The organism is Neorhizobium sp. NPDC001467, from assembly GCF_050275975.1.
In the GTDB taxonomy this organism is placed as follows: Bacteria; Pseudomonadota; Alphaproteobacteria; order Rhizobiales; family Rhizobiaceae; genus Neorhizobium.
The window spans coordinates 1-54256 of the sequence record NZ_JBNNPS010000015.1 but is presented as its reverse complement, the minus strand read 5'-3'; the positions used below and the strand labels follow the sequence as shown (position 1 = coordinate 54256).

Genomic DNA, 54256 nt, shown 5'->3' with positions numbered 1-54256 from the left:
ATCCGATAGGCGCAAAATCTAACCAATCCCGCCAGACCAAGCTCGATGACGAAATACCATGGGATGCGCTGGTGTTTTCACACAGCCTCGGCCGAAAGCTGTCTTGGCAGCTTTGCGTCACCAGAAGACAAACGGGCCGGCCACTGGTAGGCTGCGTACAGTCACAAGGCTGCAAACCCTTTCCCGTCGGTGCCTTCAGATGGATTTGTCGAATGCATCCGCCTCGCTCTGAGTGGCGAATGTGAAAGTGACAATTTCGCTTTCATCGTCCTGGCGGATACCGATCGCAGTCACGATCAGCCGGGCGATCTCGTCCTGGGCTTCACTTCCTGAGCGAGACGATTTCACTGCCTTTTCGATGGCTGGGGCGAATATCTCGCTGATCAGGCCAAGCCGCATGTTGTGTTTCATGATGATATCCCGGTCCTCCATGATCGCCCATTGTTCGGCTTTCGGGATCTCGGCATTGTCCATGGCAGTCAGGGTCGCATTTGTCGCAAGCCTGATCGGACCCTCCTCCAGCCACCGTTCGATCATCTGCTGGAACTGCCGCATGCGGGCGGCCGGTATCGTTTTTTGTACAGTGGTCGACATCTGCATTCCTTTCTTACTGGCCATTCAGCCCGAAACCGTTTCTCGCGCTGAGGAACGCTTTCCGCAATGATCTACAATTTGCGCCAGAGGGTGAACGGGAGGCCCATTTCGTGCGCGCTCCTAGAACCTGTCCGAGCTTCAGTGCGGACAAACACTATATCCCAAACAAAAAAGCCGGGCGTCACCACCCGGCTTTTCAAAACTTCGCTCTGACCGATCCGATCAGTTCAGGCGCGTCTTCACCTGGGCGACGGCATCCGAAAACAGTCTGTCGCGGATGGCGGGGTCGGCCTTGGCAGCAATGACCTGTTCGGCGGCGGCGACCGCGAGATCGACGGCGGCAGCGCGCACCGAGCCGATCGCGTCGGCTTCCGCCTGGCGGATCTTCTGTTCCGACAGCGCGTTGCGGCGGGCGACGAATTCCTCCGTCTTCTGCTTGGCTTCGGCGGTCAGCGCTGCCGCTTCGCGTTCTGCGGCAGCAACGATATTGGCGGCGTCGGCTTCGGCTTCCTTGCGCTTCTGCTGGTATTCGGCAAGCAGCGCCTGGGCTTCTTCACGCAGACGCTTGGCTTCGTCCAGCTCTTCGCGGATGTTTGAGGCGCGCTCGTCAAGCGAGCGGCCCATCATGCCGGGAACCTTCAGATAGGCCACCAGCGCGAGGAAGAGGATAAGGCCGACGAGCGCGTAGAATGTTGCATCAAAAGCCATGGATCACGCTCCCTGCTTGGCGGCAGCAACCGCGGTCTTGATCTCGGTCTCGCTGGCGTTGCCTCCGATCAGCTGCTCGACGACTGCCGATGCGGTCTCCGAGGCGATATCGCTCACATTGGCAAAGGCGCTGGCCTTGATGCCGGCAATGCCGGCTTCGGCGGTTGCGAGCTTTTCGGCCAGTTCAGCTTCGATGGTGGCGCGGTCGGCAGCTGCCTTGGTCTTGGCGGCCTCGCGGGCGGCATCGGCGATGGATGCACCCTTGGCGCGGGCGGCAGCCAGTTCCTTTTCGTAGGTTTCGACGGCTGCCTCGGCCTCGGCCTGCAGACGGTTCGCCTCGGAAAGGTCGGCGGCGATCCGGTCATGGCGATCCGACAGGATGGCTGCCAGACGCGGACCGATAACCTTCTGCATGAGAAGGAAGAACACGCCGAAAGTGATGACCAGCCACAGAAGCTGCGACGCAAAATGGGTGCTGTCGAACGGCGGGAAAACGCCGCCGCCATGCGCCGCATCATGTGCAACGCCCGTTTCGGTATGCACGTCGCCCGCGGGAGCGGTGCCCGGTGCAGCCGGCGTCTGTGTGGCGTCCGGCGCGGTCTGCGCATGTGCCGGTGTCACGAACATCATCACCTCCAGGTGGAATTCGAATATCGAAGATGGCGGCCGCCCTCAAAGAGGCCGCCGCCATCCGAATGCATCAATTCGCCGCGTATCAGACTGCAAAGAGCAGCAGAAGCGCGATGAGCAGCGAGAAGATGCCCAGAGCTTCCGTAACGGCGAAGCCGAATACCAGACGGCCGAACTGGCTGTCAGCGGCAGACGGGTTGCGCAGGGCGCCCGACAGGTAGCTGCCGAAGATGTTGCCGAGGCCGAGGGCCGTGCCGGCCATACCAAAGCAAGCGAGACCTGCGCCGATGAACTTTGCTGCTTCCGCTTCCATGATGAACTCCTTCGAATGGGTGTTGCGGCTGATGACTGACGCCTTCAGGACGCCAATGGGTAGTTATCCTTAGTGCCCGCCGGGGTGAACTGCATCATTGAGGTACATGCATGTCAGCACCGCAAAGACATAGGCCTGGAGGAAGGCGACGAGGAATTCGAGACCGGTCAGTGCGACGGTCATGATGAGGGGCAGGACGGCGCCGCCGATACCGAGGGGCCCGAGGGCGCCGAGCGAAACGACAAAGCCTGCGAAAACCTTGAGCGTGATGTGACCTGCAAGCATGTTCGCGAAAAGACGAACGGAGAGCGAGATCGGACGCGACAGGAAGGAAATGATTTCGATGGCGACCACCAGCGGCAGAAGCACGCCGGGAATGCCGGAGGGCACGAAGACCTTGAGGAAGTGCAGACCGTGCTTGTAGAAACCGTAGACGAGAACCGTACCGATGACGAGGACCGCCAGCGCGAAGGTGACGATGATCTGGCTGGTGATGGTGAAGAAGTACGGGAACATGCCGAGCAGGTTTGCGGTCAGCACGAACATGAACAGCGAAAACACCAGCGGGAAGAATTTCATGCCATGGGAGCCTGCGCCTTCGCGCAGCATATTGGCGATGAATTCATAGGACATTTCGGCAACCGACTGCGCGCGGCCCGGGATCAGGCTCTTCGAGGCGGAAGCGAAATAGAGAAAGCCGGTCGCGACCGCGGCGGTGGCGACCATGAACAGCGATGCATTGGTGAACGACAGGTCGATGCCGCCGATCTCGATCGGAACGATCTTGGAGATCTGGAACTGATGGATCGGATCGTTTGCCACCGCTTGCCCTCTTCCTTCGCCGCGCATCGCGCGCGTTTTATTCTCTTTTCGAACGAAACGGCCTGGAAGCCGCCACTTTCAGTCCCTGTCCGCCCCGTTCTGGCCGGAAAAGGGTGACGGCGCCACCATTCCGACTGCACGCAGCACATTCAACACGCCGGCGCAGAAACCCAGAAGGAGCAGAATGATTAGCCCCCATGGCTTCGATGCCGGCCAAACCAGACCCAGGACATAGCCCAGCACGGCGCCGACAGCGATCGCAGCTATGAATTCGGAGGATATTTTCAGCCCCAGCGCCATGCCTTTGCGGCTCGCCTCGGACTGCTCTTCCCTCGCCACCCCTGCCGCGTCGTCGCTGCGCTTTTCCGCGAGTGCCGCGGTCAGGCGCTTTCGGCGCTGCTCCAGACCTTCGTCCCGGTCGTCCGTCATTCGCGTCGTCCTCTTGCCACCCCGCTGCCGGCAAGCCGATCAGAGATGCTTGAGCCCAAGGAAATCGCGCCTTCCGGCCCGTTTGAAGTCGCCGCAACATAGTTTTGCACGCCCTTATAGTCAAGGCGTTGCAGGCGCTTCATCCAGTACAAATTAACCGACTGAAATCAGCAGCTTAGCGGATAATGCACTCGGCTGGCGGAGAAAGGGAGGGGAATCGGTGCCGGCTCAGCTCCAGCCGCCGCCACGGGTGCGGTAGAAGACATGCAACCCGATACGGCCGAGCTTCTGCATGCTGCGGGCCCAGTTGGGCCGCACGTAAACGGCGTGATAATGGGTGGCGGAGCCGACTTCGGTGAGCCAGATCTTGCCGGCAGTGACGGCCATGGCGACCTCGCGGGCCATCTTCCAGTGCTCCTCGGAGCGGATGCGATCCTTGATATCGTCGCAGGCGAAGGAAAACTGGCAGCGGTTGCGCCAATCCTCGTTCTGGTAGACGACGCCGCAGATCGTGTCGGGATAGGCCGGGTTGCGCACGCGGTTGAGGATGACCTGGGCGACCGCGGCCTGGCCCTTGACCGATTCGCCGCGCGCCTCGAAATAAATGCCGGATGCAAGGCACTGCTGTTCCTTGGGCGAAAACGCCTCCGGCGGCAGCGGGGTGGCCGCCCAGGCGTGGTCCTTCGGTCCGATTTCTGGCACGAAGCGCCCGGCATTCGGATCGGATTTCGACGGATCGGTCAGGATCGCGTCGAAGGGCGACTGGCGCGAATAATCCGGGCGCGCGGGCGCATAGGCGGTGGCAAGGATATCCGGGTTGTCGTTGGTCACCAGCTTGGCGATCATCGGATCCAGCTGGGGATCGATCCGCTTGTCTTCCTTCTTGCGGAAATAGAAGGCGGCCAGCTCAACCGGCTTTTCGCCCGGCTTCGACTTGACGAAGGCAACCCGGTCGGCACTCTTTTCCGGCCGGCTCAACAGGTAGCTGGTGCGTTGCAGCACGGAGCCGGCGGTGAAGGCCTTAGGGGGCGCCATGCGCTCCACCGCCATGACGCGGCCTTTCTTGGCAGCGCGGTTCACGCGTTCCTCATCGGTCGTGCCGTCGCCGGGATTGTCCTTTTCCGCGTTCGGACGGCCATTGCCGACAAAGGCCACCTTGCGGCCATCGGGAAGCTGCATGCCGGCATCGCCCAGTGGCGAAGCGGCAGCGGGGAAAGCCAGTTCGGCATTGTGGATGGAGCCGGCCGGCGAGTTGGTCATCACCATGCGCCATTGCGCGCCGTCACGATCGAAGCCCGACAGAAGATCGGTGAGGTCGCCATGCGAGGGAACGGCAGGAAACACCAGCCAGGCGGCAAGGCCGAAAACGGCAGGCGAGGTCCACCCTTCCATGCGGAACGAGGACTTGCGACGCAAAACGCTGATCGAACGCAAAACCGGGTACTCCAAGACGGCAGGCCGCTGACGCAAGACACACAGGCAGCGAAGGCAAATCGATGACTTGAAGATGAATCATTAACCTTGATGAGGGGTTAACGGCACGGCTCGGCAGGCCCCGCGCAAGCGGGCATTTCAGCACATTCACATAAATGTCAGCGGGGATGTGACATCCGCGCCACGCCACCCCCGGATCGAAAACGCGGGAGATGATCGGCCGGCAATCGGCTCAGAGCCAGCCCTTCCAGCGGAAGAACAGGAAGGGGATGACGGCTGAAAGCACCATGCCGAACAGCGCCAGCGGATAGCCGAAGGTCCAGTCGAGTTCGGGCATGTGGCGGAAATTCATGCCGTAGATCGAGGCGACCAGGGTCGGCGGCAGGAAAACCACTGAGGCGATCGAAAAGATTTTGATGATGGCGTTCTGTTCGACGCTGATGAGGCCGAGCGAGGCATCGAGCAGGAAAGCAATATTGCCGGAAACGAAATTGGCGTGTTCCGACAGGGTGGCGATGTCCTGCGCCACGGTGCGGCACAAATCCTCGATTTCGGGATGGTGATGAATCTGCGGTACGTTGAGCAGGAAGGTCAACATGCGCGACAGCGATCCGAGACTATCGCGCACCTTGCTGATCAGCCGGTGGTGAGCGGCGATATCGGCGAGCTTGTCTTCGAGAAACTGCGGCGGCCGGCGGCTGGCGCGCGAGCGGAAGATTTCCTTGGACAGCGCATCGAGGCGCAACACCGCCGTTTCGAGAATTTCGGCGGTACGGTCGGCGATCGCTTCGAGCAGACGGGCGAGCAGCATCTTGCCCACCCAGGGCGCTTGCGCCGGCTGGCGACAGACGGCGGCCGCAAACAGCCTGAACGCCTTGGGATCGGCATAGCGCAGCGTGACAAGCCGTCCGCCGGTGAGGATGAAGGCGATATCGGTGATCTCAGGTGTGTCGCCATCTGCGCCGAAGACCAGCGAGGCCGTCATGTAGACGGCGTTCTTTTCGATATAAAGGCGGCTCGAAGGTTCGAAATCCTTTAGTTCCATCCGTGTGGGGATGCCTATGCCAAGCAGTTCCTCGACATGGCGATCCTCTTCCGGGGTCGGATCGACCATATCGAGCCAGACGATGTCCTCGGAAAGCGCCGGCGGATTATCCTCGACCGCAAGGGGCGCAACCGAACCGTGGGAATGATAGGCACTGATCAAGACGAAGTCTCCACGGCGTCACGGGATGTCAGGAACGGCAGGAAGCTGAAAAGAAGCGGCACGGTTCCGGTTTTCCGGCGCCCGACATGGATCGCAAACCTTTCGGTCGTCATCCTCGGGCTTGTCCCGAGGATCTGCAAGCGCATGATATCATTGTCGTGACTGGATCCTCGGGACAAGCCCGAGGACGACGGAATGATCGCTCGCAAAGCCCGTCGCCACGCTGGAAATCGGTTCCCACTGCCCGCCATGCCCTTACTCGAAGCGGATGGCAGGCGCCTTGCGCTGCGGCCGGCCGGAGACCTGCGCCCAGACGGCGGCGGCAATGTCCCGGTAGATGGCGGCCGAGGGACCTTCCGGCACGGAGGCGACCACCGGCGTACCGGCGTCGGAACGTTCGCGGATTTCCATCGTCAGCGGCACTTCGCCCAGAAAGGGCACGTCGATCCGCTCCGCTTCAGCCCTGGCACCGCCATGGCCGAAAATATTGTAGCGGTTGCCGGTATCGGGAGCGAGGAAATAGCTCATGTTCTCGACGATTCCGAGAATCGGGATCTCCACCTTGCGGAACATGTTGACCGCCTTGCGCGCGTCGATCAGCGCCAGATCCTGCGGGGTGGAGACGATGACGGCACCGGCGAGCGGCACCTGCTGCGCCATGGTCAGCTGCACATCACCGGTGCCGGGCGGCAGGTCGATCACCAGCACGTCGAGATCGCCCCAGGCCACCTCGCGCAGCATCTGCAGCAGCGCCGACTGAACCATCGGCCCGCGCCAGATCATCGCGGTTTCCTCATCCACCAGGAAACCCATCGACATGGTCTTGAGACCGTAATTCTGCATCGGCTTGATGTATTTGCCGTCGATCTGCTCGGGCCGTCCGGAAATCTGGAGAAGCCGCGGCACCGAAGGTCCGTAGATATCGGCATCGAGCAGGCCGACGCGCAGGCCATTGGCCAGAAGCCCGAGCGCCAGGTTGACGGCGGTGGTCGACTTGCCGACACCGCCCTTGCCCGACGCGACCGCAATGATGGCGCCGACCCCGGGCACGCCCTGTCTTGCCGGTTTCGGCGGAGTGGCGCCGGACGGAGAATGCGGGTGCGCGGAACCCGAACGCGGGGCCTGGCCGCCCTGCCCGGCAGCAGCGGCAGGCTGCGGCCGGGGCGGCGTCGGCGCGGCACCGGCCTTGCGGTCCGCCGTCAGCGTGGCGAGTACGCCCCTGACGCCGGGGATCGCCTTGACGATCTTTTCCGCGGCGGCGCGCATCGGCTCAAGTTCGCGCGCGCGTTCTGCCGGCACGCTGACCGAGAAATATACTTTCCCATCGGATATGAAGACATCCGACACCATGCCCAGCGAGACGATATCGCTTTCAAGATCGGGGCCGCGGACTTTCGACAGCGTCTCCAGAACCTGTTCCTTGGTGACGTCGGGCATGACCGCTCCTTCTTGTCTTCCGGCGAGGTTATCTTGCCGCACGCGGACAGGTCCGTCCGTCGCGACAGGCATTCGGCTTATAGGTCGTGATCGCCGGGAAGCAAATAAAGAGCGGCCGGAAAAAGAACCGCCGACGGTTGCTGCGCAAGGCCATCATGGCGCGCTTTCAACCGGCGGCGGTTTTTCTGGTATTGCGCCTCTTGGTGCGCTTGCAGTCCCCTCTGGACATGCCAGGAATAATGCAGGGAACGTGCCAGTTTGTACAAGAGCAAAAATAGCGTTCAGAATCATGCGGTTCGACCGCAGTGCCCGTCGCCCTGCGGCGACGGATGACGTCGGCATGCGCGCCGCGGCCGTTTTTTGAGCATATTGACGGGCGCGCCGCCGCGGCAATGGCGTCTATTTGATCAGGCCGGCCCGCAGCGCCTTCGCCACCGCCTGCGTGCGGTTGACGGTGTCGAGTTTCTTGGTGGCGCGGTTGAGATAATGGTTCACCGTATGCTCCGACAGGCCCAGGATACCGGCAATGTCGCTGCTGGTCTTGCCGGCGGCGGTCCAGTTCAGGCAGTCGAGTTCGCGGTCGCTCAGCTGCTCGGTCACGCGCACGTCGAGGCTGCGGATGTCCGACAGGCGGTCGAAGACGAGGATGGAAAGATAGGTCAGTTCCATCATCTGCTGGTGAGAAAAGGCTGGACCGTCACCGATGATCGACACGACGCCCCTGTTTCCGGAAATGTCGTGGACCGGGAAATAGCCGCCGCGCACCATGTTGTAGCGCTCGAACATCGCCTGCGCGGTGACATTGCCGCTGGTTCGGATCACCTGGTCGAGGTCGTAGGCGAAGGGGGCCGCGGTACCGCGCAACCTGCGTACCATCGTGCTGCCGGACAAAAGCTTGGCCTGATCGAATGCGCTGAGGAGTTCCGCGGGCCAATTGGTGATGATCGTATGGCCGGCCAGTTCCGTGGCGGTGGCCGATGGCAGGTTCATCACCATGAAGGCGCGCTGGCGATAGGTTTCTGTCACCCGCTTCATGAAGCGAAAAACGTCGAACTGTGTCTTGAGCGCAGGAATTTCGGCAGGATCGATGCCCAAGGCGGCCGAAGCGCCCAGATTTTCCGTATCCACGTGTCTCATTTTCTGTCTTTTCGCTGCAGCCGGGGCGGACGAAACCGCCGCCTTGCTCAAGCGCCCCCAATTCGACTGTCAGTCGTCCCGTTACGAAATCAGTATCAGTCTATCCGCAATAAGCTTCGACAATGATGACACTTGATTAGATTTGCAAACAATTGTTGTAAATTTCCCGTAAAAATACGGGAAATTGATCTTGGAGGTTAACGGCGCGGCGCAAGTCCGGCGGCCGCGTCGCGTGCAATCGCCGCCGCTGCCGCCAGAAGCGGCGCCGACCAGGTATCGAGCAGGCCATCGCTCACCCGGTAGGCCGGCGCCGTGACCGACACGCCCGCAACGATGTTTTGCTGCGGCACATGGATGGGCGCGGCCACGCAACGAATGCCGGACTGGTGTTCTTCGAGATCGTAGGCGAAACCGCGCAGGCGAATGGCGGCGATATCGCCCAGCAGCGCTGAAAGGTCGGCATGGGTGCTCGTCGTGAACCGCTCGAAACGCACGGGGCCCAGACGCTCCGCGATTTCCCCGTCCTCGAGCGCCGACAGCGCCGCCTTGCCGACCCCGGTGCAATAGGCCGGCGAGGCATTGCCGATCAGCGAATACATCCGTACCGCCTGGCGCGCCTCGACCTTGTCGAGATAGATCACCTCGGCACCGCGCAGGAGGGCCAGATGCACGGTCTCTCCGGTCGCCTCGTGCAGCGCCTGAAGATGGGCGGCGGCAAGACCGACAAATGCGTTGCGCGACCACGCCCGAGCAGCGAGCCGCAACAGGCGAAGGCCCGCCTCATAGGCCCCGTCGGCATTGATATCGAGCAGGCCCTCCTCGACCAGATGCCGGAGCTGGCGGTGAAGCGTGCCGCGTGGCTGGCCGGACAGGTTGAGGATATCGGTAAAGCGCAGCGGCTGCGGCGCATCCGCCACCATTTCGACAAGCGCCATCGCCTTGCCGAGCGTGCCGGTATCGCCGCTTTCCTTTCCCTGTTCGCTTCGCATGCCCTGTCGATTTTGCACTTGGTGGGCCTGCCTTCCCGCTTCACCCGTCGCTTGACAATTCGCCCGCCATGGCGGAACTATTCCACATAATCAAACTGTGTTCCATTTAATGGAACATTGCAACCCCTGCTATGGCGGCCATACAGTGACGGCTTCTTCCGTTCTTCATCGCGATCTCGAGGACCGTTGCGTGCTGATAACCGGCGGCGGCACGGGCATTGGTGCGGCGCTGACCGCGGCCTTTGTCGCGCAAGGCTGCCGCGTCGCGTTTATCGATATCGCCGTCAGCGAAAGCCGGTTGCTGGCGCAGACGCTGTCGCAAACCGCCCGGCATCCGGTGCATTTCATCGAAGCCGATCTTGCCGACACGCAGGCCGCACGGAATGCGGTCGACGAGGCGGCGCGCCTGCTGGGCGGACTGGACGTGCTCGTCAACAATGCCGCCCGCGACGACCGGCAGGATCTCGAAACCGTCAGCGACGCCGACTGGGACGCCAATCTGGCGATCAACCTGAAACCGGTCTTCTTCACCGCCCAGGCGGCGGTTGCACACATGCGGGCCCGCGGCGGCGGTTCGATCGTCAATTTCTCGTCGATCGCCTTCATGCTCAACATGGGCGAACTGCCGGCCTATGCCACGGCCAAGGCAGGTATTCTGGGGCTGACGAAAAGTCTTGCCGGCCGGCTGGGCAAGGACAATATCCGCGTCAACGCCATTCTGCCCGGCATGATCGTCACCGAGCGGCAGAGACGTCTCTGGCTGACCGATCAGTCGATCGCGGCGATGATCGAGCGCCAGTGCCTCAAACGCATGCTGGTGGCAGAGGACCTTGCCGGGCCCACCCTGTTTCTGGCCTCGGCGGCTTCTTCTGCCATGACGGCCCAATGGATCATCATCGACGGAGGCATTTTGTGACGACATCACCTGAGCGGCGCCCGGCCTATGCCGCGGTGGACTGGGGCACAAGCAGTTTTCGGCTATGGCTGATCGATGCCGATGGCGGCGTGGTTGGCGAGCGCCGCAGCGGCGAAGGCATGACCACCGCTGCAAAGACCGGCTTTTCCGGCATTCTCGAAAGCCATCTCGCCGCACTTTCGGCGCCGCGCGACCTGCCGGTCATCATCTGCGGCATGGCAGGTGCACGACAGGGCTGGGTCGAGGCCGGCTATGTCGATGTCCCGGCCCCCCTCCCCGCCGTCCTGACGGCGGCGGCGGTCGTGCGCGATGCGCAACGCGACATCCGTATCCTGCCCGGCATTGCCCAAAGGGGTGCTGCACCGGACGTTATGCGTGGCGAAGAAACCCAGCTGCTCGGCGCTCGCGATCCGTCGGTTTCGGGAGAGCAGCTGTTCTGCATGCCCGGCACGCATTCCAAATGGGTCCGGCTTTCCGGCGAGACGGTAAGCGGCTTTGCCAGTTTCATGACCGGCGAACTGTTCGATGTGATCTCGAAACATACGATCCTGAGCCACGCGCTCGCCGAGGCCGGCGCATTCGACGGTAGCCACCCCGCCTTTCTGGCAGCCGTCGGCGCGGTGTTCGAAGAGCCCGCGCGGGCCACCAACCTGGTCTTTACCGTGCGCTCCGGCCAGTTGCTCGACGGGCTGGATGCGACGGGCGCAGCTGCACGCCTGTCAGGCACGCTGATCGGCGCGGAAATTGCCGGCGGCATGGCGGATGGCTGGCAGCGCCGCAAGCTCGATGCGCCGATCCGGCTGATCGTCTCGGGCCGCCTGTCGGATCTCTACCAGGCCGCTTTCGATACGCTGAACCTGCCCTATAACACTGTCGATGCCGACGACGCGGTGCGCCGCGGCCTGTCGCAGGCGGCGCGCGCCGTTTTCGCCGGAACCCATTAAGGACATGAACATGACCCGAATTCCCTTTCCCGCCATGCAGCGCCCGCTGGTGGCGATCCTGCGCGGTCTCAAGCCCGGCGAGGCGCAGGCCATTGTCGGAACGCTGATCGAGACCGGCTTTACGGCGATCGAGATCCCGCTCAATTCCCCCGATCCGTTCCGCTCGATCGAGACGGCCGCGAAAATGGCGCCGGCCGATGTGCTGATCGGCGCCGGCACGGTTCTGTCCGTCGAGCAGGTCGATGCGCTCGATGCGGCCGGCGGCAGGCTGATGGTGAGCCCGAATGTGGAACCGGCCGTGATCGAGGCAGCGGCGGCAAAGGGCATGGTGACCCTGCCCGGCGTGTTTACCGCGACGGAAGCGCTGGCGGCGGCAAGGGCCGGGGCGACCGGCCTGAAATTCTTTCCGGCAAGCGTGCTTGGGCCATCGGGCATCAATGCGATGCGCGCCGTCTTGCCGCCGGAGCTTCTGATCGCGGCTGTCGGCGGCGTGTCTGAGAAGAATTTCGGCGCCTATGTCGATGCCGACATCCTGGCTTTCGGCCTCGGCTCCAGCCTCTACAAGCCGGGCATGTCGGCGGCCGAAATCCGCGAGCGGGCGACGGTGACGATTGCCGCCTACGATGCCGCCATCGCGGCGCGGAACGGAGGCTGAGGCATGGCTGTAGAAAACATTCCGTTCAAGGGTTCGGTTCTTGCCGCCACCGCGAGCGAGCTTGGCGAGGGCCCGACCTTCGATCCGCACACCGGCAAGATCTGGTGGTTCGACATCGTCGGCCGGAAACTGCACGAATGCGATGCGGCAAGCGGCGAGACGGCGGTTCATCCACTGCCGTTCATGGGCAGCGTTCTCGCCCGTATCGATGACGGTCGGCAGCTGATCGCGACCGATCAGGGCCTCGTCATCCGCGATACGGCAAGCGGCGCCTTCACCCCCTATGTGGAACTCGAGCCGGACAGGCCCGGCAATCGCTCCAATGACGGCCGCGTGCATCCGTCCGGCGCCTTGTGGATCGGCACGATGGGCCGCAACGGCGAGGACGGCAAAGGGGCGATCTACCATGTCGCGCGCGGGACTGTGACGAAACTCTATGACGCGATGAGCATCACCAACGCCATCTGCTTTTCGCCCGATGGCGCGACCGGCTATTTCGTCGATACCGCAATCAACCGCCTGATGCGGGTGACGCTCGATGCCGCGACCGGCCTTCCGGTCGGCGAAGCCTCGGTGCTGATCGACAATCATGGTGCATCCGGCGGCATGGACGGCGCCGTCTGCGACGCCGAAGGCCTCATCTGGAACGCCCGCTGGGGCCTGTCGGTGGTGGATTGCTATGACCCGGACGGCAGCCTGATCGCGCGCTACGACGTGCCGGTCTCACAGCCGAGCTGCCCGGCCTTCTTCGGCTCGGATGCCAGCCGTCTGCTGGTCACATCCGCGTGGCAGGGTCTGGATGATGAGGCCCGCGCCGCCGACCCGCAGGCCGGTCATCTGATCGATCTGGGCATCACGGTCAAAGGCCGGTTCGAGCCGGATTACCGTCTGTGATCGGACGGCTTCCACGCGCGAGGTTCGGGTAATTGCCGAGAGGCGCAAACCTGCGGGCTGCTCAAATGTTCCGCAGGTTTGCGCCTATTTTTTAACCACTAAAATCGGAACCAATTGTACCGTCCTGCCATTCTCCTTGCGATCCGGCCGGGTGATCTTTCAGACGCCCAGCCTCCCACCAGAGAAAGGCAGGTTTGATATGAGCAAGATCCTTACCACGATGGCAGCCGCCGCATTGATGGCATCCACCGCGATTGCTCCGGCATTCGCCCAGACCACGGCGCCCGCTCCGGCAGCGCCGGCCGAGCAGACCGCTCCGGCCGCTCCGATGACGAATGCTCCGGCCGACCCGATGGCAAAGCCGGCAGCACCGATGAATTCGGCCGATAGCGGTGCCGCTTCCGGTACCTATATGACCGAACAGGCCGCTACCCAGGTCGCTGCCAGCGACTATATGGGCAAGTCGATCTATAATGCCGAAGACAAGAGCATCGGTGAGGTCAACGACCTGATCATGGAAGAAGACGGCCGTATCGTTGCCGCCGTGGTCGGTGTTGGCGGCTTCCTGGGCATCGGCGAAAAGAACGTTGCCCTTCCGCTCGACAAGGTCAAGGTGATGCGTGAAGACAACGACATCCGCCTGACGACCACCGAAACGGCAGAAACGCTGCAGTCGGCGCCGAAGTTCATGACGCTGTCGGAACAGCAGACGGCCGCAAACTCCGGCACGGACGCAACCAGCACGTCTTCCACCGCAACCCCGGCAGCACCGGGCGCGGCTCCGGCCGATAACGCCACTACCCCGGCAACGCCTGCCAGACCGTAAGGCCCGGCAGTCAGGACCGAGGGACACGTTATAGGTCCCCCTGCAAAGGGCGGTGCTTCGGCATCGCCCTTTTTTCATTTCCAGATTTTGGGGTCGGGCGGTTGTTTCTGGATGTCCGATTCAGGCCGTGATGCGCTCGATACGCGCGAATTCGCGGTAATGTGCCTCGAGGTAACGCAACGTCGCCATGCCGTCGGCGGGGCGGCCGTAGTAATAGCCCTGGCCCATGCCGCAGCCGAGACCTTTAAGCTTTTCAGCCTCCGCCACTTCCTCGATGCCCTCCGCCACCACCTGCAGATCGAGCCCGTCGCACATGGCGACGATCGCCTTGATGATATGTTCGGAGGCGCGGTCGGTGGTGATGCGCGAGACGAAGGCGCGATCGATCTTGACCTTGTCGAAGGTGAAATCGCGAAGCCGTCCGAGACTGGACTGGCCGGTGCCGAAATCGTCGAGCGAGATGCGCACTCCGGCCTGACGCAGTTCGGTGATGATGCGATGGGCGGTATCGGCCGAGGTCATCACCGCCGTTTCGGTGATTTCCAGCTCGACGCGGTTGGGATCGAGGCCGACACGGGCAAGCGTCGCCAGCATTGTGCGCGCCGTGCCGGGATCCATCAGCTGCGCCGAAGACAGGTTGAAGGACAGGAACAGTTCGCGCGGCCACGACAGCGCCGCTTCCGCGGCCTTGCGCAACAGGGTTTCCGACAGGGCGTCGATGAAGCCGCGCTCTTCGGCAAGCGGCACGAAGGCGGCCGGCGACACAAAGCCGAGATCCGGATCGATCCAGCGCGCCAGCGCCTCGAAGCCGAGCACCGCCCCATCGCGCAACCGCACGATCGGCTGGAAATGCACGTCGACGGCGTCGGCGATGATGGCGTTGCGCAGTGCCTGTTCGAGCTGCGTCGCGCGCTTCATCTCCTGCGCGATCTCCTGGGAATAGACGGTGATCTGGCCGCGACCGCGGCGCTTGGAGCGGTAGAGCGCGGTCTCGGCGCTTTTGAGAAGATCCTCGAACTCTTCTCCGGCAAAGGGATAGATGGCAAAGCCGAACGAGGAGGACAGGCGCACGTTGCGGTCGCCGAGATCATAGGGCGCCGACAGCACGTCCTTGATCATCTGGCCGATGCGTTCGGCACCGATCTTTTCAAAGACCAGCGGGAAGACGAAGGCGAATTCGTCGCCCTCGTGACGGGTCACGGTGGCGCCATCGGGAATGCAGGCTTTCAGCCGGTGGCCGACCTGGCAGAGGATCTCGTCGCCGGCTTCGGCGCCGAACAGGTCGTTGATCGGCTTGAAACCGTCGAGATTGGCGATGCAGATGGCGAAAGGGGCCGGATCGTCGGCGCGTTCGGCCGCCAGCATGCGCACCTTGTCGCGCAGCCGGTAACGGTTGCCAAGCCCGGTCAGCGGATCGCTGTAGGCCATGGCCTGCAATTCGTTATGGCTGACCTGAGGCAGCTGAGGGCCCGCCAACTTCATTTCATGATCCCATATCACCTTAAGGCTGCCATGAGGATGAAACGAAAAGATTAACAAAGCCGTAGCTCAGCCGGAACAGCCGATCAGACGGAGAGGATTGCATGGCCGCGCCCCGCGTCGGCATCGCGCCGCCAGCTTTCGGAGCGATCGGTCCGACCTTCATGGCCCATGGCAGAGGCGTCGAAGCCGACCTCGCCGCTCCCTCTGTCAGCATCCATGCCAGCCGGGCCCGGCTCGCGCAGCAGACCCAGCGCCCTGAACACGGCTGCCACCGCATCGCTGCTGACCGGCTTGATGACGACCGCATCCATGCCGGCCTGCTGGCATTGCTCTCGATCGTTTTCGAAGGCCGGCTGCAGGACGCCGATAATGGCGGTGGCAGCGGAGCCGTCTTCCAGTTTGCGGATGTGCCGCGTCGCCTCGAAACCGTTGAGCCTGGGAAGGGTAATATCCATCAGCACGGCGCGCGGCCGCTTTTCCTGCCAGAGCCTTACGGCCTCTTCGCCGTCGGCAGCGACGAGGTAGCGATAGCCGAGCCCCTCGAGGATCTGCGAAAAGACGATCTGGTTGACGGCATTGTCCTCGGCCACCAGCACGTCGAGCGCCGGTTCGCCTTCGATGCGCCAGTCGTCGTCGTCCTGCCGCGCATGCGCCGGATCGGCCTTGGCCTGCTGGGCGAAATGGTCGGCAAGCGCGCCGATCAGATCGCCGCGCAGCACGGCGGGATCGAGCGCCAGACGATCGATCCCGTATTGCTGCGCAGGCCGCAGGGCTGAGGCACCGAGAGCCGGATCGGCGACAACGAGATCAACGCGCACGCGGGCATCGGCGGCGATATCGAGAAAGACTTCCAGTTCCGCTGCATCGACGACGCGGGAACAATCGATGCCGGCGGCCGACAGGATGGCAAGCGCGTCGGCGGCCAGCGCGTTGTCAGATGTCACGAGCAGGATGCGGCAATCGCTCGGCAGGGCGGCGCCCGCGCCGGCCTGGGCGCAGGCGGAGAAATCCAGGCTCGGCAGTCCATCGCCGGGCAGCGGCGGGAAATCGGTTTCGGCCAGCGCCGAAATATCGTTGATGACGGAAACGATGAAATGCCGGCCGGGCTTGCCGATGCGAAAGCGCGTGGTGACGATCGAGGCTTCGCGGCCATCGGCGCGGATCATCTGTTCCGGCGAGGACAGCGTAATGCCGGTTTCCATGACCTGGCGGGCAACGGTATCGAGCCGTTCGACGAGGTCGGACGTATGCAGATCCGACAGGCGGCGGCCGAGAATGGCCGTGGCCGGCAGGCCGTAGAGTTCGCAGGCCGCCTTGTTGACCGCAACGAACTGGAAATTGCGGTCCTTGACCAGAACCGGTACAGGCAGGTTGTCGAGAATATCCTCGGTGACCTGCACCCGTTCCATATCGGCGCGCCACTGGTCCTCGCGCTTCTTGGTTTCCGACACGTCGCGCAGGATGCACACGCCATAGCCGGAGGACAGGCGTCGCTTGGTATAGGAGATCCAGCGTTCCGCGCCCCAGCGCTCCAACGTCTCGCAGCGTTCCTTCCACAGGCTGGCAATCTGTTCGGCCACCCAGTCCTCGCGCGGCAATTGCAGGCGCTGGGCGCGCGCCAGCCCGTCGCGACCGGCGGGCTTGCCGCTATCGTGGACGGCGCCGAAGAAATCGCGCATGCGGCTGCCGGCGGCCGGCATGATCCCGGGGAAGAAATTGCGCAGTTGCGGGCTGGCGAACAGAATGAGGTCGTTGCGATCATAGATGAGGAACGCGCCCGAAATGGATTCGGAAACGACATCCAGCATGGCGGACTGAATGTTTGCGTCCTCGGACGTCAAATCATCCATCGAAACGAACTCCTGCACCCCAACAGCGCTCCGGCAAGAACCGGAGGCTACACCCGCCGCTCATCTCCTGCAGTGCTTGACGCAAAGACCGCATTCCCGAAGGATGGCGGATCGGCGTCTCGGACCGGCAATCGCAAACGCCCTTGAGGAGAGTTCGGCGGGCATGCTACCCGGGGCAGGTGTAGGGTGTTTATCTTAAAGTCGAATTAATCCTCGGATTTTTCGAACGCCCCTCGTCTCCGCCCTATGCAGGGCCTTCCAAATCCGCGAAAATGGCGCCATGCCCGTCAAACTTCTCTCAGAAACGCTGATCAACCAAATCGCTGCCGGCGAGGTGATTGAGCGCCCGGCCAGCGCCGCCAAGGAGCTGATCGAAAACGCCATCGATGCCGGCGCCACGCGCATCGAGATCGCCACGGCCGGCGGCGGCAAGAGCCTGATGCGCATCACCGACAACGGCTCGGGCATGAATGCGGCCGATCTGGAACTCGCCGTGCGCCGCCATTGCACGTCCAAGATCGATGTTCATCTCGACGATATCCGCACGCTCGGCTTTCGTGGCGAGGCGCTGCCCTCGATCGGGTCGGTGGCGCGGCTGACCATCACCAGCCGCCAGCAGGGCGCGCCGGAAGGTTACGAGGTCAGCGTCGTCGGCGGCAAGACATCCGCCGTCAGACCGGCCGCTGCCAATGCCGGCACGGTGGTGGAAGTGCGCGACATCTTTTTCGCCACCCCCGCCCGCCTCAAATTCCTGAAGACCGAAAAGGCCGAGGCCGGAGCCATCACCGAAGTCGTCAAGCGCATGGCCATTGCCTTTCCCAAGGTTCGCTTCGTGCTGTCGGGGCCGGACCGTTCGACGCTCGACCTGCCGGCCACCGGCGACGATCACCTCGCCCGCATGGCGCAGATCCTGGGCGCCGAGTTCAAGGACAATGCGATTGAGATCGATGCGGCGCGCGAGGATGTGACGCTTACCGGTTTTGCCGGCGTGCCGACCTTCAACCGCGGCAATTCCGGCCATCAATACATGTTCGTCAACGGCCGGCCGGTGCAGGACAAGCTCCTGCTTTCGGCGATCCGCGGCGCCTATGCCGAAACCATTCCGTCCGGCCGCTATCCGATCGCGGTGCTTTCCATCGGGCTCGATCCGGCGCTGGTGGACGTCAATGTGCACCCCGCCAAGTCCGACGTGCGCTTCCGCGATCCCGGTCTCGTGCGCGGCCTGATCGTCGGCGCCATCCGGCAGGCTTTGGCGCGCGAAGGCGACCGGGCGGCAACAACCGGGGCAAGCGGCCTGCTGCGGGCATTCCGGCGGGAAGCACCGGGCGGCTATCCGTCACACGGTTTTGCCGGGCAAGCGGGCGACACTGCCACCGGCGAGCGCATGGCCGGCATGAGTGGGACCGGGATAGGCGGGACTGGCTTGAGCGGGACCGGGATAGGCGGATCCAGCTTTGGCGGCTCTGGCTTTGGCAGCTCTGGCCCTGGTGGAGCCGGCAGCCGCTATGCAGGCGCTTGGGCGCAATCGCGTTTTGCCGCCGCCCCGGGCGAGCCCTGGAGCGCCGCCACCTCGCCGTCACGACCGTTCCAGCCGGGTTTTGCCGAACGGCAGAGCGGCTTCGACGCGATGACCATGCCGAGCGCGCGCGCCGACCATTTCGAGGCCCCGGCCATGAGGGACGAACCGGTGCGCCACCGGCTGGGTGCTGCGCGCGCGCAACTGCACGAAAACTACATCGTCGCGCAGACGGAAAACGGTCTCGTCATCGTCGACCAGCATGCCGCGCATGAACGGCTGGTGTTCGAGGCGATGCGCAAGGCGCTGGATGCCGACCGGCTGGCCTCGCAGGTTCTCCTGATCCCCGAAATCGTCGACCTGCCTGAGGAAGACTGCGACCGGCTGATGGTGCATGCGGATGCCCTGGACCGGCTCGGGCTTGCCATCGAACGCTTCGGGCCCGGCGCGATCGCGGTGCGTGAAACGCCGGCCATGCTCGGCGAGGTCGATGCCTCCGACATGATCCGCGATCTGGCCGACGAGGTGGCGGAATGGAACACGGCGGGCGGACTGAAGGGCCGGCTGGAACATGTGGCGGCGACCATGGCCTGTCACGGATCGGTGCGCTCGGGCCGGCGTCTCAAGCCCGAAGAGATGAACGCGCTGCTGCGGGAGATGGAGGCAACCCCGGGATCGGGCCAATGCAACCATGGAAGACCGACCTATATCGAGTTGAAGCTGACGGATATCGAGCGCTTGTTCGGGCGCAGTTGAACGGTTGCAGTTGGTCGTGCGCAGTTGGGCGGGCGCAGTTGGGCAACCGATAACGGCGCGCCGCGCCGACTGCGACCGACCGTTTTCGGCGGGGTCGCGACTATCCCGCCACCAGGGCCGCCACCAGCCGTCAACGGGCCACCATTGAGCGACACACGAGAGCGCGGTTGATGGCCGGGAAAATTCGGGCCATCTCTTCCGTGATGATGGCATCCCCTTTCCATCCCCTTCCCTTCGCGCTAATCACACCACCATGATTTTCGGATCGAAGATTTTCGGCAGGAGACACAGGATGAACCGTTTTGAAGGCGCGGGTTTTCGCGAGGCGAAACTTCGTTATCTCGACGGCGACTACCAGATCGTCACGTCCGGTTCCTTCGTCGTCTGCGCCATGACGGGCGCAAACATTCCGCTCGACGAACTGCGCTACTGGAGCGTTGCGCGGCAGGAACCCTATGCCGATTGCGCGGCCTCGCTCGAAGCCGACAAGCGCGCCGGCATCCTGCCCAACCAGAAACGCGCCTGACGCCACCTATCTCGCCTTCAACAGCCGCAGGCGGCAATGGGCGATGGCGGCATCGATGATGTGACCGGGGGTATGAGGGTCGTCGAACACCATGTCGATCTCCACCACTTCGGTCTTGTCGGCCAATGCCTGCGCCTGGCCTCCACGACCGGCGAGCCGCACCGCATCCTTGGCCGTCGTGACCGGCAGGAGATCCTGTCTGGCGGCATCCTTGAGGAGGTCGTCGATCTCGTCCTCGGTGAAGTGATGATGATCCGGAAAGGCGCGGCGCTCGACGATGGCGGCGCCGAGACCCGTCAGCGTGCGGTAGAATTTCTCAGGATCGGCAATCCCGGCATAGGCGAGGACATGGCGGTTTGCTAGCGACGGGGACGGGCGTGGCACAACGGTTGCGACATGCACCGGCTTGCCGGCGCGCGCCGCCTGGCGCACCAGCGCATCCGCCGCCGGACCGGTGCCGACCTTGAGCATGGCCGACATCTGCCGCATCTGCTCAGGTATCGGCGCCCGCACCGGGCCGCCGGGCACTAAGTGCCCGTTGCCGATACCGCGATTGCTGTCGATGACGACGAGCGCGAAATCAAGCTCCAGTCTGGCGCTCTGGAAGCCGTCATCCATGATGATGATCTCGGCTCCTTCCGCAACGAGCCTTTTCGCACCATCCACGCGGCGCCGGGAAATCACCGTCATCGCTTCGCGGGCCAAAAGCAAGGCCTCGTCGCCGACCGCATCTGCGCGGTGATGGTGCGGATCGACCATGGTGACGACGTCGAGCGAGCCGCCGTAACCGCGGCTGAGGAAACCGGGTTTGAGCCCACGGGCGGTGGCGGCACGGGCGATGGCGATGGCGGTCGGGGTCTTGCCGGCGCCGCCGACGGTGAAATTGCCGATGCAGATGACGGGAACGGGAACGTGGCCGCGCCGCGCCCTGCGCATGCGGCGGCCGGCGATACGGCCATAGAGAAAGGAGATCGGGGAAAGACCCCAGGCGCGCCAGTCCGCCTTTGTCCACCAGAATGGCGGCGCTTCCGAAACCATCTTAACGTCTCTGTCCTTTTCCAAAGCGCGGCGGGCCCCTTAGAACCGCGAGCAGCACTTCAGTTTCCGTCGGCCGCTACAAACGGCAGAACTGGACAAAAGGCAAGTTCACGGCAAAAGATCTTCGATCAGCGTAATATCCGCAAGCACGATATCGGCAAGCGGCGACAAGGTCTCGGTCGTGCCCGTGCCGGTCAGCACCGCGATCTTCAAACCGGCACCGGCGGACGCGCCGACATGCATGTCGTGTTTGTTGTCGCCCACCATGGCGACCTGGCGTGGCTCCACGCCGACCGCGCGGGCAAAGGCCAGCAGCATGCCCGGTTCCGGCTTGACACCGTGGCCGCTGTCGTAGCCTGCGACGAAATCGAGATGGCGGGCGAAGTCGAAACGCCGGGCGGTCGCGTGAATGGCGGCCTCGTTGTCGCTGGACGCAACGCCGAGCTTGAAGCCACGGGCCTTCAGCCGGCCGAACAAGGCCGACAGGTCGGTCGCCGGCACGGATTGGTCGGCTGCGCCCAGAAACAGCGCATCGAGCCTTTGCGTCAGATCCGCGACATCGAGCGGCGAACCGGCGGCGACGAGACCGCGGGCGATATCGGCGGCACTGCCGGCGGCAAACAGGCTGTCGGCGCGCGTGTGACCGGAGGCATCATCCATGCCGCCGGCTGCCAGAAGCCGTGCTTCGAGCACGGCATTGCCGGCAGCGGCGATGCGCGCCGCCGCACGGTTTACCGGCCCCCAGCTTTCGTCATAGCGCAGGAGCGTGCCGTCCTTGTCGAACAGGATTGCTTTTATGCCGGAAAAATCGGGGATGGCTGAAAGATCGGGATCGGTCATTATCGCGCAGCCGTCATTGGGCAGCGTCATTGTGCAGCCGTCTTGGGCTGCAGGGCGGCGGATACGGCGAGCGGATTGATATAGGGTTCCAGCGCCTTGACGGTGGCCGACAGCGCGCCGCGCATATCCTGAATGGCCTCCTGGCCGGCATCGATCATGGTACGACGGGCGATATCGTTGGTCAGGAGGTAATGTACCGCCTTGGCCAGCATTTCGGCATCACGGATCATCCGCGCGCCGCCTCTGCGGATCAGCTGCTGATAGGTGTCCCGGAAATTCTGGACATTGCTGCCGGACAGTACGGCGCAGCCGAGCATGGCGGATTCGATCGGGTTCTGCCCCCCTTCGGCCGTGAGCGAGCGGCCGACGAAGGAGATTTCGGTGAGGCGCAGGTACATGCCCATCTCGCCGATACTGTCGCCCAGGAACACGTCCGTCTCGGGCGTGATGTCATCGCCGCGCGAACGGCGGGCGACCTTCAGCCCCTGTTCGACCAGCATGGCCTCGATGGCGTCCCCCCGTTCGGGATGGCGCGGGACGATGATGGTCAGCTGGTCGTTGCGGGGTTTCAGCGCCTTGTGCACGGTGGCGGCGGCCGCTTCCTCGCCCTCGAACGTGCAGATGGCCGCCCATGTCCTGCGTTCGCCGATCTGGCTTCGATAGGTGGAAAGAAGGGTCTCGTCGCAGGGCGGCGGGTCGGTATCGCCCTTCAGATTGCCCGATACGGTGACGGGCCAGGCGCCGAGATCGCGGAACCGTTCGGCATCGATCTCGGAACGGGCGACGACCAGCGCCATCTTGCCGAACAGCTGTTCGGCGATCGCGCCGAAATTCCTCCAGCGATCGAAGGAGCGATCAGAAATGCGGGCATTGACGCGGATCTGCGGGACCTGGCGGCGCGTGAGTTCGGCGATCGTGGTCGGCCAGATTTCCGACTCCGCTGTGATCGCAGCATCCGGGCGCCAGTAGCGGAGGAAGCGCTTGATGGCGAATTTGACGTCGAGCGGCACATATTGGTGGATGACCTCGCTGCCGAGGCGGTTTTCCACCAGCGCGGCGGAGGTGACCGTTCCCGTGGTCAGAAGAACATGGATGCCGCGGCGGCCGAATTCGCGGATCAGCGGAATGACGGCAAGCGTTTCTCCGACGCTTGCGGCATGGACCCAGACGAGCGGCCCGAAAGGGCGCGGCTGACTGGCATAGCCGAAGCGTTCCAGCCGGCGCTGGCGATCTTCCTTGCCCTTGACGGCGCGATAGGTGAGATAACCGCCGGTCAGCGGATAGGCGATGACGCCGGCGATCCGGTATCCGGTCAAAGCGATGCGCGCCAAGCCTTTGCTCATCGCATCATTCTCCGATCCGTTGCCATCCACGCCAATTGCCCAGCCCCCAAGCTCGTCTTGCTTATATCGTCCGCGTTCTGCTGCACAAATACGTCAAAAAAAGGGATAGCCGCCGCGGCGCGCCCGTTGCCCACAGGCGCGGCCGGGACCTTTTGCCGGTGCTTACAGGCCGGTTGTCCTGGGGTCGAGCAGACGGTGCATATGCACGATGAAATAGCGCATGTGGGCGTTGTCGACGGTCTGCTGCGCCTTGGCCTTCCAGGCGGTCAGTGCGGACGCGTAATCGGGGAAGATGCCGACGATATCAAGGCCGGACAGATCGCGGAACTGAACGTCGGAGAGGTCGGAAAGCTCACCCCCGAAAACCAGATGCAGAAGCTGTTTCTTTTCGGTGGTCTCGGTCATGTCGATCTCTTGCAAACGAGTGAAAATCAGGGCCTGCCTTATTTGCCTGTCATTGCTGGATTTCGCCTCAAAGGTCAACCCGAACGGGCCTGCGCGAGCAGGCTTTCGATGACCGATCGACCGCCGGCAAACAGCGTCGCGTGCTTTACGGTTTCGCGATTGTAAACGAGGCGGCTGCCATCGGTTTGGACGAGGCTGCCGCCCGCCCGCGACAGGATCAGGTCGGCCGCCGCCAGATCCCAGTCATGGGAATTGCGGGCGACCAGCGTGCCGTCGATACGGCCATCCGCCACCATGGCCAGCCGGTAGGCGAGCGAGGGCACGTGTTTGACGCGGCTTAGAAGCCTGCGATATTCCGGCTCGAACTTTTCCACCATCTCGGCCGAGGCGGCGATATTGAACACGTCGTCGGGACGGTGATCGGCAACCGAAATCGCTGCACCATTCTTTTGCGCCGGACCATCAATCACGGCGGAAAATTCCTCGCCCAGCGCAGGCGCGAAGAGGACGCCGGCCACGGGCGCGCCGCGATGCACGACGGCAACGCTCACGCACCAGTTGGTGGCGCCGTTGATGAAGCCGCGGGTGCCGTCGATCGGATCGACCACGAAGACGGTTTCCGTCGAAAGCCGGGCCGGATTGTCGTCGGTTTCTTCCGACAGCCAGCCGTAATGCGGGCGCGCCGCAGTCAGCACCGCCTGCAGGCGGTCATTGGCGGCAAAATCGGCGGCGCTGACGGGCGACTGGTCCGCATTCTTCCACCAGACTTCCGGCGACTGGCCGAAAAAGCCGAGCGCGACCTCGCCTGCCTGCCTTGCGGCATCGCGGATGAGGTCGAGATCGGCGCTCCAGCGGTCGCTTTCCGTCATCGTCAGCGTCCGGCCAGCGTCATGCCCTCGATGGCGATGGTGGGCGAGGCCGTCCCGAACTTGCGGTCGATATCGCTTGCCGGCGTCAGCCGCATGAACATGTCCTTGAGGTTGGAGGCGATGGTGACTTCCGAAACGGCGAAGGAGAGTTCGCCATTCTCGATCCAGAAACCGGTGGCGCCGCGCGAATATTCGCCCGTGATCATGTTGACGCCCTGGCCGATCAGTTCGGTGACGTAGAAACCGGTGCCGATCTGGCGGATCAGGTCCTGCGGGCCGATATCGCCCGGCTCCAGCGCCAGATTGGTCGAGGCCGGCGATACCGAGGTGCCGCCGCGCACGCCGCGGCCATTGGTGGGCAGCCCAAGTTCGCGGCCGGTGGAGGTGGACAGGAACCAGTGTTTCAGCACACCGTCCTCGATCATCACCATGCGCTCGCCCTTCACACCTTCGCCATCGAAGGGACGGGAGGACGAGCCGCGCACGATGAGCGGATCGTCGGTAATGCTGAGCCCGGCCTTAAGCACCTGCTGCCCCATCCTGTCGCGCAGAAAGCTGGTCTTGCGGGCAACCGAGGCACCGTTGATGGCGCCGGCGATATGGCCGACGAAACCGCGGGCGATGCGCGGATCGAAAACCACCGTGACATTGCTGCCGGTATCGACCTGACGCGGATTGACGCGGGCGACGGTGCGCTCGCCGGCGCGCCGGCCGATCAGCGCGGGATTGTCAAGATCGGCGTAATAGAGGCGGCTGTCGAAATCGTAATCGCGCTCCATCTTCGTGCCTTCGCCGGCAATAACGCTGACCGAATGGCCGAAACGGCTGCCCATATAGGAGCCGGAGAAACCGTGCGAGGTGACGAGAACCAGACCGCCGGCCCCGGCGGACGCTCCGGCGCCCGACGAATTGGTGACGCCCGGCACATCCAGCGCTGCCTGTTCGGCGGCAAGGGCAGCATCGCGCAGTTGGTCGGTGGAGACTTCGGTCGCATCGAAGAGTTGAAGATCCGGATAGGAATGCGCCAGATCGCCCTCGTCGGCCAGGCAGGCAAAGGGATCCTCTGGCGAGACCCTGGCCATGGCGACGGCGCGCTCCGCCAGGACCTTGATGTCGAAGCCGGGATTGGCCGACACGCTCGCCACCCTGTTGCCGATGAAGACGCGCAGCGAGAAATCGTCGCTTTCCGACGATTCCGTGCCTTCCACCTTGCCCAGCCGGACGCTGACGGAGCGCGAACGCGAGCGCACGATCACGGCATCGGCCTTGTCGGCCCCCGCCTTTACGGCGCGGTCGATCAGTTCTGAGGCGCGGGAAAGAAGATTTTCGGAATCGATTTCAGCGGACATGAAGGGGCCTTTCGTTCCGAATCCATTTATTGTGCACTACATGACGCATCAAGGGCGTACCAGCTTTTCTTGGGAACCGCCCACTTCACTCCTGCATGATGAGACTTGAATGGCCGCGCCCGAACCCCTGTTTACCGAAACCCTGCTTCTGCTCGGTGGCGCCGTGCTGGCGGCACCGCTGTTCCGCAAGCTCGGCCTTGGAACCGTGCTCGGCTATCTGGCGGCGGGCGTGGTCATCGGCCCGATCCTGCACACGATCACCGATGCCGGCGAGGTCCTGCATGTGTCGGAACTCGGCGTCGTGTTCCTGCTCTTCATCATCGGGCTCGAGCTGAAACCCTCGCGCCTGTGGCAGATGCGCGGCGACGTCTTCGTTCTCGGGACGGCGCAGGTGGTCGCCACCGGCCTTGTCCTGTCGGCGCTGGCCTATCTTACCGGCATGGCCGGCTGGCGCGGTGGGCTGATCGCCGGTTTCGGGCTGGCGCTGTCTTCCACCGCCTTTGCCCTGCAGATCCTTCAGGACAACGGCGACACCAATACGCGCTACGGCCAGCGCGCCTTTTCCATTCTGCTGTTTCAGGATCTGGCGATCGTGCCGCTGCTGGCGCTTGTCACCATTCTGGGATCCGGGCCCGAGAACGACACGACGCCGGTGCTTCAGGACGTTGCCGTCGCGATCGGCGCGATCGGTGCCGTCATCATGGCCGGACGATACCTGCTGACGCCGATGTTCCAGATCATTGCGCGGACCGGTGCCCGCGAGGTTATGATCGCAGCCGCCCTTCTCGTCGTTCTAGGGGCGGCCGTCGCCATGCAGGCAGTTGGGCTTTCGATGGCGATGGGTGCGTTTCTTGCCGGCGTCATGCTGTCGGAATCCTCCTACCGGCACGAGCTGGAAGCGGATATCGAACCGTTTCGCGGCCTGCTGCTCGCCCTGTTCTTCATGGCCGTCGGCCTGTCGCTCGATCTCGCCGCGATCGTCGACAATCTGGCGATCATCCTGCCGGCCGTGCCGCTGTTCATGCTGGCGAAGGCCGCCGTCCTCTATCTCATCTCGCGGCTCGGCGGCTCCTCGCATGCGGATGCCGTGCGCATCGCCTTCCTTCTTCCGCAAGGTGGCGAGTTCGGCTTCGTGCTGTTCACGACCGCGACCGCCGCCGGCCTGCTGTCGCAGGACGCGACCTCGCTGCTGATCGCCAGCGTGACGCTTTCCATGGCGCTGACGCCGCTCGGTTCGCTTCTGGCGCGCAGACTGATCGGCAAGCAGGAAGCGCGCGCCGAGCAACTGGAGGAGGATTTCGAGGGCGCCGGGGCCGATGTGCTGATCATCGGTTTTTCACGCTTCGGACAGATCGCGTCGCAGATCCTGCTGGCCGGTGGCCGCTCGGTGACCGTCATCGACGACAGCCCGGACCGCATCCGCCAGGCGGCGCTGTTCGGCTTCCGCATCTATTTCGGCGATGGCACCCGCCGCGACGTGCTGCAATCGGCCGGGATCGAGAAAGCAAAGATCGTTGCCGTCCTGACTCAGAAGCGCGAAACCACCGACCGCATCGTCGATCTGATCTCCAAGGAGTTTCCCAATAGCCGCCTGTTCGTGCGTTCCTATGACCGCATCCACACGATCGAGCTGCGCGGCAAGGGCGTGGAATACGAGCTGCGCGAAACGCTGGAATCCGGCCTGCTGTTCGGCCGCCGCACGCTGGAGGCGCTCGGCATGACGGAAGCCGATGCCGAGGCGATCGGCGACGATATCCGCAAGCGCGACGAATTCAGGCTGCAATTGCAGGCGGTCGAAGGCCTTTCCGCCGGCCGCGACATGCTGCACAACCAGCCTGTCAGACCGGAGCCGCTGATGAAGCCGAAACGCGGCAGCGTGGGAGAGGAAATCACGGAGGACGAGGCGAAGAAGGTGGCGATCGGGAAGTGGTGAAAGATCAATGGCGTGGCGCGGCAAAACAAGCCGCAGGGATTTTGTCGCTATCGGTCAAACCGACACCGAAGTGAGTAGCGGCCTCGTTCAGTAGCTGCCTTATCGTGTTCATCGCTACACCAAGTTCGTGGCTATCTGCCTTGGCGGGAAGGCGGCCGGCATCCTTGGGATAACGGTAGGTTGTGGCATAGATGGTCAGAAAGAGAACAGGCTTGAACTTGTGCTTGAAAGGATTGGCATCCGGCAGGAGGCCCTGCAGGACATCAGGCCGATGCGCGTCTTTACGATCCGCCTTGATCCCTTCCGAGGTCAGCAGGGCGATCAGTATTTTCTCCGCTGCCTGCTGGGCGTGGTAGGCATCATTCCGGTTTTCGATTGCCGCAAGGGCTTGTGCCGCCTCCAGATCGTCATGGGCCAATCGCAATGCGTTGGCGATATGAAGATCAGCGGACATCGAGAACTATACCGTCATCGGCGATCTCGCGCGCGGCCGAGTTCGCGACATTGAGATCCGCTCGAAAATCCGACAGGCGCGTGCAGGTCACATCGGCGTAAACGCCCGACCCTTCCTGAACACGCCAGCCGAGCATGGGCGAGAAAAGGCGTTCCGGGGCATCGTCGGCAACGATGACCTTCAGGTCCCAGTCGCTTTGAGCAGTCGCCTCGCCACGCGCCTGGCTACCGTAGAGGACGACATCGACCGGCTCATATTCCTTCCGGATGCGCGCAAGCAATACCGCCAGTTCCGGATAACGATCCGGCGCCGCAACAGGCCTTTTCAGGATTTTGGCAACGACACTCATGGCCGCTCCGAACAAAAATGCGCTGGCAGCACATATAACCTGCCGGAGGGCGGCATTCCAGAGCGCCTGCGATATAGGGCAAGCACCCTACCCGTTCGCCGCCACCGTCAGCAGGGCATCCACGGAGCGCTTCAACTCCTCCTTGATCTCGCTCGACTCATCGAGGATCTCGTCGACCTTATGAAAATCGAGAATGCCGAAGCGGTGGACGCGCGGGCGCAGGAAGATATGCGGCGGATGCAGTTTCAGTTTCAGCGCGATACAGCCCTGCATCATCAGCTGGCTGGCGCCGAACAGGCTGTCGATGCGGTTGGGCATATGGGTGCCGTCGCCTTCGGGGCCGCCGACGACATCGACGCCGATGACGATATCGGCCAGATCGAGAAGATGGTCGTAGGGGATCGGGTTGAGGATACCGCCATCGATCATGATGCGGCCGTTGACACGCACGGGCATGAACAGGGCGGGAATGGCGGCGGAGGCTGCCAGCGCCGGCAGCAGTTCGCCCTCTTCGAGAATGACTTCCTTCTGGCCGTAATAATCCGTCGCCGTCACTTTCAGCGGAATATGCAACGCGTCGAAATTTGCCGGAACGGCGGCGGGCAGAAAGGCCCCGAGGATCGGTTCCAGATTGAAATGGCCGAGCCGGAAGCCGCCGATCCGGTCGCGCATGCTGGCGGGCCCCAGGCTCCACAGGCGATTGGCGATCAGCCGGCGGTTACCGACGGTCGCGCGGGTATAATCGCGGATCTCGCGGCCGCGCATACCCGCCGCCATGGCGGCCCCCATGATGGCGCCGATCGAGGAACCGGCAATCGCCACCGGGCGGATGCCGAGTTCGTCCAGCGCCTCGATGATCTGGATATGCGAGATGCCGCGCGCACCGCCGCCGCCGAAGGCCACCGCCACCCGCGGCTCCTGTCCCGACTGAAATGCCGGAGCATGCGGGATTGAGAGGCGGGTGCTCATCGGCCAGACTTTCTCACTGCGGCTGGTAGCGGAAAAATTCGATCCGCGTATCGCCGAAGCTGCGGCTTTCAAGCGGCTTGAAACAGGCATCGACGCTGACCGTGGCATCGGCGCGCTCTTCCAGGATCGCCAGCGCGCCGGGTGCGATCCAGCCGCCTTCATGCGCAGACAATAAAGCCGCCTCGCCAAGACCCTTGCCATAGGGCGGATCGGCGAAGACGAACTGGAACGGTTCGATATTGTTAGCCGTGCCGAGCTTGGTGGCATCGCGCCGCAGAATACGGGCACGGCCATGCAGACCGAGGCTCTCGATATTTTCCCACAGCAGGCCACGGCCTTCGACGCCATTTTCGACAAACAGCGCCGCACGGCATCCGCGCGACAGGGCTTCAAGCCCCACCGCGCCTGTGCCGGCGAAAAGATCGAGGACGCGCGCCTGGTCGACGGCCTCGGGATAGACGTGGCCGATAATGTTGAACAGGCTTTCGCGCGTCCGGTCGATGGTCGGCCGGATGTCGTTCGACTTCGGGGCGGCCAGGGCGCGGCCGCGGAATTCGCCACCTACGATCCGCATGTGGCCCTACCCTCTTGGCGTGCGTGGCTTGGCCCCGCCCGGACGACCGCCCGAGCGCGGCGCGCCACCGGGTTTGCCGCCAAACGGCTTTCCACCACCGGGCTTGCCGCCAAACGACTTGCCGCCGCCGGGTTTGCCGCGACTGCCGGCCGGCTTGCCGCCGAAACCGGGCTTGCCACCGCCAAAGCCACCGGGCTTGCCGCCACGGGGACGATCACCCTGCGGGCGATCACCATAGGAGCGATCACCGGCCGGACGTTCCGAACGGCCCTCGCCACCAAAGGCGCGCGACGGGCGATCCCCACGGTCAGGACGATCCGCGCGATCACCGCGCGGCCGGTCGCTGAACGGGCGGTCGCCCTTTTCGCGCGGCTTGCGATCAAAGCGGGGCTTGTCGCCGAAGGCACGCTCGCCACGCGGCTTGTCGCCATAAGGACGATCACCCTCTTCACGCGGCTTGCGGTCGAAACGGGGCCTGTCGCCGAAGGAACGGTCACCGCCGCGGGCCGGGCGGTCGCCGTATGCGCGGTCACCACGAGGGCGATCACCGGCGGGGCGATCACCCCGCGGCCGATCGCCGTCCTCACGGGGCTTGCGGTCGAAACGGGGCTTGTCACCGAAGGAACGTTCACCGCGCGGTTTGTCGCCAAAACCACGGTCACCCCGTTCTGCGCGATCACCGCGTGGTCGGTCGCCAAAACCGCCGCGACGGTCGCCGCGTTCGGGTTCCGGCGGGCTGTCGGCGCGGATCCAGTCGCTGTCGCCTTCCACGCGGTTCACCACCACGCGCCGGTCGTTTTCCGGTCCCGGCTTCTTGAACAGCTGTTCGGCTTCGGCACGAGCAGAGGTCTTGCGGCCCTTGTCATCCGTGGTCGGGCGGGCGCCGGGCGCCATCCAGACATTGGCGGTGCGGCTGCTGCCGAGCGCCGGGCGCTTCTTGGGACGCTCGTCGCCTTCGCTATCGCGGCCGCGATCGGCAAATCCGCCACGAGCGCCACCCTTGGCGCCAAAACCCTTCGGACCACGATCGCCACCGGCCCTGGGACCCCGCGGCTTGTCGCCGAAACTGTCGCCCGAACGGCTGTCGTCGCGGCGGGTATCGAGACGGCCAAGCGCCTGTTCGCGGCGGTCGCCCTGCTTGTCACGGCCCCAGTCGCCACGCTGAGAACCGTCGCCACGCTCCGTGCGATCGGAACGCTCGCCACGGGCGGGCTTGGCGGCCGGCACGGTCTCTTCGGCATCAACGGCATTGCCATAGATCGGCGCGTCGAAATTGGCCTTGGCATCGGCAATCAGACGCGGACCGAGCTGATCGCGCAGCATGCGGCCCTTGACCTCGATGACGCGGCCTTCTTCCAGATCACCCAACTGGAACGGACCGTAGGAGATGCGGATCAGGCGGTTGACGTCGAGACCGAGCGCACCGAGCACGTTCTTGATTTCGCGGTTCTTGCCTTCGCGAAGCCCCATGGTGATCCACACATTGTGGCCCTGGGAGCGGTCGAGCGTGGCATCGATCGAGCCGTAGAGCACGCCGTCGACGGCGATGCCGTCCTTCAGCGTGTCGAGCTTGGCCTGATCGATCTCGCCATGGGCGCGCACGCGGTAACGGCGAAGCCAGCCTGTGGTCGGCAGTTCGAGAACGCGCGACAGACCGCCATCATTGGTCAAAAGCAGCAGGCCTTCGGTATTGATATCGAGGCGGCCGATCGACATGACGCGCGGCAGGTCTTCCGGCAGGTTTTCGAAGACGGTCGGGCGGCCTTCCGGATCGGAATTGGTGGTCACGAGGCCGGCTGGCTTGTGATACAGCCACAGGCGGGTGCGCTCGATGCCGCGGATCGGCACGCCATCGACCTCGATCCTGTCTTCAAGCGTGACGTTGACGACCGGGGTTTCAAGCAGCGTGCCGTTGAGCGTCACGCGGCCATCCATGATCATCCGCTCGATATCGCGGCGCGAAGCCACGCCGGCGCGGGCGAGGATCTTGGAAATACGCTCGGGCTTGCCCTCGGCTTCCACCGTGGCCGGGGCCGTCGGCAGCTTGCGCGGGGTCTTTTTTGCCGGTTGAGGCTTTGCCGCTTTCGGCTCCAGGTTGGACCGGGGCTTGATTTCGCGCTCGAAGGGTTTGGGCCCGCCGCGCTTCGGCTTGTCTTTAAAGCTCATTTGTTGTTTGCCTGAAGCGTGATGTGTCTCCGGCTTGTGGCCGGACAGATCATGTTGAGTTAGATCGCATTCTGCCCGTTGCCATCTGCTTCGGGTGATGCAGGTTGAACCCGTCCTACCAGTTCAGGCGGATCGGGTTAAGAGGAAATCGCGCAATGGGCGGGACAAATCGTTTCATGGATGCGGCGCTTGACGGGGCGAAAGCCGCTGCAGAGCGCGGCGAAGTGCCGATCGGCGCGGTGGTGGTGATGGACGGGCAGATCATTTCCCGCGGCGCCAACCGCACCCGCGAGACCAATGACGTGACCGCCCATGCGGAGATCGTGGCCATCCGCGCCGCCTGCGAAGCGCTTGCGCAGGAGCGGCTGGCGGGTGCCGATCTTTACGTGACGCTGGAGCCCTGCACCATGTGCGCGGCAGCGATTTCCTTTGCCCGCATCCGCCGGCTCTATTACGGCGCGCCTGATGCAAAGGGCGGCGCCGTGGAGAGCGGCGTGCAGTTTTACGCGAGCCCTACCTGCCACCATGTGCCGGATGTCTACGCAGGTTTGAGCGAGAGTGCGTCTGCCGAAATTCTGACGGACTTTTTCAGGGCGAGACGGGATTAAGGGTCGGAAGGAGGCTGCGGAGAAAGGGCAGAATTCTCTCCTCCGTCATCCTCGGCCCTGTGCCGAGGATCTGCTGCGCTTCATTGTTTGCGTGATCAGATCCTCGGGACAAGCCCGAGGATGACGACGGAAAAGCGCTTCGTCCTTACGAAAGGCCGGGAAAAACCCGACCGTCAAGCGCTTACTGGAACGGCTTCCACCAGGCGGAATTTTCCTTGCCGTTCGCCTGCGCTTCCTTCTTGCGGCGGCGCTCCTTGACGCGTTCCGGCTCGCCGAGATCGTCCAGATTGTCGGCCTGTCGGTAATCGGTCGGCGGATCGGTGAGGTAACGGCGCTGGCCGGAACCGACCGTATTGCCGGCCTTGGCTTCTTCCTTGGCCTTGCGGAAGGCTTCCCACTTCTCACTCTCGGTCAACTGGCCGCCCTGCCCCTTGCCGACGGTGAGCGGCGACACATAGCGCGGGTTGTTTTCGTTGGCGGCGGCTTCCTCGCGCAGGCGCTGGCGGGTTTCCTCGGGCGATTCCGTCCAGTTGGGATTGTTTTCGCGGTTCGCCATGGATTGCTGCGGCGCCGGCAGATCGCCAGCACCCTTGCCCGCAACGACCAGGCCCGGACGCGGATTATAGCGCACGTCCTTCTTCTTCTCGTCGCCACCGATGGAAACGGCGCTGCCGAGATCGTCGGCCAATTGTTCGGCAGCACTCTTGCCGGTTCCGTAGGTCGGGCTCTGGCATGCCGAAAGACCTGCGAGCACCGCGACGATGGCCGTTACACCAAGGCCGGAACGAAACACCTGTGACGTCTTCATCAAAACCCTTCCAGCCGCGCCCGTCCTCGACGCAAAACTCTACCGCTCTCGGCCTGACGGAAAAATCCGGCCAATTTCAGGCAGGATTAACGGATGACTGCGCCAAGCGCAATCATCCGTTGCCTTTCAACATTAATGACGATGAAGGTTCCCCCTCTGACCCGAATAGTACTCCTGCTGAAACCCGTTTTCAGGTGTATATTTCCACCTTCCCTCGCGAAGCGCCTGAGCATCCCGCACCGAAACATCGGGATAGTCCGGGTCGGAACCGACATCCGTCGTCACACGCCACGAACGGGCGCATTTGGTGCCCTCGGCCAGCTTCGGCTCCACGGCGACGCCCGGCACTTCCGCCAGACGGAAGGCCGTTTCCGGCCCCTCGCCCGCCGTGACCGTGATCGCCGAGGTGATGCAGGTTTCCTCGAATTCGAGGCCTTCCAGCGCCTTCATCAGTTCGGCATCGGCCACGTAGACGACAGGTGCCGCTTCCAGCGACGAGCCGATGCGCTTGTCCTTGCGCTCGATTTCCAGCGCGCCGGTCACGACCGAGCGCACCTTGCGGATTTTCGCCCATTTTTCGGCGACCGCGTCGTTCTTCCACTCGGCCGGCACATCCGGGAACTGTTCGAGATGAATGGAGACCGCATCCGGCTTCAAAGACAACCACGCCTCTTCCGTCGTGAACGGCAGCATCGGTGCAAGCCACGTCACCGTGCATTCGAAAATCCTGCGGATGACGGCGAGCGCCGCGCGACGGCGAAGGCTCGACGGGGCGTCGCAATAGAGCGCGTCCTTGCGGATGTCGAAATAGAAGGCCGACAGTTCGATGTTGGAAAAGTCGATCAGCGCGCGGGCGATGCGCTTGAACTCGAATGCGTCGTAGCCTTCGCGCACCAGCTTATCGAGCTCCGACAGGCGGTGCAGCATCAGCTTTTCGAGTTCCGGCAGTTCGGCATAGGCGATCTCTTCGCCCTCGTCATGAGCCAGCGTGCCGAGCATCCAGCGAATGGTGTTGCGCAGCTTGCGATAGGCATCGACATTGGTCTGGATGATCGTCTTGCCGAGGCGCTGGTCTTCCCAGTAATCCGTGGTCATGACCCAGAGACGCAGGATATCGGCGCCGGCATCCTTCATCACGTCCTGCGGGGACACGACATTGCCGAGCGACTTCGACATCTTCTGGCCCTTTTCATCCATGGTGAAGCCATGGGTGACGACCGTGTCGTAAGGGGCGCGGCCGCGGGTGGCAGCCGATTCCAGCAGCGAGGAATGGAACCAGCCGCGGTGCTGGTCGGAGCCTTCGAGGTAGACGTCTGCCGGCCATTTCAGGTCCGGGCGGTCTTCCAGCGTAAAGGTGTGGGTGGAGCCACTGTCGAACCAGACATCGAGGATGTCCATGACTTGGGTCCACTTGGCGGCGTCCTCGCGATTGCCGAGGAAGCGCTCCTTGGCGCCGGCGGCGAACCAGGCATCCGCACCTTGGGCATCGAAGGCTTCGAGGATGCGCTTGTTGACGGCCTCGTCCTGCAGGACATTGCCGTCCTCATCGGCAAACACGCAGATCGGGACGCCCCAGGCGCGCTGACGCGACAGCACCCAGTCCGGGCGCTGCTCGATCATGGCGCGCAGGCGGTTCTGGCCGCCGGCCGGCACGAAACGGGTGTCGTCGATTGCCGACAGCGCACGGGTGCGCAAAGTCGTGCCGTCCTTGAGGTCCTTGTCCATATAGACGAACCATTGCGGCGTGTTGCGGAAGATGATCGGCTTCTTGGAGCGCCAGGAATGCGGATACTGGTGCTTCAGGCGGCCACGGGCAAACAGCGCGTTGCGTTCGATCAGCGCCTTGATGACGCGATCATTGGCGTCGCCCTTCTTGCCATTGTCATCCATGACACGGCCACCCTCGAAACCGGGGGCGTCTGATGTGTAGGTGCCGCTATCATCGACCGGGAACGGGATTTTTGTGTCGATGCCGCGGGCTTCGATCTCCTTGGCCGACGACATCCATGCGTCAAAGTCTTCGCGACCGTGCGACGGTGCGGTGTGGACGAAACCGGTACCGGCATCGTCGGTGACGTGATCACCGGCGAGGAGTGGGACGGCGAATTCGTAGCCGCCGCCGAGGCCCTTCAAGGGATGGGCAGCCGTCATCGATGCCAGTTCGTCGGCGGAAACGCCACGCAGACGCTTGTATTCCAGCTTCGACTTCTTGAACGACTCTTCGGCCAGCGCATCGGCAAAGATCAGCTTTTCGCCCGGACGCGGACCAAAATCGTTCTCGGCAGCCGTGACTTCGTAAAGGCCGTAAGCGACCTTTGGCGAATAGGCGATGGCGCGGTTGCCCGGGATGGTCCAGGGCGTGGTCGTCCAGATGACGACGTGTGCGTCGTAAAGATCATCGTTGAGGGAGCTGTGATGCTCCATTACGCGATCGAGTTTTTCCGGATGCTCTCGCTTGATAGCTTCAACCACCGGGAACTTCACCCAGATCGTGTCGCTCTCGTAGTCATGATATTCGACCTCGGCTTCCGCCAGTGCCGTGCGCTCGACAACCGACCACATGATCGGCTTCGAACCGCGATAGAGCTGACCGCTCATGGCGATTTTCAACAGTTCGCCGGCGATGCGGCTTTCGGCGTGAAAATTCATCGTCAGATACGGATTGTCGAAATCGCCGACGATGCCGAGGCGCTTGAATTCTTCCGCCTGGATCTTGATCCACTTTTCGGCATACGCGCGGCATTCCTTGCGGAATTCGATCATCGCGTCCGGCTGCTTCAGGTCCGGCTTGGCCTTGCCCTTGGCACGGTAGTTTTCTTCCTCGATCTTCCACTCGATCGGCAGGCCGTGGCAATCCCAGCCCGGAACGTAATTGCTGTCATAGCCGCGCATCTGGAACGAGCGGGTGATGACGTCCTTGAGGATCTTGTTGAGCGCGTGGCCGATATGGATGTTGCCGTTGGCATAGGGAGGGCCATCGTGCAGCACGAACTTTTCGCGGCCGGCAGCCGAGGCGCGCAGCTTCTTGTAAAGATCCATCTTCTGCCAGCGGGCAACGGTTTCCGGCTCCTTCTGCGGCAGGCCGGCGCGCATCGGGAATTCGGTTTCGGGCAGATAGAGGGTTTTGGAATAGTCCAGCTTTTCAGCGTTATCGGTCATCTGGGGCAATCGTCTCTTTACGTCGGCAGAAAGGCGCGTGCGGGAAATGTCGGTGGCGGAGGCGTCTGACACGCCAAAATCCCGGACTTCCCGGTCGCTGCTTACAGCGCGCGGAAAGCCGGGCCGATAATTCGTAGGATCATCTTGATCTGAACCGACCGGAAATCTCTCATGGCCGCGGTTATTACGGGGTTTTGGGGCGGAAAGGAAGGGGGGATTGGGAGGCCCGTGTGCCGAACCATCGTTTGACGATGTGGCCAAACGCCACTACATCTATGCGCAGATGGCACGGAGGCCCTCATGTCTAGTCAGCCAATCCGCAAGCAGCTGGAAATCGCCTCGCGCGGGCGCATGAAGATTTTCGACGGCAGCATGGTGGCAGACCTGACGAAACTGGGTTTCTCGATGGAGGAGCTTTATCGTTTCGTTGCTCCCCGTCGCACCCTGTCGCGCCGGATCGCGAATGGCGAACCCCTCACCCTGCAGGAAAACGACAGCGCGTTGCGGGTGATGCGGGTGATGGAGCTTGCCGGGAAAGTTTTTGGAGAGACCGAACGCGCCCAGCGCTGGCTGCGAAAACCGAACAGGGCGCTTGGTGATATCGTACCGCTCGATCTGCTCGAGTCCGAAAGCGGCGCGATCCTGATCGAGCAGGCGCTGCATGAGATCGACCACGGCATTTACGCCTGACGATGATCTTGTGGCGCATCTCCAATCACGCGGATCTGTCTGGCCGCGGCGGCAGGCTCGCGCCCGGTCGCTGGCACAGCCAGGGCATGCCGATCGTCTATTGCAGCGACCATCCCTCAACGACCCTGCTGGAAATGCTGGTCCATGCGGACCTCGAAAACCTGCCGAAAAATTTTCAGCTTCTGAAGATCAAATGCCCTGATGACCTAAGCATTGCGTTTTTGGAAAAAGTCGATCCTTCGGACGAGGTTTCGACACGGGAGAGCGGAGACGCCTGGTTATCGCAGTGTGAAAGCTGCCTGCTCGGCGTGCCGTCTGCCGTTCTCCCGGTGGCGAACAATATTCTGATCAACCCCAGACACGCGGATGCCGCGAGACTGGAGATCGAAGCGGTCATGCAGTATCCGTTCGACAGCCGTCTGCTGAGATAGCGTCCGTTCTGCCATCACCCTTTCGGAGCGGCTTCCATCACCGCCCTGAGCGCATCATTGATGCGATCCTGCCAGCCGGGGCCGCCTTCCTGAAAATATTCGATCACGGCACTGTCGAGCCTGAGCGTCACCTGCTCCTTCACCGCCGGCGGCGCGCGCTTTTCGACGGCCGGTGCCGCAACCTTCTTGGCCGGCGCGAACAGGGCTTCGGCGGCATCCTTGGGGTTTGCCGGGCGGCGTGGAGTGTTGGCCATGGTTATTCTCCGTTTCTCGTCGTCTGCGCGAAAGCGATGGCCGTATCCAGTTCCCCGAGCGGCTGAACGCCGGCAAGCAGGGCTCTTGCCTCTTCCTCGTCGCGTCTGATCTGCGCGATCAGCGGCTCCAGCCCATCGAACTTCTGCTCGTCGCGCAGGAAACCGAAAAAGGAAACGGCGCAGGTTTCACCGTAAAGATCGCCGGAAAAATCGAACAGATAGGTTTCGAGAAGTGCTGCGCCGTCTTCCGTCACCGTCGGGCGGTAGCCATAGCTCGCAACGCCGTCATAGAGTTCGCCATCCGGCCGGCGGAAACGCACGGCGTAGATGCCGTTGCGCAGTTCAGCCTCGCCCGGCAACGCCATGTTGGCGGTCGGGTAACCGATCTGGCGGCCGAGTTTCTGGCCGTCGATGACCTCCGCTTCCACCGTGTAGCGATAACCCAGCAGACCGGCGGCGCCGACCATATCCCCTTGCGCGATCAGTTCGCGAATGCGGCTCGACGACACCACTTCGGCATTTTCATCGCGAAACGCATCGACCAGCGAGACGGCAAAGCCGTGGCGCTCGCCTGACGCCATCAGGAAGGCCGGACCGCCTTCGCGGCCCTTGCCGAAATGAAAATCGAAGCCGGTGACGACGGCGCTTGCCCCCAGCCAGTCGATCAGGATGGTCTGGATGAATTCCTCCGCCGAACGCCCGGCAAAATCCCGGTCGAACGGATATTCGATGACGGCGGAAAACCCCATGGATTCCAGAATGCGGGCCTTCAACGGTGCAGCCGTCAGGCGGCAGACCGGCTGGTCGGGCCTGAACACGGTGCGCGGATGCGGCTCGAAGGTCAGCACCAGCGCCGGCACGCCGCGTTCGCTCGCCAATGCCAGCGCGCGCTCGAGCACGCTGCGGTGACCGCGATGCACGCCGTCGAAATTGCCGATGGCCACGACGCCGCCTTTCAGGGCTTCGGGCAGCGGCTCTTTTTTCTCGTTGCGATGGAAGACGGTCATTGCGCAGACATTCCGTTCAGGCCAGCCGCGGCATCCAGAATTTCGGGGTCGCATTTTCAGAAGCCAGCCAGGTCTTCATGATCGCCTCGTCCGTCTGGCCATGAACCATGTATTCGGCGGCATGGATGCCGCCGCTGATATAGAGCAGGTCAAGACCCTGCGAAAGCGCGCCGCGCACATCGGTCGGCATGCCGTCGCCGATGGCGAGGATTTTCGATCGTTCGAAGGGTCCGCGCGCCTGTTCGGCCTCCGCGATCGCTGCGTCGTAGATCGGGTGATGCGGCTTGCCGGCGACGCGGCTCCTGCCGCCCAGCTGTTCGTAATAGGCGGCCACCGCGCCGGCGCAGGGGATCATCCGTTCGCCGCGCTCGACAATGAGGTCCGGATTGGCACAGATGAATGGCAGATCGCGGGCTACCCAGGCCTTCAGCATGTCGGTATAATCTTCCGGCGTTTCCGTCTCGTCATCGAAAAAGCCGGTGCAGACGATGCTGTCCGCCTCCTGCGCCGAGGTGACGGTGACATCGAGACCTTCAAGCAGGGCCATGTCCCGCTCCGGCCCGAGCAGGAACACCTTTTTCGGGCCTTCGGCGATCAGCTTGCGGGTGACATCGCCCGAGGTGACGATGCGGTCATAGGTTTCTTCTGCGACATTGAGGCCGCGCATCTGCGCGACGACATCGGCGGAGCGGCGCGGCGAATTGGTGATCAGCACGACGGTCTTGCCGGCCCGGCGCGCCTCGGCAAGCGCATCGCAGGACTGCGTGAAAGCCTCGACGCCGTTATGCACGACGCCCCAGACATCCGACAGAATGACGTCATAGCCGCCGGTCGCCTCGCTCAAACTGTGGATACGCTGGGTCATGCCTGTCCGTCCGCTTTCAACAAAACTGGCGTTCATGTCGCAAAGCACAGGGGCGATGGCAAGGGCATTTGCACGGACGGTTGACAATTCGCTGCGATCGCATGGCCTCGTCCTACCGCCTAGACGAGCGCCGGCAGGCGCAGCGCAAGACCGGCCAGCGCGCTCACACACAGGACCGGCACAAGGCCGAGCCTGAAGCGGAACAGCAGCAGAGCCGACAGGAGAAACAGGCCGAGCGCGGCGATATCGATACTGCGAGGCTCCGGCAGGGAGACAGCAAGGCCAAGCGCCGGCACGAGCGGAAACCGCGTGACCTCGGCAAAGAGAACGTGCAGGCCGAACCACAGGGCGAGATTGAGAATGACGCCGACGACGGCCGCCGTGATGGCCGACAGGGCCGCCGCCATCACAGCATTGCCGCGCAGCCGTTCGATGAAAGGGGCACCGGCAAAGATGAAGATGAAACTGGGAACGAACGTGGCCCAGGCGACGAGCACGGCGCCCAACGCACCGCCGACAATGACGCCGGATCCGGCGGCATCGCGAAAGCCGACGAGAAAACCGATGAAGGACAGGACCAGCACCAGCGGGCCTGGCGTGGTTTCGGCAAGCGCCAGGCCATCCAGCATTTCGCCGGCACGCAGCCAGCCGTGATCCTCCACCGCGACCTGCGCGACATAGGCCAGAACCGCGTAGGCGCCGCCAAACGTGACCAGCGCCATGCGCGAGAAGAACGAGAACATCGCCGACAGGTTTTCCGGCGCATCGAGAATGGCGAGGAACAGCAGCGGCGCCTGCCAGATGGCGATCCACAGCGCAAGCGTGGCCATGGTCTTGAGCGGTCGGCGCGTTCGCGGCACATCGGCCGAGGCGGCGCGATCGGCCGCCTGCCGCCCTCTCATCCTCGCTGCGACGAAACCGGCGAGACCCGCCCCCAGCACCACGAGCGGAAACGGCAGGTCGAAAAAGAACAGGGCGACGAAGGCGAGCGCCGCGATGCCTTTCAGGAAACCCGTCTTTAAGGTTTTGCGGCCAAGGCGGATCACCGCTTCGACCACCACCACGAGAACCGCGGCCTTAAGACCGAAGAACAGTCCGTTCAGCCAGGTCGTCTCCTGCCAGAGACTGTAGGCCGCCGACAGTCCGATCATGACAAGCAGGCCGGGAAGGACGAACAGCAGGCCGGCAATCAGGCCGCCTCTTACGCCGCCGACCAGCCAACCGATATAGGTGGCGAGCTGCTGCGCTTCCGGCCCGGGCAGAAGCATGCAATAATTCAGCGCATGCAGAAAGCGCGCTTCCGAGATCCAGCGCTTGTCCTCCACGAGACTGCGATGCATCAGACCGATCTGCCCGGCGGGACCGCCGAAACTCAGACAGCCGATGCGCGCAAATACGCCAGCCAGCTCGCCCAGACCGGGACGCGCGCCGTCCTGCCATTCCATGTTATCGATCGCTGCCATTTGTCGTTTCGCCTTCATCATCCGGAAGGCATCCTCCTAGAAATGTCATGCAAAGACCGTATGACGAGGTTTCAGGGTTGTGACCATGCACCCCTACACCTCCTGGCCCGTGTTCAGGTCGCTGCGTTGCGGCCATATAGCCCGTATTGATAGGTCCAAACCAGTCGGATGAAACATGCGCGGATTTGCAAAGACAGCCTTGAGTTTTTCCCTCTTCCTGGCGCTCACGGCGAGCCAGGCGCAAGCGGCATCCGGCTTCTGCATCAACAAGGTGAGCGACCTCAGGCTCGATCCGACCATCATGGGCGAGGGCTTTACCGTCGAATACATGGATGACGGCGCCGGGCAGATCTCCTGCGTCGATTGCGCGGACAGCCGCGTCATCTCAGTTTTCCTCGGCACGAACGACGACAGGGAACAGGGTCTGCGCGACGGCAGCATCACCGCCGCGACCTTGACCGCATTGTGCCTGAAAACCGGCCCCAATTGCAGCGCAAGGACGTTCGCCGAAGGACCGTCCGTCGGCTACATGCTCGACAACAAGTTCTCCGACAAGGTGCAGCGCCGCTACGCGCTTTACAACGGCGGCAAGGTTCTGACCGTCCGGGCAACCGCGCCGCTGGCCGACAGGGACCGGATTTCGGCCAATGCCGAGACGGTTTTCCAGGCGCTTCTGCCGATGCTGCATTGCGGGGCGTAAGCGGCGGCCGGCAGCGTCGTTAACGCTGTTCGGCATGACCGTTCCGCCTGTAGCGAAATTTTACGGGGCTTTCTTGACTCGTGGTTGGACCGGTCTTATCTCGGTTGCGCTGGCACTCACCCATGGGGAGTGCTAACATCCATCACGCGGGCCTCAAGGCCCGTCAATGTCATTTGATCGAGGGATTAGACAATGGCAAGCACAACTTTCCGCCCCCTGCACGATCGCGTTGTCGTCAAGCGCGTCGAGTCCGAGGAAAAGACCAAGGGTGGCATCATCATCCCTGACACCGCCAAGGAAAAGCCGGCTGAAGGCGAAATCATCGCTGTTGGCCCGGGCGCACGCGACGACAAGGGCACGCTCAACGCTCTCGACGTCAAGGTTGGCGACCGCGTTCTGTTCGGCAAGTGGTCGGGCACCGAAGTCAAGCTCGATGGCGTCGACCTTCTGATCATGAAGGAATCCGACATCATGGGCATCATCGGCTGATTTTTTTCAGACCGATCTTCTCCATCCGACAATCAGAAATCACCATTGAGCTGAAGCTCTAGGAGTTCTCAAAATGGCAGCTAAAGAAGTAAAATTCGGCCGCTCTGCGCGCGAAAAGATGCTGCGCGGCGTCGACATCCTCGCTGACGCAGTGCAGGTAACGCTCGGCCCGAAGGGTCGTAACGTCGTTATCGACAAGTCCTTCGGCGCTCCTCGTATCACCAAGGACGGTGTATCGGTCGCCAAGGAAATCGAACTGGACGACAAGTTCGAAAACATGGGCGCCCAGATGGTCCGCGAAGTTGCTTCGAAGACCAACGACATCGCCGGTGACGGCACCACGACGGCAACCGTTCTTGCCCGCGCGATCGTTCGCGAAGGCGCCAAGGCCGTTGCTGCCGGCATGAACCCGATGGACCTGAAGCGCGGTATCGACCTCGCTGTTGCAGAAGTCGTCAAGGACCTGCAGGCCAAGGCAAAGAAGATCTCCACCTCGGCTGAAGTTGCCCAGGTCGGCACGATCTCCGCAAACGGCGACACGCAGGTCGGTAACGACATTGCCGAAGCCATGCAGAAGGTTGGCAACGAAGGCGTCATCACCGTCGAGGAAGCCAAGACCGCCGAGACCGAACTCGAAGTCGTCGAAGGCATGCAGTTCGACCGCGGTTACCTGTCGCCTTACTTCGTGACCAACCCGGAAAAGATGATCGCGGATCTCGAAGACGCCTTCATCCTCCTGCACGAAAAGAAGCTCTCGAACCTCCAGGCCATGCTGCCGGTTCTCGAAGCCGTCGTTCAGACCGGCAAGCCGCTCGTCATCATCGCTGAAGACGTCGAAGGCGAAGCTCTTGCGACCCTCGTCGTCAACAAGCTGCGTGGCGGCCTTAAGATCGCTGCCGTCAAGGCTCCGGGCTTCGGCGATCGCCGCAAGGCCATGCTGGAAGACATCGCCATCCTCACGGGCGGCACCGTTATTTCCGAAGACCTCGGCATCAAGCTCGAAAACGTCACCCTCGACATGCTCGGCCGTTCCAAGAAGGTTTCGATCTCCAAGGAAAACACGACGATCGTCGACGGTGCCGGCCAGAAGGCTGACATCGAAGGCCGCGTAGCCCAGATCAAGGCGCAGATCGAAGAAACCACTTCGGACTACGACCGCGAAAAGCTGCAGGAACGTCTTGCCAAGCTCGCTGGCGGCGTTGCCGTCATCCGCGTCGGCGGCTCGACCGAAATCGAAGTCAAGGAACGCAAGGACCGCATCGACGACGCTCTGAACGCGACGCGCGCTGCTGTTCAGGAAGGCATCGTACCGGGCGGCGGCGTGGCCCTGCTCCGTTCGTCTTCCAAGATCACCGTCAAGGGTGCAAACGACGACCAGGAAGCTGGTGTGAACATCGTTCGCCGCGCTCTGCAGGCTCTGGTTCGCCAGATCTCGGAAAACGCTGGTGACGAAGCCTCCATCGTTGTTGGCAAGATCCTCGAGAAGAACGAAGACAACTACGGCTACAACGCCCAGACGTCTGAATATGGCGACATGATCGCCATGGGCATCGTCGACCCGGTCAAGGTTGTTCGCACGGCTCTGCAGAACGCAGCTTCGGTTGCCTCGCTGCTGATCACCACCGAAGCCATGATCGCCGAGCTGCCGAAGAAGGACGCTCCGGCTGGCGGCATGCCGGGTGGCATGGGCGGCATGGGCGGTATGGACATGATGTAAGACCCTTTGGGTCTTGCGTCTGAGCCAACCGGTTCAGGTTACGGAAAAGGGCGGTCGCAAGACCGCCCTTTTTCGTGTCTGGAAGAGAATCGCTTACGCCTCGACCGGCCTGCCCGCGACGCCTCCACGCTGGATGGCAGGGGCACAAAACGTTGCCAGCGCAACCAGGACAAGCACGACGATCATCGCGTTGCGCAGGCCGTATTCCTCGCCCACGAAACCCAGAAGCGGCGGACCGACGAGGAAAGCGACGTAACCCGCGACCGCGACGATTTTGACACGTGCCGCACCGTTCGGCCCGGAATCGCCGGCAGCCGAGAGTGCGACAGGAAAACCGAGCGATGCACCAAGCCCCCAGAGAACAACGGCAATTGCCGCCAGGGCCGGGTGGCTGGCAAAGATGACGATGGCGATACCGGCCGCGCCGGTGACGGCACTGGCGGCAACCACCGTTGCGCGGCCATAGCGGTTCAGGAGCACACCGCCGCCAAAACGGCCAACGGTCATGGCAGTGGCAAAACCGAGAAAGACCATCGATCCAGCAGTGGGGCTGAAACCGTATTCATCGACCATCAACAATGGCAACCAGTCATTCGCCGCGCCTTCGGCCAGCGCCATGGCCAGCACGATGAAACCGATCAGCACGACGACCGGCTCTTTCCAGACCGGCGTTTGTGCGGCCGAACGGTCCGCACCTGTCCCCCCACCCTCATGAGCGACCGAACTGATCGGAATATGCCGGATGGCCGTGGCGATGACGGGGATACAGATCAGCGCGATTACTGCCATGTGCAATGCCACCGGGAAATGCAGCGCATTGAGGGCAATGCCGATCAGCGCGCCAAATACCGTGCCAAGGCTGAAGCAACCGTGCAGTGCATGGAGAATATGTTTGCCAGTGATGCGCTCCACCTCCGCCCCATCCATGTTGACGGCAATTTCCGCCGCCCCGACGCCAAGGCCGAAAAAGGCGAGCCCCAGACCCACAGTCAGTGACGATGCGATGGTGACGCCGAGCGCCAGGGTCGCGAGCGACAGGATAATGAAACTCAGGCCGGTGAACATCACCTTGCGTGTGCCGAACCGGCCGACAAGCGCGCCAGCGCTGAGGATGCCTGTCATCGAGCCCACGGACAGGCCGAACAGCACGGCGCCCATTTCGGCGATGGATACACCGAGACTGTCGCGGATCGCTGGCGTGCGCGTGACCCAGGAGGCCATGGACAGGCCGGGAATGAAGAAGAACGCAAACAGCGCGAGGCGTCGTTTTTGGATTGATGTGGTCAAGAAAGGCTCCGTTGGTCACGTTAGGAACAAATGTACACTTGCGCTGTGTACGTTTGTACGCATAAATCGTCAAGACTGAATGAGAGGAACAGGTGAATGACGGCAGAAGGCTCTTCGGGCGGCAACAGGCGATACGATCCCGACCGCAAGGCGCGGATCATCGAGGCGACGCTGGAGGTCATTGCCGTTCAGGGCGTTTCCGGCACAACCCATCGCCGGGTGGCGGAAGCGGCCGACGTGCCGCTCGGCTCGATGACCTACCATTTTGCCAGCCTCGATGATCTGCTCGAGCAGGCGTTTCTGAAGCTGACGCAGGAGATCGCCCATCATTTCGACGCGGCATTCCGAAAGGCGCAGACAGCCGACGACGCGCGCGAGGCGGTGGTGGACGTCATGTGCGGCTGGGTCTCCATGACCGACCGGAAGATGACACTGATTTTGGAGCTTTACGCCTATGTGGCGCGCAATCCGGCAACCCGCCACGTGATGACGGGATGGATGGCCAAGAGCCGCGAGGCGCTTGAACGGCATTTTTCACCGGCCGTCGCCGCATCGCTCGACGCCATGATCGAGGGCGCGACCATTCACAATTTCATGTACCCCGATGGTATTCCGCGGGACGCCGCCCGCCTCATCGTCGCAAAACTGTCAGGCGGACTGGACCCGGCCTGACCACAATGTCGGTCACCTGTTCCTGAACACCGTACACGGCACCGCTGCCGCCCTGATCGCCGCACAGAGCCTGTTCGCCTCGTCGCGCGTCTCGCGGCCGATCCGTGCCGCATATCGCGGGCGATAGCCAAAGTTGCCGCCACGCTGGCGCACGATCAGCGCGCGCTCCGCATTCAGCGGTGCCGGCAGTTGCAGGATGGCGCGGGTAAACAGCCGGTCGACCACGGCCGGGCGATAGTGCGCGGCCAGTTGCACGCCCCATGGCGCCCAGTCGGCAGAGCCGGCAAACACCGGTTCGTTCATTCTCCGCGTATGCGCCAGCACCGTGCAGGCCTCGACAAAAGGTCGCTTTCCATCCAGTTCCGGTGCGGCCGTTTCCGGCGGTTTGTCCCGCCACATCTCGATCGTGGCACCGGTGATGGCAAAGACGTAATCGCGGGTTTCGATGGGCAGGCGCTCGTTCGAGAAAAATCGCGCCAGACCGTTTTCGCCGGCATTGTAGGCGGCGGCGGCATAACCGAAATTGCCAAAGCGCGTTTTCAGCTCCTCAAGATAGTTTGCCGAGGCATCCAGCGCCTCGATCACATCAAAACTGTTGGCGAGCCCACGCATGCGCGCCGTGCCCGGCATGAACTGGGCAATGCCTTCCGCCCCTTTCGGGCTGACGGCTTCCGGCCGAAACAGGCTTTCACGCCAGATCAGGCGCGCGAAATAGGCGGGCGGCACATCATGCGTGCGGGAGAAATGTTCGATCGTGCGGCAGAGATCGGCATTGAAGGTTTCGCGCCGGATGCAGAGCGGCGGCGTGGTGGTCTGGCGCCCATAGAGGCATGGCGGCGCACCCTGCTCCGCTTTCGCCTCGTCATGGGCGGCAAATCCGGACGCGCCGGCGATGCCGAGCACAAAGCCGACGAGGAGCCGGAGGGATTGCCGCGTCATGCCCATTGTCCGCATACTACCCCAAGGATTGATCGGTGCGGATACTAGCGGCTTTGATCGTGGGTGCAATGCGGGGCTGGAAGCGCCTGCGGCGCCGACTGACCATACAAAAGCCGCCCGGCACCTTTCGGGACCGGGCGGCTGGCTGCACATGCGGCGCCGATCAATAGTAACCGCGGCCGTTATGGGTCTTGCGATAGATGTTCTTGGAGGCGCGGTTTTGCATGCGCTCGATCTGGCGACGCTCGCGCGGCGAGACGTAACCGTCACGACCGGCATGGCGCTGGGCCCGGTCGATGCGGTGCTGCTGGCGCTGCAGCTGGCGATATTCGCGCGGCGTCAGTTCGCCGCGGCGGGCGCTGCGGTGAATGCGGTAGTCCTGGCGCGCTTCCCGCGCTTCGCTGCGATACGTCTGCGCCTGCGCGATGGGTGCCGTGGCAAAGGTGAGCGTCAGAAGGGCAAGTGCGCTGATAACGATCTTCTTCATGTCTATCTCCCTGTTCACGCCCTTGAAGCGTTTTCGATATGCAGACTGTGACGCTTAAACCCTGAATGCGACATGAAAGTTCCGTTCAGCAACAGGGGCGCCACCGTTCATTAAATGAAGACAATTCGTCAATCATTGTTCATCTATCAAACAGAACAGACCTGCGGCATAGACGGCCAGACACTTCCTTCTGAACCGACGGCCGAGCCCCGGCCGCACCTGTGGAGCGCCACCAATGTCCGCCAATACGCAAACCGGCAATATCGTCATTCTCGTTGCCCGTATCCTTCTGTCCTTCATCTTCATCATGTCCGGCTTCGACAAGCTGACCGATCCGGCCGGCACGGCTGGCATGATCACCGACGCCGGCCTGCCGGCCGCCACCGCCCTTGCCTATCTCGCCGGCCTGTTCGAACTGGTGACCGGTCTTGCCGTTCTCGTCGGCTTCCAGACGAGGATTGTGGGCTGGGCGCTCGCCCTGTTCTGCATCTTCACCGGTGCCGTCTTCCATTCCGGCACGGTTGCCGTACCGGGCTGGCCGGATGCAGCGCTGGGCTGGATCAACACGCTGAACGGCATCATGATGATGAAGAACTTTACGCTGGCTGGCGCCTATATCCTGCTCGCCACATTTGGCCCGGGCCTCTACTCGCTCGACGCCCGCCGTGGTTCCGTCGCAATCGCCGCGTAAGCTGAAAGCATTCCCTGCCCGAACGGACATGCCCGCCGGATCGTCATCCGGCGGGCATCTGTTTGTCTTCATGTGTTCCGCCGACGGGCAAGCCAGACTGTGGCGCCGCCGCATTGCGGGTCCTGCGCCCGGTGCGCTACCAGTTCGAAGCGGTTCTTTCCCAAAAGCTCGGCATATTCCCTGGCGGACAGAGAGGCATGATAGAGCGGCTCGCCGCCGAACTCCCCCATCGCCACGCCTTCGAAATGGCCCGAGGTGAATATCAGCGCCGCGCCGGGCGCGGTCATCACCGCGAAACGGCGGAACATTTCCCGCTGGTCATCCGGGTTGAGGTGGAAAAAGCTGTGCCAGGCGATGATCCCGTCGAACTTGGTCGGGATATAGAATTGCCGCATGTCCGCTTCGTACCAGGCAATGCCCGGAAAGCGTTCGCGTGCCAGACCGATCAGCGTTTTCGAACTATCGACACCGGTCAGCCGATAACCGTCGCGGATGAGGCTGCCGGCAATCGGTTCGGCACTGCCGCAGCCGAGATCGAGCACATGGCCGCGTGGCGGCATCATCGCGCGAAAACGATCCAGCCAAGGTTTTTCAAACAGGGTGCGGCCGCGCAACCTGTCGAAGCCCAGGGCGTGGCGCTCGTAAAGATCGATGATATTGGCGTCCTCGCCGGCCATCAGATGCACGCCATCACACTACGGAGCGAACAGCTTCCACAATCTGCCGCACCCGCGGATCGGCATCGTGTTCGCTCTTGCGCGCGCGCACCAGACAGGCCTGCGACTTCAGGATCACGCCATCCGACAGGATTTTCAGGTGATTGGCTTTCAGCGTCGAGCCGGTGGAGGTGATATCGACGATGATATCCGCCTGACCCGCCGCCGGCGAGCCTTCGGTGGCGCCTAAGCTTTCGACGATGCGGTAAAGCTGGATGCCGTGGCTCCCCGAAAAATGCTGCTGCGTCAGCCGCCAGTATTTGGTGGCGATCTGCAAGCGGCGGCCATGACGGGCACGGAAATCGGCGGCAACGTCTCCCAGGTCGGCCATGGTGTCGACATCGAGCCAGATTTCCGGCACGGCGACGACGACATCCGCATGGCCGAAACCAAGGCGGGCGGCGATTTCCATCTTTGCGTCGGCTTCGACCAGGCCTTCGCGGATCAGATCTTCGCCGGTGACGCCGAAATCGACCGTGCCGGCACCGATCTCGCGGGCGATTTCGGAAGCCGACAGGAAGGCGATCTCGATATCGTCATGACCATCGATCCTGCCGCGATAGGAGCGCTCATTGCCGACGGCGACGATGGGCAGGCCGGCGCGTTCGAAGATGGCAGACGCATCGTCCTTCATGCGGCCCTTGGAGGGCAGAGCAATGGTAATCGTTGACATCAGCGCGCCCTCGCCTGTTCGATCCGGTCGAGCCAGAGCGAAAAACCCACGGCCGGAATATCCTCGCTCGCACCGAGCAGCGTCATCAGCCGGTCGAAACGGCCGCCACCGGCCAGAACCGCATTGTCGCGGCTGACCTCGAAGACGAGGCCGGTATAATAATCCAGCGGACGGCCGAAGGCGGCGCGATAGGTGACCTTGTCGAGATCCATGCCGAGATCTTCCATGGCAGCAGCGCGGGCTTCGAAGGTGACGAGGGCTGCACCCAGTGCAAGCCCTGCCGCATCGGCAAAACCGGCAAGGGCGGCGGGCGCCCGCGACAACGGCATTTCCAGAGACAAAAATTCGGTCAGAAGCGCCAGCGCCGAACCCTCCAGCCGGGTCTGCGTCAGCGCCTGCTTCTCCTTCAGCCGTGCCGCGATTTCGCGCGGCGAACGGCTGGCATTGGTGGAATAGCCGGTCTCCTGCATCGTCCGGTCTATATGGGCGATCAGTGCCGCATCATCCTTGGTGAGCAGGTCGGCCAGTTCCGGCGACAGGCCGGAAGGCGTCTGCGGGCTGGCGAGCGTCATCAGCAATTGCCGCAGATGCGCGTTGTTGCCGAAGGACTGGATCAGCCGCTTCTGCCAGCCACCCGGCAGGCCGAGCGCCTTGACCACCGCCTCGAACACCGCCTGATCGCCGAGCGTGACGCTCAGCTTGCGGCCGGGAATGAGGTTGTGAAGAATTTGCGCGGCATCGTTGACGGCGCGGGCATCGGCCGTCGCGATGGCGGTCTCGCCGAGATCCTCGATCCCGGCCTGATAGAATTCGTTGTCGCCATCGCGGCGCTGGCGGAACACTTCGCCAAGATAGCAATAACGGCGTGGGGTGCCGGTGGCGCTTTCGATATGGCGCAGGCAGACCGGAATGGTGAATTCCGGCCGCAGGCACAAGCTCTCGCCGGTTTCGCTTTCGGTGAGAAAAATGCGGCGGCGCAGGTCTTCGCCGGCCATGTCGAGAAAAGGTGCTGCCGGCTGGATGACGGGCGTATCAATGCGCGCCGTGCCACGCGCGGCAAATTCATCGAGCAGACGACCGGAAAATTCCGGCATGTTGATCAGCGGCATGGGTGGGCTCCCGAAACGCAGGGCATGCGATCAGACATCCTTGCCCCGCCTGCGATCTTCCGCCTGCGCGGCGAGAATTTCCTTCACCTTGGCGACCAGATCGGCTTCGGCCACGGTTTCCTGCGCCACACGGGCTTCACGCCAGGAGGCATTGTCCTCGATCTCCCCGGAAAGGCGCTTGCCTTCGATCAGATCCTTGATCTGCACAACGCCGGTTTCGCGCTCATCACCGCCCTGGATGATGGCGATCGGGCAGCCGCGACGGTCGGCATATTTCAGCTGGTTGCCAAACTTTTTCCAGTTGCCCTGATACATTTCGGCGCGGATGCCGGCATTGCGCAGGTCCTGCGTAAACTGTTGGTACTTGCCGAGATGCGCCGGATCGTTGCCATCCATGACGGTGACGAGAACGGGAGCGACGACCTCATCCTGACCGAGCTTGCCGAGGTTTTTCAGCGCCGTCATCAGGCGGGACACGCCGATGGAAAAGCCCGTGGCCGGAACCGGCTGGCCCATGAAACGCGACACGAGACCATCATAGCGACCGCCGCCGCCGACCGAGCCGAAGACGACCTTTTCACCCTTTTCGTTGGTGACAGCAAACTTCAGTTCCGCTTCAAACACCGGGCCAGTGTAATACTCCAAACCACGAACGCACGACGGATCAATCATGATACGGCGGCTTTCGTAGCCGCAGGCAGAAAAAATCTGAGCCATAGTCAAAAGCTCTTGCGCGCCCTGCCTACCGATTTCAGTCGTGGCTGCATCGAGCAAAGCCTGAGCATCTTCGATATTGCCGGCATGGCTGGATGGCTGATCATCGTCAGGATCAGAGTAAAACGGCTCCATATCTTTGACGTTGCGAGGGTCATCCTCATCAATTTCAATGGCAGCCTTACTACTCATCAGAGTAAGAACAACCGTTGAAATCTGCTCTCCATTCAGTCCCGCGCCTTTAGTAAAGTCTCCAGATTCATCCTTACGCCCTGCACCAAGCAAAAGACGAACACCTTCGAAACCAAACTTGTCGAGCTTATCGATGGCGCGCAGCACGTTCAAACGCTGCCCCGCCTTGTCGTCACCACCCAGCCCGATCGCCTCCATCACGCCATCCAGAACCTTGCGGTTGTTCACCCGGATCACATAGTCACCGCGCTTGATGCCCAGCGCTTCCATCGTGTCGGCCATCATCATGCACATTTCGGCATCGGCCTGAACGCCCGGCGCGCCGACCGTATCGGCATCGAACTGCATGAACTGGCGAAAACGACCCGGACCCGGCTTTTCGTTGCGGAACACATAACCGGCGCGGTAGGTGCGGAACGGCAGCTGGATCTCGTTGAAATTTTCCGCGACATGGCGGGCGAGCGGTGCGGTGAGGTCGTAGCGCAGCGACATCCACTGGTCGTCGTCATCCTGCAGCGAAAACACGCCTTCGTTGGGGCGGTCGCTGTCGGGCAGGAATTTGCCGAGCGCATCGGTATATTCGAACAGCGGCGTTTCGACCGGGTCGAAACCGTAACGTTCATAGACTTCGCGGATCTTTGCCGTCATTTCGTTGGTGGCATGGATATCGGCAGCCGAGCGATCGACAAAACCGCGCGGCAGGCGGGCCTTGAGTTTCTGGGGCTTCTTCTGCTTGTCGCTCATGATCGGATATCCATTGCCTGCGGGCCTTTCTGAAAAGGCCGGATTTGTGAGCGGTTTCTTAGAGGATCGAGGCTTTGGCGGCAAGGGCGAGCGCTGGCGAAGCGTGCCGCGCAATGGTATAGAATGGCGACGTTGAAGGGATCATCGCCATGAATAAGCGCGTCACGATCGAAATGCCGGATGAGATGCTGAAGCTCGTGGAAGGTTATGCGGCCGAAAAGGGTGCAGCGCCGGATGCCTATATGCGCGAGGTCATCGAACAGCATCTGGAAGATCTGCACGATATCGCGCTGGCGGAAGCCGCGATGGAGCGGATCCGCACGGGAGAAGACAAAGTCATCAGCTCCGAGGAGTTTTGGCGTGGCCTGGACGATTGAATATACCACATCGGTTCAGAAACACGCCAAACGCCTCGACCCTGTTATCCGCAAGCGCATCAGGGAATTTCTCGATGAACGGCTCGCGACACACGACAATCCTCGAGAGTTGGGCACTGCCCTGAAAGGCCATGTGCTAGGTGGCTACTGGCGCTATAAGGTTGGCGACTATCGAATCATCTGCGACATTCAGGATCAGCGACTGGTGGTGCTTGTTGTCGAGATCGATCACCGCAGTAAAGTCTACCGCTGACCCATGATCCTCGAAGCCATTCAATACGCGGCGACCAGCGTGGTCACGCCAAAGCCGTTTCGCCCTTACATTCGCTCCTCCGTCAATCTGTGGGCACGCGCCGGGCGTTGCGCAAGAGACTGGACCCCGCATGAGGCGCATTGCCAGGATTTCATCCGCGAAACCGTTTTGGGGATGAGAGAGCGGCGCACCGCGGTCGTGCTCGGGTCCGGCCTGTTACGCGATGTGCCCACCGCCTTCCTCAGCCGGACCTTCGATACGGTCGTGCTGGTCGACCTCGTGCATCTGGCCAGTGTCCGGCTTTGGCTTTCGGCAAAACGGTTCGGCAATGTCCGGCTGATTTCGCGCGATCTTTCCGGTCTCGATGCGGCGCGGGCCGGCCTCGAGGTCGAGCCGCTCGGCTTCCTGCGGCAGGTGCCTTACCTCGATCTCGTGATTTCCGCCAACATCCTGTCGCAGATCGGCGTCGGCGCTACGCGGCGGCTGGAGGCGGAAACGAGCGGCGATGCGGCGGCAATCGTCCCGAAACTGATTGCGGCGCATCTCGATGGCCTGGCCGCCCTGCCCTGCACAGTGGCGCTGCTCACCGACACCCGTTACACCGTCAGCGATCGGGCCGGCACCGTGCTTGAGGAGGCCGACCTTCTCCACGGCATCGCTGCGCCACCGGCGGCGCGCTCCTGGTCGTGGCCCGTCGCCCCGTTCGGGGAGGACAGCCGCGCCCATCAGATCATGCATGAGGTGATCGCCTTTCGACGCTAGAGTATCCGTTTTGATCAAGCCGGTTTTGGAGTCCATTTTTGCTTTTTTCGCAGGAGTGCGTTTGCGAGGACCACGAGCTTTCGCATGACGGCGGT

Annotated in this window: 56 protein-coding genes; 19 read left to right on the top strand and 37 right to left on the bottom strand. The window is 62.8% G+C overall.

Features of this window, described 5'->3' with window-relative positions; all coding sequences use genetic code 11:
- Window positions 1–195: 195 nt before the first annotated feature.
- The 11 genes from ACQKKX_RS20200 to ACQKKX_RS20150 all read right to left on the bottom strand — a co-directional run bounded on the left by ACQKKX_RS20200 (window position 196) and on the right by ACQKKX_RS20150 (window position 9700).
- Entirely contained in the window at window positions 196–594 is a 399-nt protein-coding gene (locus ACQKKX_RS20200; protein WP_427573337.1) for a hypothetical protein, read from the bottom strand.
- Window positions 595–816: 222 nt separating this feature from the next.
- On the bottom strand, window positions 817–1302 hold the full coding sequence (locus ACQKKX_RS20195; protein ID WP_427573334.1) for a F0F1 ATP synthase subunit B: 486 nt from the start codon (window positions 1300–1302) through the stop codon (window positions 817–819).
- A gap of 3 nt (window positions 1303–1305) precedes the next feature.
- On the bottom strand, window positions 1306–1929 hold the full coding sequence (locus ACQKKX_RS20190) for a F0F1 ATP synthase subunit B (protein ID WP_427573349.1): 624 nt from the start codon (window positions 1927–1929) through the stop codon (window positions 1306–1308).
- A gap of 88 nt (window positions 1930–2017) precedes the next feature.
- Window positions 2018–2245 carry a F0F1 ATP synthase subunit C gene (locus tag ACQKKX_RS20185; RefSeq protein WP_028750571.1) on the bottom strand — a complete coding sequence of 76 codons (228 nt, stop codon included), beginning with the start codon at window positions 2243–2245 and terminating at the stop codon, window positions 2018–2020.
- Window positions 2246–2314: 69 nt separating this feature from the next.
- Window positions 2315–3067, bottom strand: coding sequence for a F0F1 ATP synthase subunit A (locus ACQKKX_RS20180; protein WP_427573330.1), 753 nt, complete (start codon window positions 3065–3067; stop codon window positions 2315–2317).
- Between the two features lie 78 nt (window positions 3068–3145).
- Window positions 3146–3496, bottom strand: a complete 351-nt coding sequence (locus ACQKKX_RS20175) for an AtpZ/AtpI family protein (RefSeq protein WP_427573327.1) — start codon at window positions 3494–3496, stop codon at window positions 3146–3148.
- 228 nt (window positions 3497–3724) lie between these two features.
- Window positions 3725–4912, bottom strand: a complete 1188-nt coding sequence (locus ACQKKX_RS20170; protein WP_427573346.1) for a cell wall hydrolase — start codon at window positions 4910–4912, stop codon at window positions 3725–3727.
- Between the two features lie 250 nt (window positions 4913–5162).
- Window positions 5163–6137 carry a magnesium transporter CorA family protein gene (locus tag ACQKKX_RS20165; protein WP_427573324.1) on the bottom strand — a complete coding sequence of 325 codons (975 nt, stop codon included), beginning with the start codon at window positions 6135–6137 and terminating at the stop codon, window positions 5163–5165.
- 255 nt (window positions 6138–6392) lie between these two features.
- Window positions 6393–7574: an Mrp/NBP35 family ATP-binding protein gene (locus tag ACQKKX_RS20160; RefSeq protein ID WP_427573322.1), complete on the bottom strand. Its 1182-nt coding sequence runs from the start codon at window positions 7572–7574 to the stop codon at window positions 6393–6395.
- Between the two features lie 399 nt (window positions 7575–7973).
- Window positions 7974–8711: a helix-turn-helix transcriptional regulator gene (locus ACQKKX_RS20155; RefSeq protein ID WP_427573319.1), complete on the bottom strand. Its 738-nt coding sequence runs from the start codon at window positions 8709–8711 to the stop codon at window positions 7974–7976.
- 197 nt (window positions 8712–8908) lie between these two features.
- Complete coding sequence (locus ACQKKX_RS20150; protein WP_427573316.1) at window positions 8909–9700, bottom strand: IclR family transcriptional regulator; 792 nt, start codon at window positions 9698–9700, stop codon at window positions 8909–8911.
- A 145-nt stretch (window positions 9701–9845) separates the two neighbouring features.
- Between ACQKKX_RS20150 and ACQKKX_RS20145 the strand changes: the two genes are divergently transcribed.
- The 5 genes from ACQKKX_RS20145 to ACQKKX_RS20125 all read left to right on the top strand — a co-directional run bounded on the left by ACQKKX_RS20145 (window position 9846) and on the right by ACQKKX_RS20125 (window position 13935).
- Window positions 9846–10616: an SDR family NAD(P)-dependent oxidoreductase gene (locus ACQKKX_RS20145; RefSeq protein ID WP_427573314.1), complete on the top strand. Its 771-nt coding sequence runs from the start codon at window positions 9846–9848 to the stop codon at window positions 10614–10616.
- A complete protein-coding gene (locus ACQKKX_RS20140; RefSeq protein WP_427573311.1) occupies window positions 10613–11560 on the top strand; it encodes a 2-dehydro-3-deoxygalactonokinase in 948 nt (315 codons plus the stop codon). Before ACQKKX_RS20145 ends, ACQKKX_RS20140 begins: the two co-directional genes overlap by 4 nt.
- A 10-nt stretch (window positions 11561–11570) precedes the next feature.
- Entirely contained in the window at window positions 11571–12215 is a 645-nt protein-coding gene (locus tag ACQKKX_RS20135) for a 2-dehydro-3-deoxy-6-phosphogalactonate aldolase (protein WP_427573308.1), read from the top strand.
- Window positions 12216–12218: 3 nt separating this feature from the next.
- The gene (locus ACQKKX_RS20130; protein ID WP_427573305.1) at window positions 12219–13109 is read left to right on the top strand and encodes an SMP-30/gluconolactonase/LRE family protein; all 891 of its coding nucleotides are present in this window, start codon (window positions 12219–12221) and stop codon (window positions 13107–13109) included.
- A gap of 199 nt (window positions 13110–13308) precedes the next feature.
- Window positions 13309–13935 carry a PRC-barrel domain-containing protein gene (locus ACQKKX_RS20125; protein ID WP_427573302.1) on the top strand — a complete coding sequence of 209 codons (627 nt, stop codon included), beginning with the start codon at window positions 13309–13311 and terminating at the stop codon, window positions 13933–13935.
- 120 nt (window positions 13936–14055) lie between these two features.
- On the opposite strand, the gene ACQKKX_RS20120 is transcribed toward ACQKKX_RS20125, so the two are convergent.
- Window positions 14056–15417: a putative bifunctional diguanylate cyclase/phosphodiesterase gene (locus ACQKKX_RS20120; protein ID WP_427573299.1), complete on the bottom strand. Its 1362-nt coding sequence runs from the start codon at window positions 15415–15417 to the stop codon at window positions 14056–14058.
- Window positions 15418–15500: 83 nt separating this feature from the next.
- Window positions 15501–17267: a response regulator gene (locus ACQKKX_RS20115; RefSeq protein ID WP_427573296.1), complete on the bottom strand. Its 1767-nt coding sequence runs from the start codon at window positions 17265–17267 to the stop codon at window positions 15501–15503.
- 280 nt (window positions 17268–17547) lie between these two features.
- Between ACQKKX_RS20115 and mutL the strand changes: the two genes are divergently transcribed.
- Together mutL and ACQKKX_RS20105 are read left to right on the top strand one after the other, a co-directional pair.
- Window positions 17548–19539, top strand: a complete 1992-nt coding sequence (gene mutL, locus ACQKKX_RS20110; protein WP_427573294.1) for a DNA mismatch repair endonuclease MutL — start codon at window positions 17548–17550, stop codon at window positions 19537–19539.
- A gap of 292 nt (window positions 19540–19831) precedes the next feature.
- A complete protein-coding gene (locus ACQKKX_RS20105; protein WP_427573291.1) occupies window positions 19832–20065 on the top strand; it encodes a DUF2093 domain-containing protein in 234 nt (77 codons plus the stop codon).
- A gap of 6 nt (window positions 20066–20071) precedes the next feature.
- Here the strand turns inward: ACQKKX_RS20105 and lpxK are convergent, their stop codons facing one another.
- From lpxK to ACQKKX_RS20075, 6 genes are all read right to left on the bottom strand, one after another.
- Complete coding sequence (gene lpxK / locus ACQKKX_RS20100; protein ID WP_427573288.1) at window positions 20072–21103, bottom strand: tetraacyldisaccharide 4'-kinase; 1032 nt, start codon at window positions 21101–21103, stop codon at window positions 20072–20074.
- A gap of 108 nt (window positions 21104–21211) precedes the next feature.
- On the bottom strand, window positions 21212–21943 hold the full coding sequence (locus tag ACQKKX_RS20095) for an HAD family hydrolase (RefSeq protein WP_427573344.1): 732 nt from the start codon (window positions 21941–21943) through the stop codon (window positions 21212–21214).
- Window positions 21944–21969: 26 nt separating this feature from the next.
- A complete protein-coding gene (waaA, locus tag ACQKKX_RS20090) occupies window positions 21970–23286 on the bottom strand; it encodes a lipid IV(A) 3-deoxy-D-manno-octulosonic acid transferase (protein WP_427573285.1) in 1317 nt (438 codons plus the stop codon).
- 162 nt (window positions 23287–23448) lie between these two features.
- Window positions 23449–23691: a DUF4170 domain-containing protein gene (locus ACQKKX_RS20085; protein WP_427573282.1), complete on the bottom strand. Its 243-nt coding sequence runs from the start codon at window positions 23689–23691 to the stop codon at window positions 23449–23451.
- Between the two features lie 74 nt (window positions 23692–23765).
- The gene (locus ACQKKX_RS20080; RefSeq protein WP_427573342.1) at window positions 23766–24566 is read right to left on the bottom strand and encodes a 3'(2'),5'-bisphosphate nucleotidase CysQ; all 801 of its coding nucleotides are present in this window, start codon (window positions 24564–24566) and stop codon (window positions 23766–23768) included.
- Window positions 24563–25909 carry a TldD/PmbA family protein gene (locus ACQKKX_RS20075; RefSeq protein WP_427573279.1) on the bottom strand — a complete coding sequence of 449 codons (1347 nt, stop codon included), beginning with the start codon at window positions 25907–25909 and terminating at the stop codon, window positions 24563–24565. Before ACQKKX_RS20075 ends, ACQKKX_RS20080 begins: the two co-directional genes overlap by 4 nt.
- A gap of 109 nt (window positions 25910–26018) precedes the next feature.
- Between ACQKKX_RS20075 and ACQKKX_RS20070 the strand changes: the two genes are divergently transcribed.
- Window positions 26019–27842, top strand: a complete 1824-nt coding sequence (locus ACQKKX_RS20070) for a monovalent cation:proton antiporter-2 (CPA2) family protein (RefSeq protein ID WP_427573276.1) — start codon at window positions 26019–26021, stop codon at window positions 27840–27842.
- A 4-nt stretch (window positions 27843–27846) separates the two neighbouring features.
- Here the strand turns inward: ACQKKX_RS20070 and ACQKKX_RS20065 are convergent, their stop codons facing one another.
- The 5 genes from ACQKKX_RS20065 to ACQKKX_RS20045 all read right to left on the bottom strand — a co-directional run bounded on the left by ACQKKX_RS20065 (window position 27847) and on the right by ACQKKX_RS20045 (window position 32354).
- Window positions 27847–28260 (bottom strand): HEPN domain-containing protein, encoded by a 414-nt coding sequence (locus tag ACQKKX_RS20065; protein ID WP_427573274.1) that lies wholly within the window; start codon window positions 28258–28260, stop codon window positions 27847–27849.
- Between the two features lie 25 nt (window positions 28261–28285).
- On the bottom strand, window positions 28286–28645 hold the full coding sequence (locus ACQKKX_RS20060; protein WP_427573272.1) for a nucleotidyltransferase domain-containing protein: 360 nt from the start codon (window positions 28643–28645) through the stop codon (window positions 28286–28288).
- An 87-nt stretch (window positions 28646–28732) separates the two neighbouring features.
- Window positions 28733–29614, bottom strand: coding sequence for a patatin-like phospholipase family protein (locus ACQKKX_RS20055; RefSeq protein ID WP_427573269.1), 882 nt, complete (start codon window positions 29612–29614; stop codon window positions 28733–28735).
- Between the two features lie 13 nt (window positions 29615–29627).
- A complete protein-coding gene (gene rsmD / locus ACQKKX_RS20050) occupies window positions 29628–30188 on the bottom strand; it encodes a 16S rRNA (guanine(966)-N(2))-methyltransferase RsmD (protein WP_427573267.1) in 561 nt (186 codons plus the stop codon).
- Between the two features lie 6 nt (window positions 30189–30194).
- Window positions 30195–32354: a pseudouridine synthase gene (locus tag ACQKKX_RS20045; protein WP_427573264.1), complete on the bottom strand. Its 2160-nt coding sequence runs from the start codon at window positions 32352–32354 to the stop codon at window positions 30195–30197.
- Window positions 32355–32509: 155 nt separating this feature from the next.
- On the opposite strand from ACQKKX_RS20045, the gene ACQKKX_RS20040 reads away from it, so the two are divergent.
- Window positions 32510–32962, top strand: coding sequence for a nucleoside deaminase (locus ACQKKX_RS20040; protein WP_427573261.1), 453 nt, complete (start codon window positions 32510–32512; stop codon window positions 32960–32962).
- A 181-nt stretch (window positions 32963–33143) separates the two neighbouring features.
- Here ACQKKX_RS20040 and ACQKKX_RS20035 read toward each other — a convergent pair whose 3' ends face one another.
- Both ACQKKX_RS20035 and ileS read right to left on the bottom strand, forming a co-directional pair.
- Window positions 33144–33770: a hypothetical protein gene (locus ACQKKX_RS20035; RefSeq protein ID WP_427573259.1), complete on the bottom strand. Its 627-nt coding sequence runs from the start codon at window positions 33768–33770 to the stop codon at window positions 33144–33146.
- A gap of 132 nt (window positions 33771–33902) precedes the next feature.
- Window positions 33903–36929 carry an isoleucine--tRNA ligase gene (ileS, locus tag ACQKKX_RS20030; protein ID WP_427573256.1) on the bottom strand — a complete coding sequence of 1009 codons (3027 nt, stop codon included), beginning with the start codon at window positions 36927–36929 and terminating at the stop codon, window positions 33903–33905.
- A gap of 300 nt (window positions 36930–37229) precedes the next feature.
- On the opposite strand from ileS, the gene parS reads away from it, so the two are divergent.
- Window positions 37230–37619, top strand: a complete 390-nt coding sequence (gene parS / locus ACQKKX_RS20025) for a type II RES/Xre toxin-antitoxin system antitoxin (RefSeq protein WP_427573254.1) — start codon at window positions 37230–37232, stop codon at window positions 37617–37619.
- A gap of 2 nt (window positions 37620–37621) precedes the next feature.
- Complete coding sequence (locus ACQKKX_RS20020; RefSeq protein ID WP_427573252.1) at window positions 37622–38050, top strand: RES family NAD+ phosphorylase; 429 nt, start codon at window positions 37622–37624, stop codon at window positions 38048–38050.
- Between the two features lie 14 nt (window positions 38051–38064).
- Here ACQKKX_RS20020 and ACQKKX_RS20015 read toward each other — a convergent pair whose 3' ends face one another.
- The 4 genes from ACQKKX_RS20015 to chrA all read right to left on the bottom strand — a co-directional run bounded on the left by ACQKKX_RS20015 (window position 38065) and on the right by chrA (window position 41639).
- Window positions 38065–38304 (bottom strand): BrnA antitoxin family protein, encoded by a 240-nt coding sequence (locus ACQKKX_RS20015; protein ID WP_427573251.1) that lies wholly within the window; start codon window positions 38302–38304, stop codon window positions 38065–38067.
- Window positions 38305–38306: 2 nt separating this feature from the next.
- Window positions 38307–39311: a bifunctional riboflavin kinase/FAD synthetase gene (locus ACQKKX_RS20010; protein WP_427573250.1), complete on the bottom strand. Its 1005-nt coding sequence runs from the start codon at window positions 39309–39311 to the stop codon at window positions 38307–38309.
- Window positions 39312–39327: 16 nt separating this feature from the next.
- A complete protein-coding gene (locus ACQKKX_RS20005; protein ID WP_427573249.1) occupies window positions 39328–40176 on the bottom strand; it encodes a TIGR01459 family HAD-type hydrolase in 849 nt (282 codons plus the stop codon).
- Between the two features lie 119 nt (window positions 40177–40295).
- Window positions 40296–41639, bottom strand: a complete 1344-nt coding sequence (chrA, locus tag ACQKKX_RS20000; RefSeq protein ID WP_427573247.1) for a chromate efflux transporter — start codon at window positions 41637–41639, stop codon at window positions 40296–40298.
- Window positions 41640–41814: 175 nt separating this feature from the next.
- Between chrA and ACQKKX_RS19995 the strand changes: the two genes are divergently transcribed.
- From ACQKKX_RS19995 to groL, 3 genes are all read left to right on the top strand, one after another.
- Complete coding sequence (locus tag ACQKKX_RS19995) at window positions 41815–42339, top strand: hypothetical protein (RefSeq protein ID WP_427573245.1); 525 nt, start codon at window positions 41815–41817, stop codon at window positions 42337–42339.
- Between the two features lie 192 nt (window positions 42340–42531).
- Window positions 42532–42828 carry a co-chaperone GroES gene (gene groES / locus ACQKKX_RS19990; RefSeq protein WP_112732659.1) on the top strand — a complete coding sequence of 99 codons (297 nt, stop codon included), beginning with the start codon at window positions 42532–42534 and terminating at the stop codon, window positions 42826–42828.
- Between the two features lie 73 nt (window positions 42829–42901).
- A complete protein-coding gene (groL, locus tag ACQKKX_RS19985; protein WP_427573243.1) occupies window positions 42902–44545 on the top strand; it encodes a chaperonin GroEL in 1644 nt (547 codons plus the stop codon).
- Window positions 44546–44638: 93 nt separating this feature from the next.
- Here the strand turns inward: groL and ACQKKX_RS19980 are convergent, their stop codons facing one another.
- Entirely contained in the window at window positions 44639–45832 is a 1194-nt protein-coding gene (locus ACQKKX_RS19980; RefSeq protein ID WP_427573242.1) for an MFS transporter, read from the bottom strand.
- A gap of 96 nt (window positions 45833–45928) precedes the next feature.
- On the opposite strand from ACQKKX_RS19980, the gene ACQKKX_RS19975 reads away from it, so the two are divergent.
- The gene (locus tag ACQKKX_RS19975; protein WP_427573240.1) at window positions 45929–46504 is read left to right on the top strand and encodes a TetR/AcrR family transcriptional regulator; all 576 of its coding nucleotides are present in this window, start codon (window positions 45929–45931) and stop codon (window positions 46502–46504) included.
- Window positions 46505–46516: 12 nt separating this feature from the next.
- On the opposite strand, the gene ACQKKX_RS19970 is transcribed toward ACQKKX_RS19975, so the two are convergent.
- Window positions 46517–47449: a lytic transglycosylase domain-containing protein gene (locus ACQKKX_RS19970; protein ID WP_427573340.1), complete on the bottom strand. Its 933-nt coding sequence runs from the start codon at window positions 47447–47449 to the stop codon at window positions 46517–46519.
- 157 nt (window positions 47450–47606) lie between these two features.
- On the bottom strand, window positions 47607–47930 hold the full coding sequence (locus ACQKKX_RS19965) for a hypothetical protein (protein WP_427573238.1): 324 nt from the start codon (window positions 47928–47930) through the stop codon (window positions 47607–47609).
- Window positions 47931–48165: 235 nt separating this feature from the next.
- Here ACQKKX_RS19965 and ACQKKX_RS19960 point away from each other — a divergent pair, with 235 nt between their 5' ends.
- A complete protein-coding gene (locus ACQKKX_RS19960) occupies window positions 48166–48621 on the top strand; it encodes a DoxX family protein (RefSeq protein WP_427573237.1) in 456 nt (151 codons plus the stop codon).
- A 68-nt stretch (window positions 48622–48689) separates the two neighbouring features.
- Here the strand turns inward: ACQKKX_RS19960 and ACQKKX_RS19955 are convergent, their stop codons facing one another.
- From ACQKKX_RS19955 to hisS, 4 genes are read right to left on the bottom strand one after another with little or no spacing between them, the layout of a single operon-like run.
- Window positions 48690–49298, bottom strand: a complete 609-nt coding sequence (locus ACQKKX_RS19955; protein WP_427573235.1) for a class I SAM-dependent methyltransferase — start codon at window positions 49296–49298, stop codon at window positions 48690–48692.
- 13 nt (window positions 49299–49311) lie between these two features.
- Entirely contained in the window at window positions 49312–50010 is a 699-nt protein-coding gene (gene hisG / locus ACQKKX_RS19950; protein ID WP_427573233.1) for an ATP phosphoribosyltransferase, read from the bottom strand.
- Window positions 50010–51119, bottom strand: coding sequence for an ATP phosphoribosyltransferase regulatory subunit (locus ACQKKX_RS19945; RefSeq protein WP_427573231.1), 1110 nt, complete (start codon window positions 51117–51119; stop codon window positions 50010–50012). Before ACQKKX_RS19945 ends, hisG begins: the two co-directional genes overlap by 1 nt.
- 30 nt (window positions 51120–51149) lie before the next feature.
- Window positions 51150–52769 carry a histidine--tRNA ligase gene (gene hisS, locus ACQKKX_RS19940; RefSeq protein ID WP_427573229.1) on the bottom strand — a complete coding sequence of 540 codons (1620 nt, stop codon included), beginning with the start codon at window positions 52767–52769 and terminating at the stop codon, window positions 51150–51152.
- Between the two features lie 149 nt (window positions 52770–52918).
- Here hisS and relB point away from each other — a divergent pair, with 149 nt between their 5' ends.
- From relB to ACQKKX_RS19925, 3 genes are read left to right on the top strand one after another with little or no spacing between them, the layout of a single operon-like run.
- Window positions 52919–53146, top strand: coding sequence for a type II toxin-antitoxin system RelB family antitoxin (relB, locus tag ACQKKX_RS19935; protein ID WP_427573228.1), 228 nt, complete (start codon window positions 52919–52921; stop codon window positions 53144–53146).
- Window positions 53130–53399, top strand: a complete 270-nt coding sequence (locus ACQKKX_RS19930) for a type II toxin-antitoxin system RelE family toxin (protein WP_427573226.1) — start codon at window positions 53130–53132, stop codon at window positions 53397–53399. Before relB ends, ACQKKX_RS19930 begins: the two co-directional genes overlap by 17 nt.
- 3 nt (window positions 53400–53402) lie before the next feature.
- On the top strand, window positions 53403–54161 hold the full coding sequence (locus ACQKKX_RS19925; protein ID WP_427573224.1) for a hypothetical protein: 759 nt from the start codon (window positions 53403–53405) through the stop codon (window positions 54159–54161).
- The last annotated feature ends 95 nt before the right edge of the window (window positions 54162–54256 follow it).

Coding starts and splice junctions, on each gene's coding strand:
- ACQKKX_RS20200 (WP_427573337.1), bottom strand. CDS start 594: ATGTCGACCACTGTACAAAAAACGATACCGGCCGCCCGCATGCGGCAG.
- ACQKKX_RS20195 (WP_427573334.1), bottom strand. CDS start 1,302: ATGGCTTTTGATGCAACATTCTACGCGCTCGTCGGCCTTATCCTCTTC.
- ACQKKX_RS20190 (WP_427573349.1), bottom strand. CDS start 1,929: ATGTTCGTGACACCGGCACATGCGCAGACCGCGCCGGACGCCACACAG.
- ACQKKX_RS20185 (WP_028750571.1), bottom strand. CDS start 2,245: ATGGAAGCGGAAGCAGCAAAGTTCATCGGCGCAGGTCTCGCTTGCTTT.
- ACQKKX_RS20175 (WP_427573327.1), bottom strand. CDS start 3,496: ATGACGGACGACCGGGACGAAGGTCTGGAGCAGCGCCGAAAGCGCCTG.
- ACQKKX_RS20160 (WP_427573322.1), bottom strand. CDS start 7,574: ATGCCCGACGTCACCAAGGAACAGGTTCTGGAGACGCTGTCGAAAGTC.
- ACQKKX_RS20155 (WP_427573319.1), bottom strand. CDS start 8,711: ATGAGACACGTGGATACGGAAAATCTGGGCGCTTCGGCCGCCTTGGGC.
- ACQKKX_RS20150 (WP_427573316.1), bottom strand. CDS start 9,700: ATGCGAAGCGAACAGGGAAAGGAAAGCGGCGATACCGGCACGCTCGGC.
- ACQKKX_RS20135 (WP_427573308.1), top strand. CDS start 11,571: ATGACCCGAATTCCCTTTCCCGCCATGCAGCGCCCGCTGGTGGCGATC.
- ACQKKX_RS20130 (WP_427573305.1), top strand. CDS start 12,219: ATGGCTGTAGAAAACATTCCGTTCAAGGGTTCGGTTCTTGCCGCCACC.
- ACQKKX_RS20125 (WP_427573302.1), top strand. CDS start 13,309: ATGAGCAAGATCCTTACCACGATGGCAGCCGCCGCATTGATGGCATCC.
- ACQKKX_RS20120 (WP_427573299.1), bottom strand. CDS start 15,417: ATGAAGTTGGCGGGCCCTCAGCTGCCTCAGGTCAGCCATAACGAATTG.
- ACQKKX_RS20115 (WP_427573296.1), bottom strand. CDS start 17,267: ATGGATGATTTGACGTCCGAGGACGCAAACATTCAGTCCGCCATGCTG.
- mutL (WP_427573294.1), top strand. CDS start 17,548: ATGCCCGTCAAACTTCTCTCAGAAACGCTGATCAACCAAATCGCTGCC.
- ACQKKX_RS20105 (WP_427573291.1), top strand. CDS start 19,832: ATGAACCGTTTTGAAGGCGCGGGTTTTCGCGAGGCGAAACTTCGTTAT.
- lpxK (WP_427573288.1), bottom strand. CDS start 21,103: ATGGTTTCGGAAGCGCCGCCATTCTGGTGGACAAAGGCGGACTGGCGC.
- ACQKKX_RS20095 (WP_427573344.1), bottom strand. CDS start 21,943: ATGACCGATCCCGATCTTTCAGCCATCCCCGATTTTTCCGGCATAAAA.
- waaA (WP_427573285.1), bottom strand. CDS start 23,286: ATGAGCAAAGGCTTGGCGCGCATCGCTTTGACCGGATACCGGATCGCC.
- ACQKKX_RS20085 (WP_427573282.1), bottom strand. CDS start 23,691: ATGACCGAGACCACCGAAAAGAAACAGCTTCTGCATCTGGTTTTCGGG.
- ACQKKX_RS20075 (WP_427573279.1), bottom strand. CDS start 25,909: ATGTCCGCTGAAATCGATTCCGAAAATCTTCTTTCCCGCGCCTCAGAA.
- ACQKKX_RS20070 (WP_427573276.1), top strand. CDS start 26,019: ATGGCCGCGCCCGAACCCCTGTTTACCGAAACCCTGCTTCTGCTCGGT.
- ACQKKX_RS20060 (WP_427573272.1), bottom strand. CDS start 28,645: ATGAGTGTCGTTGCCAAAATCCTGAAAAGGCCTGTTGCGGCGCCGGAT.
- ACQKKX_RS20055 (WP_427573269.1), bottom strand. CDS start 29,614: ATGAGCACCCGCCTCTCAATCCCGCATGCTCCGGCATTTCAGTCGGGA.
- rsmD (WP_427573267.1), bottom strand. CDS start 30,188: ATGCGGATCGTAGGTGGCGAATTCCGCGGCCGCGCCCTGGCCGCCCCG.
- ACQKKX_RS20045 (WP_427573264.1), bottom strand. CDS start 32,354: ATGAGCTTTAAAGACAAGCCGAAGCGCGGCGGGCCCAAACCCTTCGAG.
- ACQKKX_RS20040 (WP_427573261.1), top strand. CDS start 32,510: ATGGGCGGGACAAATCGTTTCATGGATGCGGCGCTTGACGGGGCGAAA.
- ACQKKX_RS20035 (WP_427573259.1), bottom strand. CDS start 33,770: ATGAAGACGTCACAGGTGTTTCGTTCCGGCCTTGGTGTAACGGCCATC.
- ileS (WP_427573256.1), bottom strand. CDS start 36,929: ATGACCGATAACGCTGAAAAGCTGGACTATTCCAAAACCCTCTATCTG.
- parS (WP_427573254.1), top strand. CDS start 37,230: ATGTCTAGTCAGCCAATCCGCAAGCAGCTGGAAATCGCCTCGCGCGGG.
- ACQKKX_RS20020 (WP_427573252.1), top strand. CDS start 37,622: ATGATCTTGTGGCGCATCTCCAATCACGCGGATCTGTCTGGCCGCGGC.
- ACQKKX_RS20015 (WP_427573251.1), bottom strand. CDS start 38,304: ATGGCCAACACTCCACGCCGCCCGGCAAACCCCAAGGATGCCGCCGAA.
- ACQKKX_RS20010 (WP_427573250.1), bottom strand. CDS start 39,311: ATGACCGTCTTCCATCGCAACGAGAAAAAAGAGCCGCTGCCCGAAGCC.
- ACQKKX_RS20005 (WP_427573249.1), bottom strand. CDS start 40,176: ATGACCCAGCGTATCCACAGTTTGAGCGAGGCGACCGGCGGCTATGAC.
- chrA (WP_427573247.1), bottom strand. CDS start 41,639: ATGGCAGCGATCGATAACATGGAATGGCAGGACGGCGCGCGTCCCGGT.
- ACQKKX_RS19995 (WP_427573245.1), top strand. CDS start 41,815: ATGCGCGGATTTGCAAAGACAGCCTTGAGTTTTTCCCTCTTCCTGGCG.
- groES (WP_112732659.1), top strand. CDS start 42,532: ATGGCAAGCACAACTTTCCGCCCCCTGCACGATCGCGTTGTCGTCAAG.
- groL (WP_427573243.1), top strand. CDS start 42,902: ATGGCAGCTAAAGAAGTAAAATTCGGCCGCTCTGCGCGCGAAAAGATG.
- ACQKKX_RS19975 (WP_427573240.1), top strand. CDS start 45,929: ATGACGGCAGAAGGCTCTTCGGGCGGCAACAGGCGATACGATCCCGAC.
- ACQKKX_RS19970 (WP_427573340.1), bottom strand. CDS start 47,449: ATGGGCATGACGCGGCAATCCCTCCGGCTCCTCGTCGGCTTTGTGCTC.
- ACQKKX_RS19965 (WP_427573238.1), bottom strand. CDS start 47,930: ATGAAGAAGATCGTTATCAGCGCACTTGCCCTTCTGACGCTCACCTTT.
- ACQKKX_RS19960 (WP_427573237.1), top strand. CDS start 48,166: ATGTCCGCCAATACGCAAACCGGCAATATCGTCATTCTCGTTGCCCGT.
- ACQKKX_RS19955 (WP_427573235.1), bottom strand. CDS start 49,298: ATGGCCGGCGAGGACGCCAATATCATCGATCTTTACGAGCGCCACGCC.
- hisG (WP_427573233.1), bottom strand. CDS start 50,010: ATGTCAACGATTACCATTGCTCTGCCCTCCAAGGGCCGCATGAAGGAC.
- ACQKKX_RS19945 (WP_427573231.1), bottom strand. CDS start 51,119: ATGCCGCTGATCAACATGCCGGAATTTTCCGGTCGTCTGCTCGATGAA.
- hisS (WP_427573229.1), bottom strand. CDS start 52,769: ATGAGCGACAAGCAGAAGAAGCCCCAGAAACTCAAGGCCCGCCTGCCG.
- relB (WP_427573228.1), top strand. CDS start 52,919: ATGAATAAGCGCGTCACGATCGAAATGCCGGATGAGATGCTGAAGCTC.
- ACQKKX_RS19925 (WP_427573224.1), top strand. CDS start 53,403: ATGATCCTCGAAGCCATTCAATACGCGGCGACCAGCGTGGTCACGCCA.